This window comes from Fictibacillus nanhaiensis (genome assembly GCF_042686385.1).
GTDB classification, from domain to species: domain Bacteria; phylum Bacillota; class Bacilli; order Bacillales; family Fictibacillaceae; genus Fictibacillus; species Fictibacillus nanhaiensis.
In genome coordinates this window covers 115,343-173,013 of the sequence record NZ_JBHUPF010000002.1, presented here as the reverse complement: position 1 = coordinate 173,013, position 57,671 = coordinate 115,343, and the positions used below count along the sequence as shown (strand labels likewise).

Annotated in this window: 58 protein-coding genes (2 of these 58 running past the window's edge); 19 read left to right on the top strand and 39 right to left on the bottom strand. The window is 39.8% G+C overall.

From position 1 onward, the window contains the following. Positions 1–882, bottom strand: the 5' portion of a protein-coding gene (locus ACFS5O_RS01305) for an ABC transporter substrate-binding protein (protein ID WP_205724637.1). Its footprint begins 426 nt before the window's first position; 882 of the gene's 1,308 nt are visible here — the first part of the coding sequence; its start codon is at positions 880–882; the stop codon falls past the left edge of the window. Positions 883–936: 54 nt separating this feature from the next. Beyond that, on the bottom strand, positions 937–1,923 hold the full coding sequence (locus tag ACFS5O_RS01300; protein WP_205724636.1) for a LacI family DNA-binding transcriptional regulator: 987 nt from the start codon (positions 1,921–1,923) through the stop codon (positions 937–939). A 211-nt stretch (positions 1,924–2,134) separates the two neighbouring features. Between ACFS5O_RS01300 and ACFS5O_RS01295 the strand changes: the two genes are divergently transcribed. Further along, the gene (locus tag ACFS5O_RS01295) at positions 2,135–2,857 is read left to right on the top strand and encodes an amino acid ABC transporter ATP-binding protein (RefSeq protein ID WP_205724635.1); all 723 of its coding nucleotides are present in this window, start codon (positions 2,135–2,137) and stop codon (positions 2,855–2,857) included. 260 nt (positions 2,858–3,117) lie between these two features. Here ACFS5O_RS01295 and ACFS5O_RS01290 read toward each other — a convergent pair whose 3' ends face one another. From ACFS5O_RS01290 to ACFS5O_RS01245, 10 genes are all read right to left on the bottom strand, one after another. Next, positions 3,118–4,680: a glycine betaine ABC transporter substrate-binding protein gene (locus ACFS5O_RS01290; protein WP_379838519.1), complete on the bottom strand. Its 1,563-nt coding sequence runs from the start codon at positions 4,678–4,680 to the stop codon at positions 3,118–3,120. Next, entirely contained in the window at positions 4,664–5,818 is a 1,155-nt protein-coding gene (locus ACFS5O_RS01285) for an ABC transporter ATP-binding protein (protein WP_205724634.1), read from the bottom strand. The genes ACFS5O_RS01290 and ACFS5O_RS01285 overlap by 17 nt, the downstream gene beginning before the upstream one ends. A 187-nt stretch (positions 5,819–6,005) precedes the next feature. After that, the gene (locus ACFS5O_RS01280) at positions 6,006–8,144 is read right to left on the bottom strand and encodes a YhgE/Pip family protein (RefSeq protein WP_205724633.1); all 2,139 of its coding nucleotides are present in this window, start codon (positions 8,142–8,144) and stop codon (positions 6,006–6,008) included. Positions 8,145–8,298: 154 nt separating this feature from the next. Then, the gene (locus ACFS5O_RS01275) at positions 8,299–8,868 is read right to left on the bottom strand and encodes a TetR/AcrR family transcriptional regulator (RefSeq protein WP_205724632.1); all 570 of its coding nucleotides are present in this window, start codon (positions 8,866–8,868) and stop codon (positions 8,299–8,301) included. After that, positions 8,868–10,145 (bottom strand): ATP-binding protein, encoded by a 1,278-nt coding sequence (locus tag ACFS5O_RS01270; protein ID WP_205724631.1) that lies wholly within the window; start codon positions 10,143–10,145, stop codon positions 8,868–8,870. Before ACFS5O_RS01270 ends, ACFS5O_RS01275 begins: the two co-directional genes overlap by 1 nt. Before the next feature lie 149 nt (positions 10,146–10,294). Next, positions 10,295–11,704, bottom strand: a complete 1,410-nt coding sequence (gene hemY / locus ACFS5O_RS01265; protein ID WP_205724630.1) for a protoporphyrinogen oxidase — start codon at positions 11,702–11,704, stop codon at positions 10,295–10,297. A 5-nt stretch (positions 11,705–11,709) separates the two neighbouring features. Continuing rightward, complete coding sequence (gene hemH / locus ACFS5O_RS01260; RefSeq protein ID WP_205724629.1) at positions 11,710–12,651, bottom strand: ferrochelatase; 942 nt, start codon at positions 12,649–12,651, stop codon at positions 11,710–11,712. Positions 12,652–12,657: 6 nt separating this feature from the next. After that, positions 12,658–13,686 carry a uroporphyrinogen decarboxylase gene (gene hemE, locus ACFS5O_RS01255; RefSeq protein WP_205724761.1) on the bottom strand — a complete coding sequence of 343 codons (1,029 nt, stop codon included), beginning with the start codon at positions 13,684–13,686 and terminating at the stop codon, positions 12,658–12,660. A gap of 21 nt (positions 13,687–13,707) precedes the next feature. After that, complete coding sequence (locus ACFS5O_RS01250; RefSeq protein WP_205724628.1) at positions 13,708–14,124, bottom strand: hypothetical protein; 417 nt, start codon at positions 14,122–14,124, stop codon at positions 13,708–13,710. A gap of 3 nt (positions 14,125–14,127) precedes the next feature. Continuing rightward, a complete protein-coding gene (locus ACFS5O_RS01245; protein WP_205724627.1) occupies positions 14,128–16,356 on the bottom strand; it encodes a transglycosylase domain-containing protein in 2,229 nt (742 codons plus the stop codon). Between the two features lie 157 nt (positions 16,357–16,513). Here ACFS5O_RS01245 and ACFS5O_RS01240 point away from each other — a divergent pair, with 157 nt between their 5' ends. Continuing rightward, positions 16,514–17,005, top strand: a complete 492-nt coding sequence (locus ACFS5O_RS01240) for an antibiotic biosynthesis monooxygenase family protein (RefSeq protein WP_205724626.1) — start codon at positions 16,514–16,516, stop codon at positions 17,003–17,005. Further along, the gene (locus ACFS5O_RS01235; protein ID WP_205724625.1) at positions 17,002–17,916 is read left to right on the top strand and encodes a diacylglycerol/lipid kinase family protein; all 915 of its coding nucleotides are present in this window, start codon (positions 17,002–17,004) and stop codon (positions 17,914–17,916) included. The genes ACFS5O_RS01240 and ACFS5O_RS01235 overlap by 4 nt, the downstream gene beginning before the upstream one ends. On the opposite strand, the gene ACFS5O_RS01230 is transcribed toward ACFS5O_RS01235, so the two are convergent. Next, on the bottom strand, positions 17,894–18,601 hold the full coding sequence (locus ACFS5O_RS01230; RefSeq protein ID WP_205724624.1) for a phosphatase PAP2 family protein: 708 nt from the start codon (positions 18,599–18,601) through the stop codon (positions 17,894–17,896). The two genes, ACFS5O_RS01235 and ACFS5O_RS01230, sit on opposite strands and share 23 nt — an antisense overlap. Before the next feature lie 341 nt (positions 18,602–18,942). Continuing rightward, positions 18,943–19,260: a DUF3243 domain-containing protein gene (locus ACFS5O_RS01225; protein ID WP_066399706.1), complete on the bottom strand. Its 318-nt coding sequence runs from the start codon at positions 19,258–19,260 to the stop codon at positions 18,943–18,945. A gap of 217 nt (positions 19,261–19,477) precedes the next feature. On the opposite strand from ACFS5O_RS01225, the gene ACFS5O_RS01220 reads away from it, so the two are divergent. Further along, positions 19,478–19,909, top strand: coding sequence for a ferritin-like domain-containing protein (locus ACFS5O_RS01220; RefSeq protein ID WP_066391396.1), 432 nt, complete (start codon positions 19,478–19,480; stop codon positions 19,907–19,909). Between the two features lie 28 nt (positions 19,910–19,937). Here ACFS5O_RS01220 and ACFS5O_RS01215 read toward each other — a convergent pair whose 3' ends face one another. The 5 genes from ACFS5O_RS01215 to ACFS5O_RS01195 form a co-directional block, all read right to left on the bottom strand. After that, the gene (locus tag ACFS5O_RS01215; RefSeq protein ID WP_318300080.1) at positions 19,938–20,711 is read right to left on the bottom strand and encodes an EcsC family protein; all 774 of its coding nucleotides are present in this window, start codon (positions 20,709–20,711) and stop codon (positions 19,938–19,940) included. Between the two features lie 69 nt (positions 20,712–20,780). Beyond that, positions 20,781–22,151 (bottom strand): FAD-binding oxidoreductase, encoded by a 1,371-nt coding sequence (locus ACFS5O_RS01210; RefSeq protein WP_205724623.1) that lies wholly within the window; start codon positions 22,149–22,151, stop codon positions 20,781–20,783. A 234-nt stretch (positions 22,152–22,385) separates the two neighbouring features. After that, positions 22,386–23,603, bottom strand: coding sequence for an ABC transporter permease (locus tag ACFS5O_RS01205; protein WP_205724622.1), 1,218 nt, complete (start codon positions 23,601–23,603; stop codon positions 22,386–22,388). Continuing rightward, positions 23,600–24,343, bottom strand: coding sequence for an ABC transporter ATP-binding protein (locus ACFS5O_RS01200; protein ID WP_205724621.1), 744 nt, complete (start codon positions 24,341–24,343; stop codon positions 23,600–23,602). Before ACFS5O_RS01200 ends, ACFS5O_RS01205 begins: the two co-directional genes overlap by 4 nt. A gap of 63 nt (positions 24,344–24,406) precedes the next feature. Beyond that, positions 24,407–24,943, bottom strand: coding sequence for a PCYCGC motif-containing (lipo)protein (locus ACFS5O_RS01195; protein WP_318300079.1), 537 nt, complete (start codon positions 24,941–24,943; stop codon positions 24,407–24,409). 749 nt (positions 24,944–25,692) lie between these two features. Here ACFS5O_RS01195 and ACFS5O_RS01190 point away from each other — a divergent pair. The 3 genes from ACFS5O_RS01190 to ACFS5O_RS01180 all read left to right on the top strand — a co-directional run bounded on the left by ACFS5O_RS01190 (position 25,693) and on the right by ACFS5O_RS01180 (position 28,142). Further along, positions 25,693–26,121 (top strand): HIT family protein, encoded by a 429-nt coding sequence (locus tag ACFS5O_RS01190; protein WP_318300078.1) that lies wholly within the window; start codon positions 25,693–25,695, stop codon positions 26,119–26,121. A gap of 305 nt (positions 26,122–26,426) precedes the next feature. Then, positions 26,427–27,506 carry a phosphoserine transaminase gene (gene serC / locus ACFS5O_RS01185; protein ID WP_205724619.1) on the top strand — a complete coding sequence of 360 codons (1,080 nt, stop codon included), beginning with the start codon at positions 26,427–26,429 and terminating at the stop codon, positions 27,504–27,506. 117 nt (positions 27,507–27,623) lie between these two features. After that, positions 27,624–28,142 carry a tryptophan transporter gene (locus ACFS5O_RS01180; protein ID WP_205724618.1) on the top strand — a complete coding sequence of 173 codons (519 nt, stop codon included), beginning with the start codon at positions 27,624–27,626 and terminating at the stop codon, positions 28,140–28,142. A gap of 24 nt (positions 28,143–28,166) precedes the next feature. Here ACFS5O_RS01180 and ACFS5O_RS01175 read toward each other — a convergent pair whose 3' ends face one another. After that, positions 28,167–28,589, bottom strand: coding sequence for a YkvA family protein (locus tag ACFS5O_RS01175; RefSeq protein WP_205724617.1), 423 nt, complete (start codon positions 28,587–28,589; stop codon positions 28,167–28,169). A gap of 362 nt (positions 28,590–28,951) precedes the next feature. Here ACFS5O_RS01175 and ACFS5O_RS01170 point away from each other — a divergent pair, with 362 nt between their 5' ends. Together ACFS5O_RS01170 and ACFS5O_RS01165 are read left to right on the top strand one after the other, a co-directional pair. Further along, positions 28,952–29,233 carry a YtxH domain-containing protein gene (locus ACFS5O_RS01170; protein WP_205724616.1) on the top strand — a complete coding sequence of 94 codons (282 nt, stop codon included), beginning with the start codon at positions 28,952–28,954 and terminating at the stop codon, positions 29,231–29,233. 209 nt (positions 29,234–29,442) lie between these two features. Next, positions 29,443–30,024 carry an HTH-type transcriptional regulator Hpr gene (locus ACFS5O_RS01165; RefSeq protein ID WP_066391382.1) on the top strand — a complete coding sequence of 194 codons (582 nt, stop codon included), beginning with the start codon at positions 29,443–29,445 and terminating at the stop codon, positions 30,022–30,024. Here ACFS5O_RS01165 and ACFS5O_RS01160 read toward each other — a convergent pair. Together ACFS5O_RS01160 and ACFS5O_RS01155 are read right to left on the bottom strand one after the other, a co-directional pair. Next, positions 30,015–30,356 carry a DUF1878 family protein gene (locus ACFS5O_RS01160; protein WP_205724615.1) on the bottom strand — a complete coding sequence of 114 codons (342 nt, stop codon included), beginning with the start codon at positions 30,354–30,356 and terminating at the stop codon, positions 30,015–30,017. The genes ACFS5O_RS01165 and ACFS5O_RS01160 overlap by 10 nt on opposite strands. A gap of 133 nt (positions 30,357–30,489) precedes the next feature. Next, entirely contained in the window at positions 30,490–31,068 is a 579-nt protein-coding gene (locus tag ACFS5O_RS01155) for a YpmS family protein (protein WP_205724614.1), read from the bottom strand. A 100-nt stretch (positions 31,069–31,168) separates the two neighbouring features. On the opposite strand from ACFS5O_RS01155, the gene ACFS5O_RS01150 reads away from it, so the two are divergent. Beyond that, a complete protein-coding gene (locus tag ACFS5O_RS01150; protein WP_066391378.1) occupies positions 31,169–31,348 on the top strand; it encodes a hypothetical protein in 180 nt (59 codons plus the stop codon). A gap of 172 nt (positions 31,349–31,520) precedes the next feature. Here the strand turns inward: ACFS5O_RS01150 and ACFS5O_RS01145 are convergent, their stop codons facing one another. Both ACFS5O_RS01145 and ACFS5O_RS01140 read right to left on the bottom strand, forming a co-directional pair. Beyond that, positions 31,521–31,616: a YjcZ family sporulation protein gene (locus ACFS5O_RS01145; RefSeq protein WP_082861266.1), complete on the bottom strand. Its 96-nt coding sequence runs from the start codon at positions 31,614–31,616 to the stop codon at positions 31,521–31,523. Positions 31,617–31,717: 101 nt separating this feature from the next. After that, positions 31,718–31,810 carry a YjcZ family sporulation protein gene (locus tag ACFS5O_RS01140; RefSeq protein WP_269148791.1) on the bottom strand — a complete coding sequence of 31 codons (93 nt, stop codon included), beginning with the start codon at positions 31,808–31,810 and terminating at the stop codon, positions 31,718–31,720. Positions 31,811–32,043: 233 nt separating this feature from the next. Here ACFS5O_RS01140 and ACFS5O_RS01135 point away from each other — a divergent pair, with 233 nt between their 5' ends. After that, positions 32,044–32,937 (top strand): peptidylprolyl isomerase, encoded by an 894-nt coding sequence (locus ACFS5O_RS01135; RefSeq protein WP_205724613.1) that lies wholly within the window; start codon positions 32,044–32,046, stop codon positions 32,935–32,937. 378 nt (positions 32,938–33,315) lie between these two features. Here ACFS5O_RS01135 and ACFS5O_RS01130 read toward each other — a convergent pair whose 3' ends face one another. The 9 genes from ACFS5O_RS01130 to ACFS5O_RS01090 form a co-directional block, all read right to left on the bottom strand. Next, positions 33,316–33,651 carry a sporulation YhaL family protein gene (locus ACFS5O_RS01130; RefSeq protein ID WP_318300077.1) on the bottom strand — a complete coding sequence of 112 codons (336 nt, stop codon included), beginning with the start codon at positions 33,649–33,651 and terminating at the stop codon, positions 33,316–33,318. Between the two features lie 64 nt (positions 33,652–33,715). Then, positions 33,716–35,026: an MDR family MFS transporter gene (locus tag ACFS5O_RS01125; protein ID WP_205724612.1), complete on the bottom strand. Its 1,311-nt coding sequence runs from the start codon at positions 35,024–35,026 to the stop codon at positions 33,716–33,718. Between the two features lie 665 nt (positions 35,027–35,691). Next, positions 35,692–36,651, bottom strand: a complete 960-nt coding sequence (gene yhaM, locus ACFS5O_RS01120) for a 3'-5' exoribonuclease YhaM (protein WP_205724611.1) — start codon at positions 36,649–36,651, stop codon at positions 35,692–35,694. Positions 36,652–36,753: 102 nt separating this feature from the next. After that, positions 36,754–38,118, bottom strand: coding sequence for an ATP-binding protein (locus tag ACFS5O_RS01115; protein ID WP_205724610.1), 1,365 nt, complete (start codon positions 38,116–38,118; stop codon positions 36,754–36,756). After that, the gene (locus tag ACFS5O_RS01110) at positions 38,115–38,792 is read right to left on the bottom strand and encodes a response regulator transcription factor (RefSeq protein ID WP_137790546.1); all 678 of its coding nucleotides are present in this window, start codon (positions 38,790–38,792) and stop codon (positions 38,115–38,117) included. The genes ACFS5O_RS01115 and ACFS5O_RS01110 overlap by 4 nt, the downstream gene beginning before the upstream one ends. 20 nt (positions 38,793–38,812) lie before the next feature. Further along, positions 38,813–41,668: an ATP-binding protein gene (locus tag ACFS5O_RS01105; protein WP_205724609.1), complete on the bottom strand. Its 2,856-nt coding sequence runs from the start codon at positions 41,666–41,668 to the stop codon at positions 38,813–38,815. A gap of 8 nt (positions 41,669–41,676) precedes the next feature. Continuing rightward, positions 41,677–42,894 carry a metallophosphoesterase family protein gene (locus ACFS5O_RS01100; RefSeq protein ID WP_205724608.1) on the bottom strand — a complete coding sequence of 406 codons (1,218 nt, stop codon included), beginning with the start codon at positions 42,892–42,894 and terminating at the stop codon, positions 41,677–41,679. Between the two features lie 109 nt (positions 42,895–43,003). Continuing rightward, complete coding sequence (locus ACFS5O_RS01095; RefSeq protein ID WP_205724607.1) at positions 43,004–44,278, bottom strand: ABC transporter permease; 1,275 nt, start codon at positions 44,276–44,278, stop codon at positions 43,004–43,006. Further along, on the bottom strand, positions 44,271–45,167 hold the full coding sequence (locus ACFS5O_RS01090) for an ABC transporter ATP-binding protein (protein WP_205724606.1): 897 nt from the start codon (positions 45,165–45,167) through the stop codon (positions 44,271–44,273). The genes ACFS5O_RS01095 and ACFS5O_RS01090 overlap by 8 nt, the downstream gene beginning before the upstream one ends. Before the next feature lie 148 nt (positions 45,168–45,315). Here ACFS5O_RS01090 and ACFS5O_RS01085 point away from each other — a divergent pair, with 148 nt between their 5' ends. Together ACFS5O_RS01085 and ACFS5O_RS01080 are read left to right on the top strand one after the other, a co-directional pair. Then, positions 45,316–45,501 carry a YhzD family protein gene (locus ACFS5O_RS01085; protein ID WP_205724605.1) on the top strand — a complete coding sequence of 62 codons (186 nt, stop codon included), beginning with the start codon at positions 45,316–45,318 and terminating at the stop codon, positions 45,499–45,501. 29 nt (positions 45,502–45,530) lie between these two features. Next, positions 45,531–45,965 carry a GNAT family N-acetyltransferase gene (locus ACFS5O_RS01080; RefSeq protein WP_318300076.1) on the top strand — a complete coding sequence of 145 codons (435 nt, stop codon included), beginning with the start codon at positions 45,531–45,533 and terminating at the stop codon, positions 45,963–45,965. Between the two features lie 175 nt (positions 45,966–46,140). Here the strand turns inward: ACFS5O_RS01080 and ACFS5O_RS01075 are convergent, their stop codons facing one another. The 6 genes from ACFS5O_RS01075 to ACFS5O_RS01050 form a co-directional block, all read right to left on the bottom strand. Further along, complete coding sequence (locus tag ACFS5O_RS01075) at positions 46,141–47,625, bottom strand: aldehyde dehydrogenase family protein (protein WP_205724604.1); 1,485 nt, start codon at positions 47,623–47,625, stop codon at positions 46,141–46,143. Positions 47,626–48,230: 605 nt separating this feature from the next. Beyond that, complete coding sequence (locus tag ACFS5O_RS01070; RefSeq protein WP_205724603.1) at positions 48,231–49,082, bottom strand: Cof-type HAD-IIB family hydrolase; 852 nt, start codon at positions 49,080–49,082, stop codon at positions 48,231–48,233. A gap of 156 nt (positions 49,083–49,238) precedes the next feature. After that, entirely contained in the window at positions 49,239–49,607 is a 369-nt protein-coding gene (locus ACFS5O_RS01065) for a YlbF/YmcA family competence regulator (protein WP_205724602.1), read from the bottom strand. Between the two features lie 49 nt (positions 49,608–49,656). Then, entirely contained in the window at positions 49,657–50,793 is a 1,137-nt protein-coding gene (locus tag ACFS5O_RS01060) for a DUF445 domain-containing protein (protein ID WP_205724601.1), read from the bottom strand. Positions 50,794–50,851: 58 nt separating this feature from the next. Beyond that, positions 50,852–51,553, bottom strand: coding sequence for a Dph6-related ATP pyrophosphatase (locus ACFS5O_RS01055; RefSeq protein WP_205724600.1), 702 nt, complete (start codon positions 51,551–51,553; stop codon positions 50,852–50,854). Beyond that, complete coding sequence (locus tag ACFS5O_RS01050; protein WP_379838506.1) at positions 51,550–52,191, bottom strand: polysaccharide deacetylase family protein; 642 nt, start codon at positions 52,189–52,191, stop codon at positions 51,550–51,552. Before ACFS5O_RS01050 ends, ACFS5O_RS01055 begins: the two co-directional genes overlap by 4 nt. Before the next feature lie 131 nt (positions 52,192–52,322). Here ACFS5O_RS01050 and ACFS5O_RS01045 point away from each other — a divergent pair, with 131 nt between their 5' ends. From ACFS5O_RS01045 to ACFS5O_RS01020, 6 genes are all read left to right on the top strand, one after another. Then, entirely contained in the window at positions 52,323–53,219 is an 897-nt protein-coding gene (locus ACFS5O_RS01045; protein ID WP_205724599.1) for a PucR family transcriptional regulator, read from the top strand. Positions 53,220–53,374: 155 nt separating this feature from the next. Continuing rightward, complete coding sequence (locus ACFS5O_RS01040) at positions 53,375–54,394, top strand: hypothetical protein (RefSeq protein ID WP_205724598.1); 1,020 nt, start codon at positions 53,375–53,377, stop codon at positions 54,392–54,394. Beyond that, on the top strand, positions 54,391–55,323 hold the full coding sequence (locus ACFS5O_RS01035) for an ABC transporter permease subunit (protein WP_205724597.1): 933 nt from the start codon (positions 54,391–54,393) through the stop codon (positions 55,321–55,323). Before ACFS5O_RS01040 ends, ACFS5O_RS01035 begins: the two co-directional genes overlap by 4 nt. Before the next feature lie 138 nt (positions 55,324–55,461). Then, positions 55,462–56,559 (top strand): ABC transporter ATP-binding protein, encoded by a 1,098-nt coding sequence (locus tag ACFS5O_RS01030; RefSeq protein ID WP_205724596.1) that lies wholly within the window; start codon positions 55,462–55,464, stop codon positions 56,557–56,559. Between the two features lie 201 nt (positions 56,560–56,760). Then, positions 56,761–57,540 (top strand): transporter substrate-binding domain-containing protein, encoded by a 780-nt coding sequence (locus ACFS5O_RS01025; RefSeq protein ID WP_318300075.1) that lies wholly within the window; start codon positions 56,761–56,763, stop codon positions 57,538–57,540. Beyond that, a protein-coding gene (locus ACFS5O_RS01020) for an amino acid ABC transporter permease (protein WP_205724595.1) crosses the window boundary here: on the top strand, positions 57,533–57,671 show its 5' portion. It continues 515 nt past the right edge of the window; the window shows 139 of its 654 coding nt (coding positions 1–139); it begins with the start codon at positions 57,533–57,535; its stop codon lies beyond the right edge, outside the window. Before ACFS5O_RS01025 ends, ACFS5O_RS01020 begins: the two co-directional genes overlap by 8 nt.

Below are 57,671 nucleotides of genomic sequence, written 5' to 3'. Positions count from 1 at the left end.
TTGCTTCTCATCATTTGCTAAAGCGAATTGATATGGCCAGTTACGGATCAGACCTGCTTGACCATTGATGAATGCTGTATGTGACTCTGGCTCAGCAAACGTTGTAACGTTTTGCGGAACAACATCAGAGTTTGCAACTTCTACAAGTTTAGCGATCCCTTTGATCGCCTCAGGAGAGTCAACTTTCACATCACCATTTTCGTCGATGATCTGACCACCATATGATGCGATGAATTCAACCGCGTTACATACAAGACCTTCATATTGCTTCGCTTGCATCAAGTAACCAAACTGTGTTCCACCTTGGCCTTTCGTTTCTTTTGCCTTCGCTAATAGCTCGTCCCACGTCTTCGGAACAGAACCCGCGTCAACTAAGTCTGTACGGTAGAAAAGCATTCCCGCATCGATAAACTTAGGTAGTGCCCACTGCTTTCCTTTAAATTTAGATGCTGTGATCGCACCTTGGTTATAATCATCTGGGTTGATACCGTCTTTTTCCATAAAACGGTCTAGCGGAAGTAAGAATCCTGCTTGTGCAAATTCTGCTGGCCAGATTACATCTAGATCGATAACATCGATCTCATCTGAATTCGCGTTGAATGCAGTTACGTACGCGTCATGTTGCTTACCTGTATCCGCAGGCATCTCTTTAAACTTCACATCAATGTTAGGGTATTTCTTTTCAAAAGCTTCCACCATTGCTGTTGTACCTTGTGTATCATCCTTACCACGTGCATAGACGATCGTTACTTTTTCGTCTTTATCACCGCCGGAATTGTTACTGTTGCTGCTTCCTTCTTCTTTGTCCGAACAAGCTGCAAGTACAAGTGACAACGCTAGTGAAGTAGAAATCACTTTTGAGATTTTCTTAAGCTTTTTCATTGTATTTCCCCCTAATCTCCTGTTTTGTAAACGATTACATTTCACCACAAAATGTTACGTCGAGGATCGTTTGATCAGCTGAAACGGCAGGATCACTTCTTTTCGTCTCAATGGTTTCTTTGCTTGAATCGCTTCAACCATTAAATTCATGGCTTGCTTTGCGATTGTGTCGATCGGCTGTTCAACCGTCGTTAGATCCATTAATGCTGCCAAAGGCTGATTATCAAAGCCTATGATGGCAAGGTCTTCCGGTACTCTCCAGCCTGCGTCAAACGCAGCTTTTGCAATACCTGCTGCCACTTCGTCACTACCGGTAAAAACCGCTTGTGGCCGATCAGCCAACTCACTCAATTTTTTAAATGCAGCAAAGCCGTCTTGCACACTATAAGCGTTGTAAAAGAACCACTCTTCCTTCATCATGATTCCCGCATCATCTAGTGCTTTTAAGAAACCAATCTTTCTGTCTTTGGAAACTCTGGAGCTTTTGTGGTTGCCGGTACAATACCCAATCTTTGTATAGCCTTGATCGATCAAGTGCTTCGTTCCTAGATAGCTTCCTTCGATCTGGTTTAAGTAGACGGAAGGTACTTGAGCAGAGTCTGAGTATTCGTTACAAACGACGATGGGGCCGAACGATAAGTATGGTTCAAACTCACTCCAATCGTTTTCTATGGATGTTAAGATCAGACCATCTACTTGTTTTGTTTTTAAAAGCTCTAAAAAATTCCGCTCTTGCTCTTTTTTATAACGGGTCTGGCACAAAATAAGCTGGTAGCCTTTCTTTGCGGCTTCCTTCTCCATCACTTCAACTAGATGACTGAAAAATGGATTCGTGATCCGAGGCACATAAACAGCGATTGTTTCCGTCTGCTGCCGCCTCAAACGTCTTGCTGATGAATTGGGCACGTAATTCAGTTCTTGCATCGCCTGTGTTACGAGACGCTTCTTTTCTTCTGTCACATATGGATGTTCATTGATCACCCTCGAGACAGTTGTGCGGGATAATCCTGCTTTCTTCGCCACATCTTGAATGGTTGCCATCAGATTCTCCTCTTAAAACAATTGTGGAATCGAATTCATGAAATCGTTTTCATAATCAGAGTATAGTTCACGAAATATTCACAGGTCAATCCTTTTTTTCAGAAAGTTTTGTAATTAAAGATTACATCGGAAGCAGGAAATACAACGATTCAACCGAACTTATGATAAAATACATACACGATTTTGTTTTTAACGTGAAAGGAGCCAGACCATGATTAAAGTAAAAAATCTAAAAAAATCCTTTGGTGATCTTGAGGTATTGAAGGATATTAATGCAGAAATAAAAGCACAGGAAGTAGTTTGTGTGATTGGCCCTTCTGGCTCAGGAAAAAGTACATTCCTTCGCTGTATCAATAAACTTGAAGATATAACCGGTGGCCAAGTCATCGTAAACGGAACGGATATCACAGATCCAAAAACGAATATCAATAAAATCCGAGAAGATGTTGGAATGGTTTTTCAACAGTTTAACCTCTTCCCTCATAAAACGGTATTAGAAAACGTAACCCTTGCTCCTCTTAAAGTGAAAAGTGCCAATAAAGAGGAAGCTAGGGATAAGGCTTTAAAGTTACTCGCAAAAGTAGGGTTGCAAGACAAAGCTAACGCTTATCCCTCTCAGCTAAGCGGTGGTCAGAAACAGCGTGTCGCTATCGCACGTGCACTCGCGATGGATCCTAAGATCATGCTCTTTGATGAACCTACCTCAGCACTCGATCCAGAGATGGTTGGTGAAGTCCTAGAAGTAATGAAAGACCTTGCCCGTGAAGGGATGACAATGGTCGTTGTAACCCATGAGATGGGCTTTGCGCGAGAAGTGGGTGACCGTGTGATCTTCATGGATGGCGGCTACATCGTTGAAGAGAACGTACCATCAGAATTGTTTGGTAATACGCAGCACGAACGTACAAAGTCCTTTTTGAGTAAAGTTTTATAGTGATGGTAGTCGGTTCCTGAATTGAAGGGACCGGCTTTTTATTTTGCTTTCTATGGTGTGTGAGAATGTCGAATCGCCTTTATTTTTGATTTTAGACTTAATTGGTGTGGTTTTTGACTTAATTCACCTCTGTTTCAACTTAATGTGATCCACTTTCGGCTTAATTCATTAGCTTTACGACTTAATTGACCTGCTGTCCCTCTCTCAAACCACCCACAAACAAAAAAAACTGAACCCTATAAAGAGTCCAGTTTCTTACTTTATTTAATCAATCCTTTGCTCTTCAGAAAATCTTGCGCGACTTCACGAGGATCTTCTTTATCAAGGTCCACTTTCGCGTTCATTTCTGCCATATCTTTTTCAGAGATTTTCCCTTCAAGCTCATTTAGGACACCTTCGAGCTTCGGATATTTCTTCAATGTCTCTTCCCTAACAACAGGTACTGCGTAATAAGGAGGGAAGAATTTCTTATCATCTTCCAAAGTCTTTAAGTTAAAGCGAACGATTCTTCCATCTGTTGTGTATGCAGGAATTGCATCCACCTTTCCTTCTTTAACAGCAGAGTACATCAAGTTCGGATCCAGACTCTTCTTATCTTTAAAGTTTAGCTTATACGTATCCACAAATGGCGTATAGCCGTCCTCACGTTCAAAGAACTCCGTTGGACCACCGAATGTAAGCTGATTCGACTTCGGTGCTAGTTCAGAAATGGACTTCACATTCACTTCTTTCGCCGTATCTGGATTCAAAGCGAGCGCATACGTGTTTTCAAAACCGAGTGGCTTTGTCCACTTAAGGTTATACTCTTTCGCATAGCCTTCTTTTACTGCATCATAAATTTCTTCAGGCTTCATACTAGGATCATATTTTTCTTTTAAAATCGTTAAATAGCCTGTTCCGGTATATTCAACATATAGATCGATATCGCCTTTCTTGATTGCTTCTGTAAGAATAGGCGTCTCACCGATCGCTTCTTTAACGATTACCGGATAATCTGTTTTGTCTTTTACATATTCAGAAATTACATAAGGAAGAATGTATTGTTCAGTCCACTTCTTACCTGTGATCACAATTGCATCTTCTTCACCACCGCCACGGAGTGCAAAGAAAAGAACGAGCGCAGCAATTGGAACTCCGATAAAGACTGGTAGTTTCCACGAACCACGTTTCTTTGAAGCCTTAGGCTCAGTAGCTAACTCAATGCGTCGCAGAATAAAGTCAAATAGGATGGCAAGCAATGCAGCCGGAATCGCCCCTGCTAAGACAAGCTCATTACGTGTTGTGGACAATCCACGGTAGATCAGATCACCTAGTCCACCTGCCCCAATAAACGCAGCTAGTGTAGCTACACCAATCGTTAATACGGTTGCTGTACGCAGACCAGCCATGATGATCGGCAGGGCTAAGGGCAGTTCGATCATTCGTAAGATTTGAGAGTTTGTCATACCCATACCTTTACCAGCTTCAACAGCCGATTTATCTACACCTGTTATCCCTGTGTATGTGTTACGTAGGATAGGCAAAAGTGCATAAACAGTAAGTGCAATAATGGCTGTTGTACTTCCTATGCCGAATACAGGTAGTAAGAATCCGAATAAGGCCAAACTCGGTATTGTCTGAAAAATGGCTGTGACCCCAATAACAGGTTCAGCAACCGTTTTTCGTCTGGAAATAAAGATCCCTAGAGGTACAGCGATCACTGCAGCAATCAAGATCGATACAAGAGATAAAAATAAATGCTGCTGAAGTCCTGTAAGAATTTCTGGCCATCTGTTAACAAACGTATCTTTCATTGTGATTAAAAAATTATTCAAGGCCCGCACCCCCATCAACAGGTTTTTGTGCGGAAATATTTAACCCAGCTAAACCGCGCATCATAGATGCACGTGTGATTAATCCCACTAGTTTTCCATTGTCGAGTACAGGAATCATATGAACACCATGGGTTGCAAAGATTTCTGCAACTTCCGTGTATGTTGACGAAACATCGACTGTGATGATCTCTTTTTCCATGAGATCACCGATAGTCTTATCTTCTTCACGATAATGCTGTTCGATTTTATCAAGTGTAGTGATGCCAAGAAGCTTGTTTTGCTGATCTGTAATCATGAGGCTATCTACACCATATCGCTTCATCATTTTTAGTGATTCTGCAAGACCTCTTGTTACTTTAGCTGTAACTGGATTCGGTCTCATAAGATCTACCGCTTCAGGCATGGACGCTTCATCAGAAGACAATCTGTTCTCGCCAATAAATCCTTTAACAAAATCGTTCGCCGGGTGACGCAGGATTCGCTCTGGTGTATCGAACTGAACGATTTCTCCCTTATTCAATATCGCAATCTTATCAGCAATTTTAATGGCTTCATCCATATCATGGGTAACAAATACGATTGTTTTCTTAATGGTGTCTTGTAATTTTACGAGTTCATCTTGCAGCTGTTCACGACTGATCGGGTCAAGTGCGGAGAATGGTTCGTCCATTAAGATGATAGGTGGTTCTGCAGCAAGTGCTCGAATAACACCAATACGTTGCTGTTGACCACCGCTTAGCTCAGAAGGATATCTCGTTCTGAATGTTTTAGGATCTAATCCAACTAAATCTAGCAATTCATCAACTTTGCCATCATACTTTTCTTTTTCCCACCCTTTTAAACGTGGTACGAGTGAAATGTTGTCTTCTATCGTCATGTGAGGCAATAGACCGATCTGTTGAATAACATATCCAATATTCCTTCTCAGCTCAACGGGGTTTCGGTTTGCAATGTCTTCTCCATCAATAAGGATCGTTCCTTTTGATGGCTCGATCAAACGGTTTATCATTCTCATGGTCGTTGTCTTCCCACAACCACTAGGCCCGATTAGTGCTACTAACTCCCCTTCTTTAATTTGAAAGTCAATATTTTTCAAGGCCTCAAAACCGTCAGGGTACGTTTTCCCTACGTTTTTAAAAGTTATCACGTTCGGTTCTCTCCTTTACGATTACATAAAATAAGCTGCATCCATTAGAATGTCCATACCTTATGTTTCCCTTGCTTGCTTGCTTGAAAACTTCTTTTCTAAAAGTTTTTTGTCTAACCTTTTAGTTACGTTTTGCCATACAAAAAACACCTGAAGGGATGTTGTCCCCTCAGGTGTTTAACAGAAATTATGCTACTGAACCTTCATCTTCCGTATTCTTTTTTCTAAACTGACTTGCGAAGTAAGCCCATGTACCAACCATACAGATCGCCATGAAACCTACCATAATCCATAGATTATAGCTGAAGCTTTCCATGTCTCCGCTTGAGATTACCGCTTTAAAGCCTGAAACAGAATATGTCATAGGAAGCCATGCATTGAATCCTTGAAGTCCGTTCGGAATAAGCTCTAACGGGAATGTTCCTGCACTTGTTGTAAGTTGTAGGATTAAGATGATAATCGCTACAAAACGTCCTGGATCTCCAAGCACTGTAACAAATAATTGTACAAGTGCTAAGAAAGTTAGACTCGTAATGATACTAAGTCCAAGGAACGCTCCTAAGTTACTAACTTCGATGCCTAGACCATATATCAATACCGCGTCCGCAATCAGTGCTTGAATTACACCAACCACCGCTAAGAACGTGAATTTACCAGCAAACCAGCTGAATCCTGAACGTGGGTGTCCAGCTTTATCACGTAATGGGAATACGATCGACATCAATAATGCTCCTACGAAAAGACCTAATGATAAGAAGTAAGGAGCAAAGCCTGTTCCGTAGTTCGGAACATCGGAAAAGCTGTTTGTTTTAACAGAAACAGGGTTAGCTATTCGCTCGAACATGTCACTGTCTGGATCAAGCTCACCTGTTTTGTCAGCTGCATCACTTAATGAAGAAGTAAGTTTTCCGCTACCATCAAGCAACTTTTGTTCTCCATTATGAATTTCCTTCACATGGCCCGTAACTTCTTGCCAGCCCGTTGCAACTGTGGAAGTTCCGTCAGCTAACTTGCCACTAGCACCTAACAGTTGCTGACTACCCGCAGCTGCTTCTCCCAATTTAGATTGGAACGTCTGCGTACCTTGATTTACTTTTGCCTGACCACTCGCAAGCTGATCGACTCCGCCCACTAGTTTAAGCTGACCGTTGTGAAGCTCTTCTGCTCCATTTGCTAAAGCCGTTTGTGAATCACTTAGCTTTTTAGCTCCGGCAGAAAGTTCGTTCGCTCCGCCAGCGATCTTTCCTGTTGCTGCAGTTAAGCTATCCAAACCATTATTTATGCCATTACTAGCTGCCGCAAGCTGTTTTAAAGATGCTGCCATCTGCTCGTCAGTCATGTTTCCTTGATTTTGAATCAGTGCATTTAATTGTTGTTCAAGTTGTTTTGAACCTGCTGTTGCTTTTTGTGCACCAGCGTTCCATTCATTGACCGAACCTGCAAGGGTGCTTGCGCCAGTCGATAATTTAGATGCCCCGCCTTGAAGAGCTAAGCTTCCGTTCTTGATCTTTTCAGAACCTGCTGTCGCTTGACTCAATCCACCTTTTAGAGCTTGTGCTCCATTACTCAGTTGACCTTGTCCATCCGCTAGTTGTTTATGAGCAGCAAGTAATTTATCGATTCCATTATCGAACTCAGTCATTTTTGAATTAAAAAGGACTGCTCCGTCTTTTAGTTCGTTGATCTGTGGTGTTTTTTCTTCCATCCCAGAAGCTAGCTCACCACTACCAGAGGCTACTTTTTTCAGCCCATCTGTTACTTGATTGGAGCCATCTGCTGCTTTCTCCAACCCGCCAGCCAATTGTTCGACTTGATCGAACATCACTTCAGCGTATGTTTTTGTTAATTCGTTAGACAGACTTTCTTTCATTTTATCGACGGCTGTTCCGCCAATCTGTGCTGCAAGAAAGTTAAAGCCAGCATTCGGTGTATAGATGATCTCAGGCTTTTTATTCGAGTTTCCTGATAGAGCAGTTGCCTCTTCAGAAAAGTTCTCAGGAATCTCGATCATCATATAATAATCGTTATGTTCCAAACCTTGCTTCGCTTTTTCTTCACTAACGAACTTCCACTTGAACTGTGGATTCTCTTTGAGTTTTTTTACAAACTCATCTCCAACGGTTAAGTTCTCACCGTTATATTCATAACCTTCATCTTGATTGACTACGGCCACTGGCAGATCTTCCATCTTGTCATACGGATCCCAGAACGCCCATAGAAACATTCCGCTGTATAACACAGGTATAAATAGAACTGCTAAGACCGGTACAGCAATTTTTTTATTTGAAAAAACTGCTTTAAATTGAGCTCCGATACTTTTTAACACAGTTGTTCACTCCTCCTAATACTGAATGACTGATTTAGTCATTTGGTCATTTATCGGTAAAAAAAGAGACTCTTACAGTCCGCTTTTTCGAAAATGACCGAAATAGAAATTTGGTCACAACTTAATGTAACACGTTTTTCTTGGTTCTGCAATACTATGGTTTCCTTAAACCATCCATTACAAACATCTCCAGAACCTCTAGCATCTTTTCTTTCTGAAGAGCTTCATGATCACGTTCCCAATCGAAAATAAGAGCGATATATACTTTCACCATCATAAACGCCACAATATCTGTATGGCATTTTTTTATCTCACCTTTTTCTACCGCTTTGTCCAGTTCTTTTTGAACAAAATTTAAAACTGCCTTTTCGATTCTCTGCAAAGCCTCCGTTACAGGTGAAGTGTATAATTCTTTCACTTCCTGCGAGAGTTTTACGGCTAACTTGTGCGTTTTACGAAGTTCAACAACTTCATACAGTGCATTATGCAAGTTCTCGTAAAAAGGGCGATCCTCTTTTATAGCAGAAGATGCCGCTAGTTTCGTCTCTGTTACTAAGTTTGTGATAATTTCCGAAAATAATTCTTCTTTGTTTGCGAAAAAAGTATAGATCGTTCCTTTTCCAACGTTTGCAATCTTAGCGATCTGATCCACAGTACTCGCTTTGTAACCAAACATAGAAAAAGAGCGCTCCGCTGCGTCTAAAATACTTTTTCTGCGATCCATCATCCCACCTCCTCACCATTAACCATATTTCGTTTCGTACATAACTGCAAGGTTAAAAGAACTCGGGTACCTTCATTAAGTACGCTCTCATACCGAAGTTTTCCGTCCATATCCTGTATCAATTTATAGGTTACCATCATTCCAAGACCCGTACCTTTTGCTTTTGTTGTATAAAATGGTAACCCGATTTGTTCGAGTTCCTCTTCTGTCATACCTTTACCATTGTCTTCAATCGCGATCGTAATACTTCTTTTTGTAACTTTATAACGATACAGGTGGATCGTTCCTCCTTTTTCGATCGCTTCTATCCCATTTTTGATAATATTTATTAAACCTTGCTTAAGTTTTGGTTCATCAATGCACACATTGTAAGGACCTAATGGACTAGCAGTGACCTCCACGTTATTGATCGCTCCGTATGGTGCAGTAAGCGCGATAACGTCTCTTAGTACTTTTTCTAGTGGAACGGTCTCGAGTTTAGGAACATCTGGCTTGACCATAGACAAATAATCTGTGATGATTTTGTTCGTTCGATCTAGTTCCTCGATTAAGAGCGGAGAATGCTCTCTCAACTTAACATCTGTAGTCGTGCTGCCTAGAAACTGAATCATTCCGCGAATTGTCGTCATCGGATTTCTCACTTCATGCGCGATTGCTGCTGCCATTTGGCCAGCAACCGCTAACTTATCTAAGTAAACGGTTTCCTTCAATTGCATGTTAATCTTAACAAGTCTCTCGATTAAGAAGATACATGAAAAGAATGCAATCAAGAAGCTCGAGAAATAGACAAGATAGAAATCGATTGTCAGAAAATCAAGATATGTATGAATGATTAATATATAAAATAGTGTATAAACCAAAGCAATATAGATCGCAGAAACCCATCTGCGTTTATCTTCATCAAAGAACCCATGATAGATCAGACATACTACGTAAGCGAGCAGGATTAAAACAATGCCTATCCACGCTAACTCTCCACCCACAGCTAACCTTGCAATGGCGACTGTTAACGAACAGATTGCACCGGGGAGCCACCCTACATAGAGTGTAACAATCATGATTGGGACATTCCGTAGATCAAAAAAAGAGTCCTTCAGTGTTTCGATTGGAAACAACATACAAACTAGTGCACCAGCTCCACTGATCAAACCAAAGACGATTTGATTCTTATAACTTGGGATGACACCAGGATGAAGGGGAAAGAACATGTTTAAAAGATGTGTAAAAGAAAATATGATAGCAATATTTACAAATAACGGTTCTACAAAGGCTTGCACGACGCTTCCCCCTTCCTTTTTTCTCCCTACAGTATAGCAGAAACATTCTACAAGAAAATATAAAAAACGACAAACATATCCATTTGCCGTTTAATTTTTATTATATTTATTTTTTTGTTTATTGAAATGGAGTGGTTGAGCCCCGTCATTTATCTGTTGAACAAGGAATCAACAGCCTCTTTAGCTGAATTCACACAATCTGGTAATCCTACGCCATCATATGGAGCCCCGGCTAATCTTACGCCTGGCAACTCATTTTGAAACGCTGTTCTAAGCTTTTTCACATGTTCTTTGTGCCCGACTTCGTACTGTGGCATCGAATCAATCATACGAGAAACATGGTAGAATTCTGGATGAGAATCAACACCCATGATCTTCTTTAAATCATCTAATACTTTTTCTAAAATAACTTCATCAGATTGATGAACGATGTCCTGATCTTCTGCACGACCTACATAACATCGAAGAACCACTTTTCCTTTAGGCGTCGTGTGCGGCCATTTACGGCTCGTCCACGTACACGCCGTGATGGATGTTTTCTCACTCTTAGCAATCACAAAACCTGTTCCATCAAGACTAAAGTTCACGTCTTCTTCATTAAAACTCATCGCAACAGTTGCAACTGAGGTTGGCTTCGTGTCGTGAAAACCTGCAGGAAACACTGTTTTACTAAAGAGCTTCTTCGTAATAGGATAAGGTGTCGTGACGATAACGTTATCTCCGGTCATAACCGAACCATCTTCCATCATTACTGAATATGCACCGTCTTCTAGAAGCTCGACTGCTTTTACGGAAACCCCTGTCTTTATATTCTCTTCTGGCACTGCTTTTGAAAGAGCTTCAATGAAAGAGGACAATCCTCCTTTAAGTGTTAGAAAGGCACCTTTTTTCTTCTTCTTCGCAATCGGAGTCTTCTCTTGTTTAGGCTGCGTCTTTTTCATGCCTAAGATTAAACTTCGATATTTCTTTTCTGTTTCTACAAACTGTGGAAACGTAGATTGCAGACTAAGCCGATCGATTCTACCAGCATATATACCAGATAACAACGGTTCGATCAGCCGATCAACCACTTCATCACCAAGACGTCTTCTAAAAAAATGACCGACAGAAATATCTTGTTGCGAATCTTTTCGTTTAGGAAGAACAAGGTCTAGCCCCGCTCTTGCTTTTCCAGCCACAGAGAAAAGAGGGGTTGTCGCGAACGGCATCACTTTCGTCGGGATGCCCATCACTGCTCCTTCTGGAATAGGATGAAGCTTCATATTATGCAAAATATAAGCTTGACCCGTTTCATTAGAAACTAAATCATCACCTAGACCCACATCTTTAACCAGTTCGGTCATTACTGTTTTTCTCGCAAGATAAGAATCTGGCCCACGCTCTAGTACAAAACCATCTTCTTTAATCGTATCAATTTTACCGCCAAGACGGTTGCTTGCTTCAATCACTGAAAAGGTGATCGACTTGCCCGTTTCCTTCGCATATTTCTGAACATAAAAGGCAGCGGCTAAACCTGTTATGCCGCCGCCCAATATTATAACGTGCTTTCGCTCGCTCATTTCTTTCACATTCTTTCTTTTGCTAGTGCGTTTTCAATGACCGTTGCTAAACAATCGATAAATTCCGGCTTTGCGTTCGGCATGTGAGGACGATAATAGTTCACGCCCAGCTCATCTGTGACTACTTTACACTCATAGTCATTGTCATATAAAACTTCTAGATGATCGGCAACAAAACCAACCGGACAATAGATAAAATGCTTGTAGCCATGGTCGTTATAGAGATCACGCGTTAAATCTTGCACATCTGGTCCGATCCACGGTTCTGGTGTGTTTCCAGCACTCTGCCACCCGATCGTATAATGAGGAACACTCGCTTCTTTCGCGATCAGATCAGCTGTTTCCTGAAGTTGCGTTGGATATGGGTCTCCCATTTGAAGGATCTTTTCTGGCAGACTGTGTGCGGAGAAGATTACAACCGTTTTGTCGTGTTCGTTCTCTGGAATAGAGTTAAACGCTTGTTTAATTCCATCAGCCCAGAATTGTACATATTTTGGTTCATCATACCAGCTGTCGATCGTCGTAAAAGATGGTCCACCTATTTTTGCAGACTCTTCCACAGCACGCCCGTTGTATGATTTAACGCTGAACGTTGAATAATGAGGAGCCAGAACAAGCGTTACAGCTTCTTCGATTCCATCTTCCTTCATCTGCTGGACAGCATCCTCAATAAAAGGATCAATATGCTTCAGACCAAGGTAGCTTTTAAACTCACGATCAGGGTAGCGTAGGTTCATCTCTGCTTCAACTTTTTGCGCTTGCTCTTCTGTGATCTTAGCAAGCGGTGAGATTCCACCGATCTGTTCATACCGTTCTGTAAGTTCTTGTAGCTGTTCAGGAGAAGGCTTACGTCCTCGTCTTATGTGTGTGTAATAGCTTTCTACTTCATCCAGACTTCTTGGCGTACCATACGCCATAATTAATAGACCTGTTTTCTTATTACTCACTCTTTATCACCCTAGTTTTTTAGACGTATATTCATGAACAAAGGTGGTCAACTGCTTTAATGTTGCAATGTTTACTTCAGGGAAAATACCTTTTCCGACATTGAAGATAAAGCCTGGTTCTTCCATACCTTCATCCAAAATTTCTTTCGTACGTGCTTCGATTACTTCCCATGGCGCCAATAGAAGAGATGGATCCAAGTTTCCTTGAAGTGCTTTTGTAACACCCATCTGACGCGCTTCTCTTGGAGATAATCTCCAATCCAGTCCGATCACATCGATCGGAAGCTCGTTCCACTCCATTACTAAGTGTCTTGCACCTGTTCCATAGAGGATCAACGGAATATTTTCTTCTCTTAATGACGAGAAGATCTTGTACATAACAGGCTGAATGTATTTTCTGTAATCAGCTGCATTTAACGCGCCGACCCATGAATCAAAAATCTGAAACGCTTGAGCACCAGCTGCGATCTGCGCTTTTGCATATGCAATCGTCATATCGCCTAGTTTGTCCATCAACATGAACCAGCTTTCAGGATCAGAGTACATTAGCTGTTTCGTTTTATGATAATCGCGTGAAGGTCCACCTTCAACCATATAGCTCGCAAGTGTAAATGGAGCACCCGCAAACGTGATAAGCGGCACTTCTAACTGCTGTCTTAAAATTTTAATGGTGTCCAATACATATGGTACGTCTTTCTCAGGATTGATCGTCCCTAAACGCTCTACATCCTCGCGTGTTCGTACGGGCTTATCAATCACGGGTCCGATTCCTGATTTAATTTCTACGTCTACTCCAATCGCCGGGATTGGAGACATAATGTCTTTGTAAAGAATGGCAGCATCCACTCCATGTTGATCTACAGGGAGCTTCGTAACGCCAGCGCAGATCTCTGGTCTATGTGTGATTTCAAATAGTGAATACTTCTCTTTCAGTTTACGGTACTCTGGCTGGGAACGGCCCGCCTGTCTCATGTACCATACAGGAATATGTGAATTTTTCTCCTTACGACACGCTTTCAAAAACTCTTCATTCATAGTCAAAACGTACACACCTTTCTATACAAGACCAAAAGCTGCAGCACTATTGTTATCTCCTAGCTGCTGAAACTTAAAACCTTTAACGTCAATATCCATACACATTGTAAGGGAATTCATAATAAAAGTATAGAAGATAAGCTTAATTGTCATGATTTTGGCAAAATGGATGTTCTTCAGAGGATGAAAGCCTTTACAGACGCATGTCGCTGAACTGAATGTAATGAGTAAATGATGGATTGGGTCTAGCGGCTCATCGATTAAGTCAAAAGTGGTATCAATTAAGTCGAAATGAACAACCATTAAGCGCAAACCCGCCACAATTAAGTCTAAAATGAAAAATATAGGCTTTCCGACACAGTTCGACTCCCTTTCTCTACTTCCAACTTCCAAACTCTCCTCAAAAAAAGAAGATGACCCCCAAAGGCCATCTTCCACCTGTTAATCCTCTTTTTTCTTCTTTTTCTTTTTTTTCTCTTTTTCACGATCCTTATGAATCTTATCTCTTAACTCTTTGTCATCATCTTCACTAAAACTGGGGAAAAGAGAAATCGACACCACATTTGACGGCTCTCCTTCTTGTTTTGTCAGAGGATTATATGGAACCACATAAAAGTCTGGCAATGTGAAGAGATTCTTGCTGGACGCACCATACTCTCCTTTGCCTTCTATCGTATCTAGTAGAGTCGTTTCTCCTTCATTTACTGCGTAAACCTTGTATTGCAGACGCTCGTCTTTTGAAGGAGTCCAGCTCAGCTTAACGGAAGGAATGCCATAGTCCCCCATACCAAATGAAGCACGCAGATCTTTTAATTCAATAATCTCGATCGGCGGTGGCAAGTCTTTTACCCCTTCAGGTTTTTTGAACGCCAGCCCTTGTTGAGAAGGCATCTCATTAATCACTTGTTTAAATAAGAGAGTAGGTAGAGAACTGCCGCTATTAAGGTACGATTCCTTAGTCGTTCGATCATAACCGATCCATACTGCACCGACTACTTCTGGCGTATACCCAACAAACCATGTATCTTTGTTACCTTTTTCAACGTCTGGATAGTTTGTGGTACCCGTCTTTCCTGCGATCTCCATATTCTCTCTTCCATCAGATCCTGTTCCATTTTTCACAACTTGTTGAAGCATACGCGTCATGTACCATGCGTTTTGTCTTTTCCAAACTTTCTTTTCTTCTTGTTTTGCTTTTCCGATCAGCTCTCCTTCGTTGTTATAGATCTTACTGATCACAAAAGGCTCGATCGTCTTACCTTCATGAAGAAAACTGCGATATCCTTTTACCATCTGTAAGGGCGTTACACCTTGATCGATCCCACCTAGCGCAATTCCGAGTCCTTTATCCTCGATCGGCATGCCGAGCTGTTCGAGGTAACTTTTCGAATCAGATATTCCGTTCTTGTTCAACAGCCATACTGCTGATGAATTTACAGAGTGAGAAATGGCATCTACCATGGAAACTTCCCCATCGTATCTTCCGTTATAATTCTTTGGTTTATAGCCGTCATAGCTTAGTTCTTCATCACGCAACATAGAATAAGGTTTGTATTTTTCAGATTCAAGAGCGGGACCGTACACGGATAAAGGCTTAAACGTAGACCCGGGCTGACGATTCACTTGTACCCGATTTAGTCCCTCTGTGACATAATTCCGTCCACCTTGAACTGCGAGCAGACCACCTGTTTTTCCATCCATCAGCACCATTGCGCCTTCAGGTTTTTCCTGACCCGTTCCTACAAAATAGCGACCGTCTTGAAAGCTTCTATACACAGAATCTTGTGCAGCGAGATCCATCGGTACGACTATTTTATAACCGCCTTGTCGGAGCTCTTCTCTTGAAAGTTGATACTTTTCTTTCGCTTCTTTTATCACCATATCAATATACGTTGTATAAGCCGGATTTCGTTTTTCTTGCTGAAAATCTAAAGCAATCGTTTTACCTTGCGCTCTGACCGTTTCAGTAGGTGTAAGATAATCTTGCTTCTCCATGAGCGTAAGGACAAGATCCCACCGCTCTTTTGCTTCCTTAGGATTTTTTAGTGGCGAATAATAGTTAGGTGCTTTAGGAAGACCGGCAAGCATCGCACCCTCTGCTACTGTTAAATCGCTAGCATCCTTATTAAAATACGTTTTAGCAGCGAGCTGGATGCCGTATGCGCCATGACCGAAATAGATTTGATTCAAATACATCTCCAAAATTTTATCTTTTGGGTATCTTCTTTCCAGATTGATCGCAATAACCGCTTCTTTTGTTTTTCTTAGCCATGACTTCTCATGAGATAAAAAAACATTCTTTGCTAACTGCTGAGTAATCGTACTGCCGCCCTCGACTTTACCACCAGCTAAAATATCTTTATAGATGGCACGCGAGATTGCTTTTACATCAATTCCGTTGTGTTTATAGAAACGATTGTCTTCAACAGCAACAAACGCCTCCTGCACATGTTTTGGAATGTCCTCAATGTCAACGATCTCTCTATTCTCATCATAGATTTTTGTAATTTTATCACCGTTCTCAGTAACAAGGACAGTAGCTGAATCCATCACAAGATCTTTTTCATCGATCACATAATCTCCAGCTAAGATAATGAAAAGATAGGCAAAAAAACCTATTATAAGTGAACCCACTATTATACCGAGTGCAACGAGACTTCTCTTTACCATAACCAACCCTCATTTCATTCTAGGTCGAAAAGTACATTTTATATAATTTTCCCTTAGTTGGAAAGTATATTACAAGTAACCAACTTCTTACACTGTTTAATGTGCTGAACGGTTGGGTAAAACAAAGGTAAATCAATAAAAAGGGGCAGGGATTCCTATGAACATATATATTACTTATGGGACTTTAGACTTTTTAGCAACATATCAAGAAAAATACGATGGAGCTCTCCTGCTAGAGGGTGACGCTAATTCTGCTCTCGTAATTGAAACAGAGGGAAAGAATCCATTTACAGAAAAACATGAGTATGAAGTAATAAATCAAAGAGGTTCATTAAGTGGTGCAGGTTTTGTCGTTATGAATCACATCCCGGTATCAGAAGAAGGCCGATCTCTTTTCGAAGAACGCTTTCAAAATCGTGCCGGGCTTGTTGAAAGCGAACCTGGATTTAATGGCATACGCATTTTGCGGCCACTTCATCAAGATCCATACATCGTCATGACGCTATGGCATTCACATGCTGATTTTACAAATTGGCAACAATCGAAAGCTTATGAAGAAGCTCATAAAAATAGAGGCACTTCTAAAGGACTTCCAGAGACACTTTTTACAGGAAAATCATTCGTAAAAGAATACATGGTAGCCAAATGACTATAAATCCATCAACCATAAAAAAAGCATCTGTCATTCTAAATCCTTCAGCTGGCCAAGGTAGGTTGCTGAATCAGTGGGATGCAGTGCTAGAGCAACTAAAAGTTGGCTTTGAAGACGTTCGAGTCTATGAGACGACCGCTCCCGGAGAAGGTGCCTCCTTCGTTAAAGAACTTGAAGGTAAGACAGATTTAATCATAGCCGCTGGTGGTGATGGTACGGTACATGAAATTGCAGAAGCTGTATTGTCTATAAAAGAGAATCAACCAGCTTTCGGAATCTTGCCAGGTGGAACGTGCAATGATTTTTCGAGAGCTTTAGGCATGAACCAAAATCCTATTAAAGCGGCACAACAGCTTAGTGAAAAAAAGTTTAGCCATATTGATGTTGGAGAGTTTAACGGACATTTCTTTACAAACTTCTGGGGTGTTGGATTGATCACACATGTTTCAGAATCTATTGATCCAGATACAAAAGAAAAGTTTGGCCGACTTTCTTATTATTTATCTGCGGCAAAATCCTTTCAAACGTGGGAGCCATTTGACATCTCAGTATCATCTAAAGAGTTTCAATTTGATGGACAAGCTGCCATGTTTCTTGCTGTAAACGGACCATTTACCGGGGGGATCCGTCCCTTCTTTCCCGATACAGATATACAAGACGGCAAGCTCGATTGCTTGCTGATCGAAGAACCTTCCACTTCGTTTATTTGGGACGTCCTTCTGAATCGACTATCCGATACTTCAAAAGAGGGGCAAGGCTATCATTATTTTCAAAGTTCAGAGATTAGCATAAAAACAGCTCCCCAACAGCTTATTGACTGTGATGGAGAGCGTCAGCATCATACACCTGCAGTTATTAAGTGTTTACAAAATCAATTACACACACTTACTGGGGATGTTTCCTTTTAAAAAAAGGAAGCGTCCTTTTTTGATAGGCTCTTATCGATTCTAGCCCACCGATACAAAGCAAAAGCCAAACGGTTCCAGCACTAAATCCAGCTGCTATATCAGATGGATAATGAACGCCTAAATAGACACGGCTAAACCCAATAAGAAGAATCGAAGAGATAAACAGGATGGTAAGCCCGATTTTAAGTGGCATTCCTCTTCTGCTTTTCACGACCAAATAGCCTAGAAAACCGTAATAGATAAGACTGCCCATAGCATGTCCACTGGGATAACTAAAACCTTGCTCAACAATAAGACTATCTTCTGGTCGTATTCTTCCAAACCAATGTTTTAATCCTAAGTTCACAAGACCTCCGCCGGCAACAGCAATCAAATAAAAAATAGCACCCCAATAGTTCTTCCGTTTTGCGATTAGCCAGATCAGACTGCCTACTAATAAGAGCGTTAAAATATTTTTCGAACCAAAAAAGGTTATCACTTTCATGACTTCAGTTAGGGTGGCACTTCTAATATCTGTTACATATTGAATGATTACTTGATCAAACTCAAATACTTCATTTTCCATCAAGTCTTCTGAGAGTTCAAAAAAGATATTTAACGATAAGAAAGAAAGACCTAATCCACTAACTACATAGATGAGTGGAAGGATTGGAAAGGGTAGTTTTTGGGCGAGTTCTCGTAACATAAAATTCTCCTCAACATCATTTTCTTTATTCCAAAGAAAAGTTGTAATATCTCTTCTTCAAACGTTTTTTCACAGTGCGATCAACCTTATTAAATCTAAGTTTTCACTCTTTTTTCTTTGGATAAACCACTTTAAAACATTGTCTTGTTTTTAAAGTGGTTTGTAAACGATAATTGAAGTGAACTTATTGACGTTTTAGGAAACTTTCATGCTTTTACTAGCTTTTTATATGAATACCACACTAAGATTGGCTAGAAGTGCTCACTGAGACAGAGACATGATATATGAAAGTAAATGTAACAAAAAAAGCCGCTCAACGTTGAGCAGCTTTTAACGATCTTCTATTTAACAAGCTTAACTAACATGTGAGCGAGCTTATGACGTTCTTCTTGCTCTCCAACTTTCCATAGTTCTTTTAAGAGGTTCTCTTCTGAGTTACGAGGCTCCTCATGGTTAGCTAAGTAATCTGCTACTTTCTCTGCAGTTTTCGCAAGGGTTTCTTCACTCATGCCCATTTTTTCACCAATTTGCACTTTGCCGTGCAAGTAGCTCTTAAACTCTTCAAAGTTTGATAAAATCTCGTCTTTTTTGCTTTCACTCATACGACTTGCTGTTTCTTCTACCTTACTAGTGTCAACATTACGCTCTTCATCAACCATGTGTCTGCTATCCATTTTTGTTACCTCCTCAGATTTTTGTATCACTTTTGTTCAATATTTGTTTCATGCATAATAGTCTTTTACCGATTTTTCCAATCCCTAAACCTTATTCTGCAGTTCAATTGTTTTTTAGTTCGTCTATCCTATAAATTTTGTTTATGGTAGCGAGAAAAGGGGAAGGATATCTCTGTAGAACAAGATTCAGGAGGTTATACAAATGGAAAAAGACTTACAAGCACTAATCGATGGACTAAATGAGGATCTTGCAAACGAGTATTCTGCAATCATTATGTACAATCATAATGCAGCTACGGTTTCTGGTTTGTACCGTCAAATTCTAAAACCTTTCTTCCAAAGTGAAATCGCTGATGAGCAAGGACATGCTCTATATTTAGCAGAAAAGATTAAAACACTTGGTGGTACACCAACTACTCAACCAAAACCGGTTAAACAAGTAGAGAGTGTTCGTGAAATGTTGGAGGAAGCTCGAAACGCTGAGGAAGATACGATCAGACGTTATGAAGAGCGTAAAGAGCAAGCATCTAACTTAAAGTTGACTGAGCTAGTCGTTCAGTTAGAAGATATGATTGCAGATGAGACGAAGCACAAAGAAGAAATGGACCGCTTACTAAGCGACAGCCGTTTCTAAAACACTCAATAATACAAGCACCCGCAATTTATTGCGGGTGCTTTTTAGTTATGATCCTTTTCTTTTTTTCATCTGTTAACAAACGCCACCTAAAACAATTCTTTGCCACTTGACCTAAATCATCGAGAAAATGATAATTGGCGTATGCTCCAACAATTGCACCTAGTCCCGGGACCATCTGAAGCATTTTAATTAGATCGATATGGTCTCTATAATCTTGCTGCAACTCTTGCCAATTCATTTGATTGATTGATTCTGGAGACTCTGGAAATTCTTGCACCGTTTCTTTCCAATATAAAACTCTTTGAAAAGCCTCTTCTCTCTTATGCGGGTCAGAAAAAGCAAGTCGAAATACATGAAGAATAAAGATACGTTCTTTGTAATCTTTAACATCCAATCCATAAATACTAGCTGCTTCGAACAAAAACTTCATCTTGATTCCTAACAATAATGGAAAATCTGCAATGCCGAGCAAAATGCCTCCAGCACCAGTTCCCGCCCCTTCAATTGCTGCTGTTTTCTTATAGAAGGAAAGTCGATCTTCAAATTTATAATCTCGCTCTCGCAGATCTGCTGTAAACTTAATCGTTTTTTTTGTCGTATATTCCGAACCGATAAGCGTTGCTTTAATCATATGTTTCATACTTGAAGTCATTACATCATGCACTTTTTGAGGTATTTTTTCGTTGATCTTCGTTTGAAGTGATTTTGTTGTTTTATTCCAGAGTGAAGGCCGTTTACACATTTCTGTTTCCCATTTTTTAAGTTCTTCCACTACTTCTTCTTCATAAGTGTTCATCATTTACCTCCCTCCTTCTATACGATTAGTGTTCGTCCTTGGTTTCGATATTAGGCCTCACTATTTGATGAACTAAACAATAGTAGTTGCAGTTGGAATTCCTAGTGGGAATGTAAACACGTTTTTGGGGTCGTATTTTGTTTTCACCTCAATTAAACGTGGAAGGTTTACAAAGTAACATTGTTCCAGCCAGTTCTTAATACAATTATCATGGAAATTTACATAAGCTCCATCTGCATAAGGAAGTAGAGAATTCCTTAGCCTTTCTACCCATCGTGTATTGATGTCTGCCTCACTCTCATTCTCCCATTTCGTAATATAAAGCAAACTGAACAATGCTTCTCTATGAACATAAGCCGTTTCAGTAGGCCCAATACAAGCGGCATTTCCGGCTAGGGCTTGCAGCTGCACTTTATTCTCAATACTAGGTGAGTTAGATAGAAATTCTTTCAACTTTTTTATCGCTCTAACCGGTAACTGCTTTTTCGCAAACGCACCTGTATTCTTAAAAGGATGCGCATCAGGATCACCATGGTTAACAGCGTACTCCATCATACCTGGCATCATTCCTCCAAATATCTTAACGGCATCGATATATGGTACTTTCTTAACTTCAACTTCTTTAGGCGGATATGCGATCAAAAGGGGCTTAAGTAACTTTTTCAGTTCATCCGTACTGCCAAGAAATTCGCCTAATGCACGCAACTCACCAATGTCTTTAGTTAAGAGATCGATAATGGCTGTCAACCTGACGTCTGTATGAGGAGCCCATTTCTGCCATGCTTCCACGACTTTTTCAAATCCTTTAAAGTCCCATGTGATTTTAAAGATGGCAACATTATTAACAGGAACGACTTTAAACCGAAAAGATGTAACCACACCAAAGTTCCCACCACCACCGCCCCTAGACGCCCAAAACAAGTCTTCGTTTTTATGTTTGTTGGCTATGATGATATTTCCATGTGCATCAACCATCTCTAGCTCCAGAAGCTGGTCGATCAGCATCCCGTATTGTCTGGTTAGCATTCCCCATCCACCACCAAGTGTAAGACCGGAAAGACCAACAGAAGGACACGTACCTCCTGGAATCGTAAAACCTTCTTCATACAATTTTTCGTAAAGTGGAAAGAGTAATGCTCCTGCACCGAGTATGGCCGTTTTTGATTTTCGGTCCACTTTCACTTCATTCAACTCGCTTATGTCTATTACTAAACCACCATCTAATGATGAATAAGCTTCATAACTATGCCTTCCTGTGCGAATCCGAAACTTTACCCTCTTCTTTCTTGCCCAACGGATCGCGTTTGAAACATCCTTTGTGGTTTCACAAAAATTGATAATTAAAGGAAATAAGTTAAAACGAGTATTAAACTCTTCTCGTGCCAGATCATAATCAGGACTTCCTGGTGTTACAATCCTTCCTGTTAATCCATACGTATTCATAAGTTCCGCTCCCTTCCATAAAACTTATATACATAAGCTATGAAAGATGCCCAAAATCTGTTTACAAACATGGAAGTAGTTGATTTCCATTCCAAGCTGCTCGCTTTCCGCGGGGCAAGCGGTGAGCCAAATTCGTTCGTTTCACTTTTAAGTGTCTCATCTGCACGCTGTGATAGCCTAGAGTCTCGCACCTTAGAAAAATGGGTATAAAAAAACTTCCCAGCCCAAAAAGAGCTAGGAAGTCAACATAATGTGTTTTTTCGTCATACTAGGAAGTCGTACTATGCTGTATAGAATCGCCGCCACAGGCATTAGGATCGCGATCAGCCAGTCTCCCGAAAGGAATCCATAGAAAAGACCATAGAGTACTCCTTGTATGATCAGTAAATATTTAAGCCAATTTTGAAAGGCTTTTACTCTTACTTCTTGTTTAATCGGATAGATTATGAATACAACATTCCATCTATACTGGGTGTAAAGGGTGAATAATTGCAGAGCAAACATTTGAAAGAACAAGAACACGACGATCAACTGCCACCATCCTGCAGGAATTAAATAAATGAACAGAAAACCTATGAAGATTAAACGAACATATAAACCCAAGTAATCTCCAGAACGCACAAAGGTCTTCATGTATAAAGCAGAAAGTGTATTCTTCTTTTTAAATGAGAAACTGGCTAAGCTGTTTAACCAAGGTCGCTTATGTACGGTCTGCTTTAAAGCTGGAACATCTGTAAAGTAATTTACGAATCTGTATCCCTTCATTTTTAAAGACTGTTCTTCCGCTAATAACATTTCCCACTGATAGCCATGCTGTTTCTTAAAAACACCGAAAACAAAGTTCTTTAACACGTACATGACCGCAAAAATAGCGATCAAGAAGAGATAAGCTTCATTAAAGAGAAGATAGGCATACACAAAGTTTACAATGAACCTCAAGATTTTATAGTTCGTTTGATGACTTCTGTAAGGTAACCTTCTTTCTTCCCATGACACATAGATGTTAAATACTTTTGCTGCGATCAAAAAGAATCCAAACGTGACATACATCTTCCAGCCATCATGGATAAAGAATTGGACGATCGGCCAAAACAATGTAAATAGGAATAGAGTCGAAAAAGCGCCAGTTGCCGTTGCAGACGAGATCGCTTTTGAGAAATATTGTTTCATTCCTGATTCTACAGGGAGTAGAAATACGAGATCCCCTTCTTTTAGCAATGTTCGAATCGGACTTTTAGTCAACCAAACAGAAAAGACGATCGTTAATATAAAAACAGCAGGAAAATTTTCTGGAAGTGCTTGAAGAAGCTTAGCATAATAAACACTTCCGATGACAATGAGCAAAATTAAGGAAACAATGAGTCCGCTGTTTCCCATCAAACTAAAGTATTTCAGCGTCTGGGTAACGTGAGCATTACGTCGTTTTGTCCATAATTTTTTTACATCGATCATGTGACTTTACCTCTTGCTACATAGAGATAGATCTCATCCAACGTCGCATTCTCTAGCCCACTTCTTACGCGTAGTTCTGCTAACGTTCCGCTTAAAACCAGTCTTCCTTCATGCATGATTAAAAAGCGATCGCAATATCTTTCTGCCGTAGACAAAATGTGAGTCGACATTAGAACGCCAGCACCATTATTTTTGAATTTAACCATATACTCTAGAAAGGATTGAATACCTAATGGATCAAGACCAACGAACGGTTCGTCCACGATATATAGCTTAGGTTCGACCAGTAATGCACAAAGGATCATTACTTTTTGCTTCATCCCTTTGGAGAACTGACTCGGAAACCACTTGATCTTATTGTCCATGCGAAATTCTTCAAGTAAGGGACGGACACGTGTTAAGAAGGTTTGTTCTTCTAAACCATATGCCATTGCTGTTAGCTCTAGATGTTCCCATAATGTTAGTTCTTCATAAAGTATCGGCATCTCTGGTATGTAAGTGAATTGACTTCGGTAGTTTTCAGGTTCTTCCCGAAACGTCTGTCCTTCGATTTTAGAAGTACCTGACATAGGTTCCATAAGACCTAACACATGCTTGATGGTTGTACTTTTACCTGCTCCATTCAAGCCGATCAATCCTACTATCTCATTTTCTTTCACCGTGAAATCTAAGTGATGAATAACAGGCTGATTAGGAAGATACCCTCCTGTTAGATCTGTAACTTCAAGGATCGGTTTCATACAATACCTCCTTCTGCAATCCAGCATTTTCATTATTGTTTGCTATTTTCCTTCTTTTACAACTTATGAGGCAGGCATGGGTGTTGGTGTAGGTTCTGCATATCCTTCTTTGTATTTCTCATCGATCATGTTTCTAATTTCCACCGGTGTTTTCCCATCAGCAGAAGCACTCATGCTGATCGCAGCGATTTCTAAACACGTACCACATTTTGTGCCATGATCATCCCATACGATTTTTCCATCTTCTTTGTTCTCAGAGACGAAGCAATCATAGTTGTCTTTATGACCCGCAGATTCACCACATCCACAAAAACAAGGCATTGTTTCTAACAGTTCTTTATATTTAGGAACTTCCGCATAAATAGCAGCGATCTCTTCGGGTTGCTTATCTAGAAATCCTGGCAATACATCCATTGAAGCAGTAAGTTCTTGAATATCACCGTTTGGCAGATGATTCTCATGCCCTTCATGAGAAGCTTCCTGTTTAGCGCTTGAGCCCTCTTGGTGGTTCTTATGCTCATCTTCTGATTTACTCCCGCATCCCGAGATGAGGAAGCTAACACCAAGTGTCATTGTAAGAATAAGTTGTCTTTTTTTCACGGAGAATCCTCCTTTTTGTCATTCTTTCCTTATAATAGCGTAATTCACGTTTCCTTTACCAATTTTATATGTATAACAAACAAGACTTCCTGGACAAGATATAAGAGAAGAAGGTATCCCCCCTTCTTCAGGGAGAAAGATGCAAGGTATTAGATTTTTTCAGATATGCTTTTCTTTAAGGAGATGGTTCTCTTGGACTATTTAGTGCTTGAGCAATTTCAGATTCTTATAATCGAGGTGCATGGCTAAAAAATCGTATTGTTTTGTTTTCGTGTTCTCCTTTCTTCTCTAACCTCTATAAGAAGAAGGGTTCTATTTTTTGAATAGGACCCTTCTTTTTTATTAACTGTTTTCGTAAATTTTATTGCTTTTGGAAGTGTTGATTTCCGTTCCAGGCTACTCGCTTTCCACGGGGCAGGCGCTGAGCCACATTCGTACGTTTCACTCTTAAGTGTCTCAGCTGCCTAGTTGTCGGGGCTGAACGAGCCACTTCCACTTTTCAATCTGCCCGCCTGTATGCTCCTTGCTCCTGCGTCTACCAGTTAATGCTAGCGGAGTAAGCTTCCTCGTCGCATGCCTTGCGAGATGCATTTCAGGTGGTAGGCACGCACCTTCCTCTCCAATCAATTGTCAAAGGTGACAAGCAACAATTTTTTTAGAAAAGAGCCTTTTGATAAAATAAAAAGAATACCTTATTTTTTAGGTTGATCATATGTGATATGATAAGTAAAAAAAATGAGGTGAGCCACTTGTCCCACGATTCAAACTGCATTTTTTGTAAAATTGTTGCGGGAGAAATTCCTTCCTACAAAGTGTATGAAGATGAAAACGTTCTAGCTTTCTTAGACATCAGTCAGGTAACAAAAGGACATACGCTGATCATTCCTAAAGAGCATTCCAAGGACATTTTTGAACTGCCTGCAGAAACAGCAGCGAAGCTTTATTCTGTCGTGCCTAAAATTGCCTCTGGAATTAAACAAACGTTTAACCCGATCGGTTTGAATATCTTGAACAATAACGGCGAAGCAGCTGGACAATCTGTTTTTCATTATCACATGCACTTCATTCCACGTTACGGACAAGGTGACGGTTTTGGAGCAGTCTGGAAAACACAGGATACCCCTGCAGACAAAATGACTGAGATCGCTCAATATATCAAAGAGAACGTTAAAAACTAACGCTACATATTAAAACTGCCTTTTTTAAAACTGGGCAGTTTTTTCATATTCTTTTTCGCACGATCTCTGTTGTCTTGAAAGCAGTTTGATCTCCGTTACAGGATGCTCGCTTTCCGGGGGGCGTGCGGTGAGCCACCTTGTCGCTTCGCTCTTAGGTGTCTCACCTGTCCCGCTTATCCCCCAGGAGTCTCGCACCTTGCACTCCAATCAACTTTTCAAAGAAGAAGTTCTAGAAATTTTTGAAAGCAGCCATTTTAAACCTGAATGCTATTTAAAAAATATGAAACGTTTACAGGAGGAGAACGATGACACGCATCTATTTTCAAGCCGGACCCACAACATTGCCTAAAGAGGTCATGCAGCATGCAAAAGAAGAATGGGATGACTTCTTAGGTACTGGGTTAAATATTATGGAACATAGCCACAGGGGTTCAGAATATGAAGGCATCCATAATCAAGCGAAAACACGCATGAAACGTTTGCTTGATATCCCAGATACACACGAAGTATTGTTCTTACAAGGTGGAGCAAGTCTACAGTTCGCTATGATTCCCATGAATCTCATTCAAGGTGGAAAGACAGCAAAATACATACTCACTGGGTCTTGGTCTGAAAAGGCATATAAAGAAGCTCAGAAAATCGGATCGTGCGAAGTCGTCATTACAGGAAAAAACTCTGAGTATCGTACCCTCCCAGAGATGAATTATGTTTCTAGCGAAAATGACGCTTATCTTCATATCACCTCAAACAACACGATCTATGGCACACAGTGGCCTGACTTACATGCCTTCAGACATCCAAATCTTGTAGCGGACATGTCTAGCGATATTATGAGCAGACCGATATCCATCAAAGATTATGGATTAATCTATGCAGGTGCACAAAAGAACCTTGGACCTTCAGGAGTAACAGCAGTCATCATTCGAAAAGATCTGCTACAGGAAAACAAATCGGTTCCTTCTATCTTGTCGTATTCTGTTCATGCCAAAAATAATTCTCTATATAACACCCCTCCTGTATACTCCATCTATTTACTAAACCTTGTACTAGGTTGGGTAGAAAAGTCTGGTGGTGTCATTGAAATGGAAAAGAGAAATCACAATAAAGCTGGAGTCATCTACGACACGATTGATCAAAGCAACGGATTCTACAATGGATATGCCACACCTGAATCACGTTCGAACATGAATATTACATTTACTCTTGAAAGTGATGAACTCGAAAAACAGTTTATTAAAGAAAGCGAAGAGAACGGGATTTATGGCTTAAAAGGTCATCGGTCAGTAGGAGGATTTAGAGCCTCGATCTATAATGCTGTTCCTCAAGAATCGTGTGACAGCCTGGCGAAATTCATGAAGCATTTTCAGGAAAAATACGGAAAGTAGTTCGCAAACCTTTTCAGTTGTACGCATATCTGTTAACATAAGGGTACTTTCGCATTAGGCCAAGAGGGCACTAATGGAAAGAAATTAGGCTAAGTGTAGCTGAGGAGAGATGAGAAAATGAATACGAATACTAAATCATTAGCTTTAACATCAGTACTTATTGCGTTAGGATATGTGTTTCACACTGTTGTACCACCATTATTCTTTGGAATGAAGCCTGACTTATTACTCGTAATGATGTTTTTAGCTATTATGCTATCACCTACAAAACAAAACGTGATAATCGCAAGTATGGCAGCTGGAGTCATTTCTGCACTAACAACAGGTATGGCTGGTGGACAAATCGCAAATATCGTTGAAAAACCAATAACTGCTTTTATCTTTTTAGCAATGTTCTTATTAGCTAAAAAAGTAAAAGTAAATGCGATAAGCGCTGTTTTACTCACAGTGGTCGGAACGATTATCAGCGGTACACTGTTTTTAATGGTCGCCATGCTCGTAGCAGGATTACCTGGTACCTTATTGAGCTTTATCGGAATGATCGTTGTTCCAACAAGCATTGTTAGTGGATTAATCATGTTCTTTATCTACCCGATCGCAGAACGATTGTCTAAACGATCGAACTTAACTGCATAATTATTAAAAATAAAAAGCCAGCTCCTATGGAGTTGGCTTTATGTATTTATCCTCTTCTTTTTCTTCTTCCCACGTCTGAAAAGCTGCGATTTCAGTTGATAGTGTTGAAAAAATAAACGCCAGGACAGTGGCATCATCCAATAGTCCTGCTCCGATTAGAAAATCAGGCACTGCATCAATAGGACTAACAAAATACAGAAGTCCTGCGATCACTAATAGTAAAGATTTTTTGGAGACATCACGATAGTCGCCTCTTTTATATGACTTCACCATTCGTACTAACGCTTTGACTTGAGAGCCTAAGTTGCTTAAGCCTTGTTTATCTGGCTGCGAACTTTTTTTCTCAGCCTCTGTAACAAGCTCACCAGTCTGAGTGGAGCTTTCGAGTACAGCATTCGCCTTTTCCTTCATTTTATTAAAGTAGTTGCCGATTGTGTTTTGTTTCACCCCATAACCCTCCATTCTGTTTTTATTATGTATACCCTCTTTTAAACCTCTTCGTCAATTATGAATCTTTTTTTCCTTTTTATTTATTTTATATTATCTTTCTCCAAAGTCAGTCAAATATCTTCTGCTTTAGACAAGTATGACAATTTTTTTAAAAATACACCGTGTTTCTCTGTTTCTTATTATTTCCTGCTACAACAACGTTTTTAAATTTCGACCATTCTTTAAGTGCGTGATGGTACATGTCCAAACATGGCGAAATCTATCGGGAAATATTTTTATATTCGTCATTATTTTTCATAGGAATATACGAGAAATTCACGAATTTATTAGATAATAAAAGAATGAGGAGGAATTATAAGATGTCTAAACAAAAATCCATGGTAGTAGGTTTCGCATTAGGAACGGTGGTAACTGCAGCAGCTACTTTACTTTCAACACCTAAAGCAGGTAAGGAAGTAAGAAAAGATTTAAAAGTAAATATGGATAAAATGAAATCGACGTTCTCCAGCATCAAACGTGATGGCATTCAGCTACGAGCAAAGATCAGGTTTGCTAATAAAGAAAAAGAAGAAGCTCTTCAAGAAACGGCTGCTTCTACCATTAAAGAAACACCTGAAGAAATGGAGCAAGAAATTAAATAATCTCAAAAAAATTCTCCCTTTTGGGAGAATTTTTTTCTATACTCACGAGCGTGTCAGAACACTTCCTTTTACACCATATCAGCAAAAAGTTATATAACTATTTTACTAAAAAATATGGAAAAATTGAAAAATTTTACTTTCTTATTATAGGAAATACTGGCATAATGAGGAATAGGATGTGTTTTATAAGATGGAGGGGCATTTTAAAAATGAACAAAGATCAATTATATAGTTTTCAAGAAGCCATGATCTATAGTCACAAACTTTCACAGATCAGTAAAGCTTTATGGAAAAGTGTAGAAAAAGACTGGCAAAATTGGATTAAGGATTATGGTTTAAACATTAATGAACACCATATTCTATGGATTGCTCATCATCTTGAGGGTGCATCAATCTCTGATATTGCAAAGTTCGGCGTTATGCATGTTTCCACTGCTTTTAACTTTTCAAAAAAGCTTGAAGAACAAGGTTATCTAACATTTTCTAAAAAAGAAGATGATAAGCGAAATACATATATTTGTCTAACACCTAAAGGTGAAGAGCTTTTACTTCAAACATTGAATACGTATGATCCTTCAAAGTTTGGTGTTTTCAGTGCTTCTATGCCGATTAAAGAGTTATTTGGAAGATTTCCAGAGTTTCCTGAATTGATGTCAATCATCCGAAATCTATATGGTGATGATTTTATGTCGATCTTCAATAAACTCGAAGAAAAAATCGAAGCATCATTAGATGACCAGCCTGCTTCACCCGTGATTGCAGCTGAGGAAATTGCCTCTTCTCATTCGTAACGTACAGATAACTCATATAGCTTCTCCATCAGAGAAATATACTTTTCTTGTTGAAGCAAAGCAGTAATCGTTTCTCTCGGTGAAAGCTTTGGTGTTAACATGCCAGCAAAGTGCAACAATAGCGGTGTGTAATGCACAAAGCCTTCTTCACTCTGCATTTCATATTTTCGTTGAAGCTCATCGCAAAGCAGGAAGACGTTATTCACTTCTTGCTCGGTGAGCTTTTTTTCCATGACCAGTCTAAAAAACGGATACGCTGTAAGATCGACACTCTCAATCGTTAGCTGATTATAAAATTCTAGTCGTTCTAGTCGTTCTTCCACCGTTTCCATACCAAACCCTGCTTTCTAGTCAATGTCTGTCTACAATAATTATAATCCAACTTTCTCCATTTGGGTATGAATAATTGAGGAAGAAAAATAAAAGCGCTTCTTCCCCGGACATGGCCGTGTAGAAGCGCTTTTTTTAGTTTTTCGTATAGACTCCCAATTTAATAGAATTCTTCTTTAAATCAAATTCTTCCGCTTTTACCGCATAGCCTTTCTTCGTTGGCATTTCTGTTACTCTCATCAGAATGCTCTCATCTTTAGGATATACATCAACCCATTCAGGAAACTGAACGGTCTTTTTGATCAGCGTAAATACCTCGTCACCTGGCAACGGGAAGCGTCCCACCTGCATATCTTTTTCCTTCAATAGCAAATCTCCGTTATCAAGAACTTCCGGCTCAAAAGTAACTTGATAGGGAAGCTCTTGATCAAACGCGATAAATGATCCGTTAAGCACGGCTTCATCATTGCGCAAATTAACATATACGTTCACATCTGGCGCTTTTTTGCGAAGTTCTTTATTTAACAGATCTTCCACCTGTTCTTTTTCTGTATGTATGCTCAAGAGCTTTTGATTGTCTCGAATATCTGTATCTAGTGAACTACGATCTAAACGGCCACCAGACGGATCACTAAAAAGCATAACGGCTATACCAATCGGTATGATTAAAAATAGAAGCAATAGTGTAAGAAATGCCGTTCTCCATTTATTCATAAGTTTCTCTCCCTCTCTCATCTCTTAGAAGTTATTTTCCTATTCATATTCCACATATTTTGGTAAAGTTAAACAAGTAGTTCATGTTGGAGGTTTTCATATGGCAGGCTATATCTTCGTTTTTTTGGCACCAATCTTTTTATTCGTATTTAATTCACTCACTCACAAGTTATGTGACAAAAAGAACTTGTCCTCAAAACAGCAAGACTCTGTTTATCGTACGATTAACGTTTCTATTACCATTCTGCTCATTTCTTCCTATGTTTCAAACGTTCTATAAAAAATATAAAAAGGGGGAAGCTAGATCACATTCCCCCTTGAGTAACCGTACCATACACATGCTGCACCTTTTGATCAAGAGTAGTAAAACACACATTAACGAAACTGCTTATAAACGTCAAGCCTGTCAGTCCCCCTTCATAAGAAAAGGGCCTTTTTAGCCGTCATTTATTTTAGCAGAAACATGCAGCACCTACGATAATCAAAAGAATAAACAACACAACAATCAATGCGAAGCCTTTTCCATGCCCGTATCCACCGTAACCCATGAAAGCCACCTCCTTTGATATTCTGTACACTATCCTATGCATGACCCGTTATACACGCATAGGCATTCGCCCTTTTCATTCATTTAAATTTTTATTCACCATCAATAGCAGTAACAAGCTCCTATAATGATGAGAAGGATAAAAAGAACTAAGATTAGTGCTAATCCTCCCCCATGACCGTAACCATAACCCATCATCATACCTCCCTTTTCTTTCTCCATATCATATAGTGATACGCCCTATTGTGATTAGACGAATGACCCGGTTTTTAAAATTTTTTTATTAAAATCGTGTGGAATTCCCGAAAATACTGGATTTATAATGTGTAAATTTTCTCATATTTCATTTATTGAATAGGAATAACCATAACGTTTATGCTATAGTAAGAGTTGTTAAATTATTACTTCACAGTAGGAGTGTTTAAAAAATGAAAAAATGGATGTTATCAATTGGACTCACAGCGGGACTAATTTCATTATCCGCTTGTAATAATGCTGGTGGTGCTGATTCAGAAGCCATCGTAGAATCTAAAGCAGGAGATATCACGAAAGAGCAATTCTACAATAAGATGAAGGAACAATACGGTGATCAAGTACTAAACCAAATGATCGATGAGATGGTACTTGAAGATAAATATAAAGTAACAGACAAAGAGATCGAGAAAGAAACAGATAAGATTAAAGAAGAACTTGGTGGCGAGGATGCTTTTAAACAAGCACTTGAGCAAAACGGCTTATCTGACGAAAAACAGCTAAAAGAACGCATCAAATCTATGCTTTTAAATGAAAAGGCAGCAACAGAAGGCGTGAAAATATCTGAAGCTGAAATGAAGAAAACATTTGAAGAAAAGTACAAAACAGAAGTTAAAGCAAGCCACATTCTTGTAGAAGATGAGAAGACGGCTAAAGAGGTTCAAAAGAAATTGAACGAAGGTGGAGACTTTGCTAAATTAGCAGAAGAGTACTCTAAAGACCCTGGTTCGAAATCAAAAGGTGGAGACCTTGGCTTCTTCGGTAAAGGCGCAATGGTTCCTGAGTTCGATAAAGTTGCTTTTACCCTTGAAAAAGGAAAAACAAGTGACCTGGTTAAATCTGATTATGGTTACCACATCATTAAAGTAACGGACAAGCGTGAAAACAAGTTCGAAGACAAGAAAGAACAGATCGAACAAGAGCTTAAACAGCAAAAAGCGAAGCCTATCACTGAAATCTTAGAGAGCCTACGCAAAAAAGCTGATGTTCAAGTAAAAGATAAAAAATTAAAAGAACAGATGGAAAAGAAAGCTGAACAACCTCAAATGCCACAAATGCCTCAACAATAATGGTATGAGTGTTGAAAACCAGGCCCTTGAATGGGTCTGGTTTTTGTTTTTGGTATGCAAAGTTGCTTTTTGTAAGCAGTTGACCTCCGTTCCAGGTGCTCGCTTTCCGGGGGGCGTGCGGTGAGCCCCCTCGGCGCCTTTGCACCCTTAGGTGTCTAACCTGTCCCGCTGATCCCCCAGGAGTTTCGCACCTTTCACTCCAGTCAACTTGTCAATGATGCCTTGTAAAAAGCAAATGAAATGTGCCTTGTTTTACTGTTTTTATTTGTATTAAAGCACTTGTGAGTATCTCTCCTAGCTACTAGCTTTCTACGGGCGTAAAAGTAAGCCATACAAAAAGACCTGCCGAAATAAGCAGGTCTTTTCTTTTCTTTTCTTTTATTCTCTTGAATCTAGATCATCTTCTCCGCTCGCAGCAACTAGATCATCTGTATCTTCATGATCTAGAGAAGCTTTAACTGATTCCTGAGCCTTCGCTCTCTCGATACGCTCCATATATACTCTTCCTTCTTCTTCTATCACTCTCTGCTCGATTTCTCGATCTTCCTGAAACAATGTAACAATCCGATACCCGCTATAGATAATGCCGCAAAGCACGAAATACACCCACCATGGAGTCATAGTAAAGAAGTTGCCCACTCCAGCTGAATATTCTTTTAACACAAATGCAGCTATGAGTATGGCACCGAAAAATAAAGCAGCGTATCCTTTCATCGATTAACTCCCCCTTATTAGACAAGCTTTTAATTCAGTCTATGAGGGAGGATTAAAAGATATGTCATGAAAGTACAGGTTCAGCTTTAGAATCTTTCTCCGATTTGTTGGACTCAACCTTTTTATCAAACGCTCGAAACATCAAGTAATAAAGTCCAGCACTTATCACCGCTAAAACAAAAAGAAGGTAAAACGTATTTTCAAAACCAATCCACATCGTTAATGGAATAGAGATCGGTGCGATCGTACGTCCGATTGTAAAGCGCAGACCTGCTGCTGCAAAGTATTGCCCTCTCATGTTTTCAGGAGCAAGTTTAGAAATAAAACTTTCTTGAATTCCAACTACCATCAGCTCAGCGGTCGTAAAGATCACCATGGCAGCAAAAAGGATCCACATCATCGTTGTACTACCGAACACAAGCATCGACACACCATATAGAAGTGCTGAAAGGATAAAGACCCTTCCTTCTTTAAAACGATTCATCCATTTAGCCATCCAAACCGTACATAAAGCTACCATCAGCCCGTTAAGCGAGATCAAATAACCAAACACCTTTTCACCAGTTAACGAAATGTCCCAATTGCCAATGGCAAAAAGCGATTGCTCTGGTACTTTTTCCGTTGTATACACAGCTAGGAGTAGATCCATCTGCATAAAGGTCTGAGCTACAAGAATACCAGCTAAGATAAAGAGCAAAAATAACTTATCACTCGCGATCACTCGATAGTCTTTCAACTGTTCTCCGATCGCCTGGAACCAATTTTTATCCGTCCCAACTTGTTCTAATACTTCCTTTTTTACCGGAACTGTTTCACGAATGTATTTGGCTAAAACGACCGCTAACACAACGCTTACGAGTAAACATGCAAGCAAGAGCTCGAAACGGTAAGAGAAAAAGAAGATACTTCCTAATACCGGACCGAAAACCACCGATATATTGATCGATGTGTAAAACACTGCAAACACTTCACTTCTATGCTTTTCTTCTACAACGTCTGCAATCATCGCGTGACTTGCTGGCCAATACAGAGAACCAAAAAGCCCTAACGCTGAAAAGGCAATAAACGTTAGGATCGGCGAATCTAACCACGGTGAGTTAGCAAGACAGAAAAAGATAAACGTCACTGCCTGACCCCACGCTGAAATCACCATCATCTTCTTTCTTCCATATTTGTCGGCACAATAGCCACCTACAAGGTTAGTAATGACACCTACAACTTGTGACAAGACTAATAATATACCAGCCGTTGTTTTTCCCATCTCATCCGAAAAATAAATCGCCATAAACGGGAAGAACATCCAAAATAATAGATTTACAAAAAATTCTCCAATTAAACGAACCTTAAGATTAGCATCCCAATCTTTCCATCTCATGCTGTTCACTTCTTCCTTTTTGTAATTTCCGACACTGTTGATTTTTCTGATCCGACTTTTGAGCAGTCACTTTCATAAGCAAGCCGTGAATACAGCAATTTTTCAAATGAGAGCATAGAAAAAAGCCTATGAGTATACACAGTTACATGTGCATACCATAAGCTTTTCGTTAAAAAGGCTCGGGATGACACATGGAAAGATTGCTCAAAAGTAGGTAGATCGCATAGCAAAATAAGCCTCCCTAAATGGGACTAGACGTTATTTAGCTTGCTTTCTTACCTTACTTTGAACAATGCTAACCATGAGTCATTGCCTCCTAAAATTTCGTTTCTTAACTTCCAATTCCAAATTTACCATATCTCCCATTTTTACACAATGGGTTAATTTTATAAAATTTGGTGCTTCGTTGTCCTTGTGGGTTGTTGATTTCCGTTTCAGGTTGCTCGCTTTCCGGGGGGCGTGCGGTGAGCCACTTCGTGCTTTGCACCTACAGTGTCTCACCTGTCACGCCTTTAGAAGTTCCTTGCTCCTGCGTCTAAAAGTTAATTCTCCGTAGTAAGCTTTCTCGTCGCATGCCTTGCAAGATGTATCTCTTGTGGTTGGCACGCACCTTACACTTCAATCAACTGTCAATGAAGACATCTAAAACTCTTTAGAAACGGGCCTTAATTTTTAGCAAATTCCCCTTGGAATAGAGGCTTGTATAACGATCGGTTCTCTAGTGCGAACTGCTTATCTGTAAATTCTCCGGGCTGTACCTTTTCGAGAGCGCGGTCCATCATGTTCATTCTAGCGTCAAAATTATCGATCATATGAAGGATCTCAGCTTCACGAATCAGCGGAGCTTTAGGGCTTCCCCACTCAGGTTTACTATGGTGACTTAAAACAAGATGCTGAAGGACTGTTACTTCTTCTCCTTCAATCTCTAACTCATCTGCCGCCTTACCGATCTCGTTCACCATAATTGTAATGTGACCGAGAAGCTTTCCTTCAAGTGTATAAGACGCAGCAACTGGTCCTGACAACTCGATGACTTTTCCAAGGTCATGCAGAATGATACCTGAATATAGCAGATCCGTATCTAGAGATGGGTAAAGTTTGCTGAACGCTTTTGCCATATCCAACATGGATACAACATGAAAAGCAAGGCCTGATACAAACTCATGATGGTTCTTAACCGCTGCAGGGTATTCTAAAAACTCAGCTTGATGTTTCTTTAACAAGTGTCTTGTGATTCTTTGAATATTTGGATTCTTCATCTCAAATATGTATTTGGTGATCGTTTCTACCATCGCGTCTTGGGATAATGGGGCTGTTTCTAGGAAATCACTAATCTTAACACCATCTAGTTCCGTTGCAGGGCGAATGGCTTTAAGTTTCAACTGCATTTTCCCTCTGTAGTTCCCCATCTCACCAGCTAATTTTACGATAGCTTGAGCTGCGTAGAGCTCTTCATCTTCTGGTGAACTATCCCATAGTTTTGCCTCCACATCACCTGTTGTATCTTGAAGGATTAGCGTCAAGAATGGTTTGCCATTGCTTGCCGTTCCTTTTACAGATGATTTGATAAGAAAGAAACCGTCTACGATCTCTCCTACCTTATAAAATGCAAGTCCTTTTTTCATCTTTCACCCCGCCTTTCTTGCTTTAGTATAGCATATCCGTCTATTTATCTACTTGTCACAACACTCTATTTGTAAAGTTTACAACTAGTGAATCATTCTCTTCTAACCTTTTCTTTTAAGGTTAGTGGTAGGAATCTTAATCTGAAAAGCAACTCCTTCTGCTCTATTCTCAGCTACTACTTTTCCTCCATGCAATTCCGCAATTCGTTTTACAATAGCAAGACCCAGTCCAAATTGACCTTTATTGCCCTTACGGAACGGTTGGAAGATCTCTTCTCCCGTTACACCAGTAAGACGTTCTCCATCATTAAACACTTCAATAACACAATCAGATCCGTTATTAAAAGCGGAGAGTCGAATCGTCTGATGAGCATAACGCAATGCGTTCTGAACTAAATTATCAAGCAGGATGCCCCATTGCTCTTTATCGCCGTTCAGATTGTAATGATTACCTGTAATCTCAAAATCGATGTCTTCACGCTGATATCTGAACCGCTCTACAATATCCTCTGCCAGATCACCAAAGTTAAAGTTCTCTTTTGTTAATACATCAAGTTTCATAGCATCAAGCTTTGTATAATACAGCATGTTTTGAACACGCTTTTCCATTCTTTCGGTTTCTTTTAAGATCACGTCCATCATATCTTCCGTTGTATCCTTCGGCATGATGCCATCTTTCACAGATTGAGCGTAACTCTTAATCGTCATGATAGGTGTTTTTAATTCATGAGAAGCATGTTGAATAAACGTTTTTTGTGCATGGTCATGTCTTAACAAGTTTTGACGCATCTCTTCAAACTGTTTGGAAAGGATATAAAATTCATCATCACCCTTCCAATGAAACGGCTCTTGCCAGTTACGTTTAGCGATCTGTTCGAACCGTTTTCCTAAGATGGTGAGTGGTGATCGTAAATAACGTGCTAACCAAATCGCTGGAATGATGGAGAATATGCCTGTGAACAATAAAATCAGTACAAGCCTTAGCCATAATCTGTTGACCATTTGATCGCGATACGTATCCCACATATAGGAGATTAAATACACCTTTTCCCCTTTTACGTTTGTCTTTGTTGTGATCGCATAAAATAGGGTCGCATCTTCATACGTGAGCTCGTAACGACCTTTATTTTTCTTTTGTTTGTATGCTTTTTCAGCCATCTCATAAAGAACTTCTTCAGGTACAGGATCACCCTGTGAGTTGGCGTACTTGTCAACAATCACAACATGTCCGACATCACGAGCTGCATTCCTTCTTTCAATAAAATCAGTTGGAGACTCGCCCTCTCTAGGAAGCTGATTGTTGGGATCCCATACATTCTGCTGTTCGTTCTCAATGATTCGATACGTTTCTTCAGTCAGCGTATCTTTAATGGATAAGGGATAGATGATCGCCGTTAATAGGCCAATCGTAAATATCAGCAGCCCGAATGAAAGCCATATCCGCTGAGTTAGGTTTAAGCGAATCATGACGGTATGATCCTATAACCTGCTCCGTAGACGGTCTCTAAGTTCAATCGAGGCATCTTCTTACGCACGCGTCTGATCACATCATCCACCGCACGTTCAGAGCCAAAATAATCGTCTCCCCACACGTATTCTAAAATCTCTTCTCGCTTACGGGATTTTCCTTTGTTCTCAATCAAATAAAGAAGAACATCGATTTCTTTTCCTGTAAGATTGATCATCTCTCCATCACGTGTGATCTTTCTTGAGATCGGATCGATCATATACCCTGTAATTTCAATGGTTTGAGGCAAGCGGTTACCGGTTTCATAGATTCTCGTTAACAATTTTCTTACGCGAATAACGAGTTCTCTTGGCATGAAAGGCTTCGCTAAGTAATCATCGCTACCTAACTCAAGGCCTACGATACGATCTAAATCTTGGTCTCGAGCAGAAACAAAAATAACAGGAATATCTGAAGTTTTTTTGATTTCTTTAATAATTTCATAGCCATCCATACCTGGCAGCATAATATCTAAAATCCATAGATGAGGTTTCTTCTCTTCAGCACTCTTCAAAGCATCTTCCCCATTGTGAAAAACCGAAACGCTCCAACCCTCTTTTTCCATGTAAGCTTTCAGCACTTGAGCAAGATCTTGTTCATCTTCGACTAAGTAAATGGAATACTCATTTGACATGAGCCATTCCCCTCCTTTGGTTACATTTCAGCGATAACAGTTTGATGTGGCCAATGTATGACAGGAACTTCCGGAACCGTAGATACAATATGTTTATGACAGGTAAAGAACAAGACCTGCCGATCAAACGCCGTTTCTTGTATCAGTTGCAGTGTTCGCTTTGTCCTTAATCCATCAAAGTTAACCGCAATATCATCCATTAAAATCGGGAAGTCTCTTGGTCCAGCATGGTAAGCTACTGCCAATCGGATAGCCAAATACACCTGTTCAGCAGTACCCCGACTTAACTCATGCGGATAAAAGCCTATACCATCCTCATTTAAAACCATTAGTTCATTTTTGTCTGTGAATGTAATAGATTGATATTCACTTTCTGTTATTTTACTAAAATAAACACTGGAAGTCTCTAAAACCGCTGGCAGCTTTGTTTTTTGATAATCTTCCTTCACTTTTGAAAGTGCATGCTGTGCTAGGCGTAAGCTTGCCCACTTTTTCACTAACGTGTTCCACTCTTCTTTAAGCATCTCATATCGATGCAGGTTCTCAGAGTAACTGCCATCTTCAAGCAATTTTCGTAATTCCCAATCCAGTTTCCCTTTTGCTTCAACCTTCTCATCATACTCTTTTTGCTTTTCTTTCACCTGTTCTTCCAAAGTCGAAATATGATGAAGCGTGTTTTCAAGATGTACCGTTACCTTCTCTACCATGGCTACGATTTCATCTTTTAAGAACCCTAACGATATGAATTGATTGTAAAGTGTTTCACGTTCTTCTTTTAACTTGTGGTATCGTTCTTTGTTCTTTCCTTTTACATAAAAGTCAGCTTCATTGCTAACTTTAGCCCTATTCCACAGACTTTGAATCTGATCATCTAAAAAAGAGATCTTTTTCTGGAGCTCATCTTTCCGCTCGAGAAGTTCTTTTTTGTTTTGCTGAATGTGTTCTACTCGTGATTGATTTTTAAGTTGCTTCTCCAATTCGGCATAACAAAAGTTGATCCAGCTTTTTGTATCTTCTTGATGTTCTTCTCCTAATTCCAGAGATAACGAAGAAGCTTTCTCCTCATAATTCCTTTGTTTAAGCGCTATATCCTGGGCTTTATTCTCTGCTTCATTTCTCTGTCTTAACAACTCTTTTAGCTGAAGAACTCGTTTCATATAACCAGATACAAACAGACGCTCTAACTTCCCTCTGAATTCGTGATCGGACGCCCAGCGTTTCGCATGTTCCCAAACAGATGCTTCTTCTACCTCTAAATAATCCAGCCTTTTAGCAAGCTGTACATAAATGTTGTTTTCGTTAGTAAGCTGTAAAGAGAGTTCCAGCCATTGTTTCCTATTTACTTCATCTTCTAACAAGCGTTGATGTACGTGTTTTGGCACTTCTTCACCAGACTGATTCCTCTTTACATACAGAACACTAAGCACTAGCGATAGAATCAGTAGCAGCACACCTGCAAACAAGACTGATGGATGGTTTGAAACCCAGCCCGACCATAAGAGTAAGATGGAAGAAAGAACGGGTAATAGCGTTGTGTAGAAAGCGGTCTTCCGCGTTTCTTTATGATTGGAGTTTTGATACTTTGCATATTCTTCTTCAGAAAGAAGGTTCTTTTTTTGTTTGGCTTCTTCCGTTTCTAACCGCTCCAATTTCATTCTAGAATCTTCTAGCTCGTCTTCTAACCTGCCTTTTTTATCTTGAATCTGTTCATTCTGTCTGATCAAATCTTCTAGATGATGAAGAGATGATAAAGAAAGTGAAAGTTTCTTAAGTTGTTCCTCAGACCACGTTTCACCGATTTCATCAAAAAGTTCTATCTCTTCTTTCCTTAACGCCTGTATGTGACGTTGTAGCTCTTGAAGCTGATAGAAAAGATGTTCATATTCAGGAAGGTAATTAAACAAACGTTTAATCTCTGTCTCATACCTTACAATATTTTCATTACTTATAACGGATCGGAGCTCGGCTGCAGCATCTTGAATACGGCTATCTCCATAGGTTAAGTCACTTTTTAAACGTGAAATTTTTTTTCGTAACTCCTCGTATTGTTGTAGACCGTTTTCTGGAAAAGAAGTTGGTTCATCATCAAACGAGTGTATTTCAACATCAAGCTGTTTGTACTTTTGCAATACTGGCTTTAATTCGAGCAATCTCTTGTAGGAGAGAAGTTCGGTTTGAACCTCTGTTAGTTTTTGTTTAATTCCCTCTAGATCCTTTTCTTGGCCGACTTTCTCGTTTGTTAACGCTTGATAACTCTCATTTTTTTCTTTTAACAGTTGAAGTGATTTTGCTGATGAAGACAGCTGTTCTAACTTTTCATTAATGATTGGTTTTTTGCCTGCTTTTTTAAATAATAGGGCTTGTCTCTTTTCAAAGGACTGTTCGATATCAAGCAGATCACGGTCACCTGAAATCGCGGTACTTAATAAAAAATTGCCGAGTTCTTCTGATGATAACTTATCTAATTTCTGTAACCCATCCAGTCCAAAGCAAAAAGCACCTGTATATAAAGATTGTTCCATTCCGTCCAACAACTGTAGCAGAAATGCCTCTTCTTGCTGTTGCCCATTTTCATCATAAAGCGTGAGATCTCCGGTTACAGTTGAGCGTGCAATTCTCTCAATGGTCCACTTTCCGTGTAATTGATGATGAATGGTAATCTTACCACCCATTCTGTTTCCGTCTTTCGGTTCATAGCGGCGTTGGTTTTGACTTTTTGTCGGAAAACCGTAGAGCATACATTTGATAAAGTCCATCAGTGTTGTTTTTCCAGCTTCGTTTTCTCCGTAAAGAATCTGCAGTCCTTTATCTTCAAAGGAAATTTTGCATTCCTTTAACCCACCGAAGTGATAGATATGAAGAGAAACCAGTTTCATTTTTTCACCTACCTGCTTTTATGAAGTTCAGATAATAACAATTGTTCTGCTTGTTGTTTGATATCTTCCCAATCTTGTTCGTTCAAGTCTATGTATTTTCTAGCAGTTCTGTGTGTCGACAACTCAGAGATCGCTAGTTGCAATTCAGTGTCATCCTCTAGGACACTCAATAAATCTTGAAAAAAGGCAGACCGTTTCATGGATTGTTCTTCTTGAATAGAAGGAGTTGTTACATTCTTAATCGTTACAACATGAACAAAGGAAGTATCATAAACTTCTTCACGTAAAATTTCTTCAAGATCTTCTATAAAAACTCCATCCAAAAGCTCATGATAAAGTGGTGTTTGACCCATCAACTTTATGATGAGGAGGATACCTTTATTTCGCTGTTGATACGTGCTGATCTTTGTTTCACATAGATTGATCACTTCTTGCAGACTATCAACCTCACTTACATCAATTCGACATTCTTGCCATTCCAATTCAGAAGTAGATTGAAACTGACTTTCCACTTCATCATGGTTTAAGGTAACGATGTAACCACCTTTTTCACCTAGTTCGCCACTATGTCTGCCTTGTATATTTCCTGAATAGCGAACAATCGGCTCTAGGTTTAGATCGATTCGTTTATGAATATGGCCGAGCGCCCAATAATCATAGCCTTTCTTTAAAAGCTCTGTTAATAAAAATGGTGCGTATCTGCCATGGCCGCTATATCCATCAGCCTGTCCATGCAAAATTCCAATATGATACAAATCATCTCTTTTTTCGGGGTAGTATAATGTCCGATCATCTGTAACCGCCGCTGTTTCATAGCTAAATCCATGCAGAGCCGCTACTACTCTTCCCTGTTTTTCAAAGTGGAGAGTTTGTATGTGGTTGCCATCAAAAAAGTGCACATTGCTTGGCCACTCTAGATCAACCCATTGACCATCTAATGGATCATGATTGCCATGAACAACATATACGTTTATGTTGTGACTGTTCAATTTCATAAAACAGTTTTTCAAGAACGACTGAGCTTTTAAGCTTCGGTTTCCGCTGTCATAAAGATCTCCTGCGATGACCACAAAATCCACTTCTTCTGAAATCGCGAGCTCGATAAGCCGTTTAAAGGATACGAACGTACTATTAGATAGTCGCTGAAAAAGCCCTTCAGGCAATGAGGAAAGCCCTTTGAAAGGACTATCTAAATGGAGATCTGCACAATGTAAAAACTTTATCATTTCACTCATCCTCTTTTTCTATCATTCTTCCCTTCATTTTAACATATATACGAAAACACGTTCGCTTTCGAATGTGTAAAAAAGAGAGCACGAGGCTCTCTTCTTTTGATTAAATGTCGGTTGTATTTTTCTTTTCTTGCTTGGATAAGAGAAGGGCTTGCTTGAACAACTTCAAGGAAGGTGCGTTTCCGTACATCAAAACACCACCGCGATATACTCGAGCACCAATGATTGCGAACAAGAAAATGGCTCCAATTAAAACGCTGATTCCGAGTGCTACTTCCCAAACCGGTAATGAAAGCATCCCTACGCGAAGCAGCATGAGCATCGGTGTGAAAAGCGGGAAGTAAGATGCAGCAGCAACAAAACCAGACTCTGGATTTTCTCTGCCGAACATGGCGATCATAAATGCTGCCACGATTACGATCACTACAGGTGTCATCAAATTATTTACTTCTTCAACTCTGCTGATCAATGAACCAAGCATCGCAAAGAGAGTAGCGTATAGGAAGAATCCTAAAATGAAAAACACTAGAGCATAGATGATTAATGACGTTGGAATCTCATTCAGCTTTAGTTCATTTATGATACTCTCGCTTCCGCTAAGCTGACCGTTTAATTTTACTGCCAGAAACCCTCCCGCAACAAACAACGCAAGCTGAGTTAATGCGACGAGTACGATACCAAAGATCTTCCCAAACATTTGCGTAACTGGCGATACAGAAGAAATCAGTATTTCCATAACACGTGAAGATTTTTCTGTTGCCACCTCTACGGCTATCATACTTCCATACATCATAACGGCCATGTACATGAAAAATAAAACCACGTAGACTAAGATGTATACTTGGGCTGCCTCTTCCTCACTTTTCGCTGAATCAGACAATGACTCTTTAGCAAAAGAAACCGGCGAATAAATAGCAGCAAGTTGTTCTTGGTTCAATCCAATGGACTCAGCGGCTGATTTGTTCTTAATCTGCTGCAACGCTAACTCTACATCTGCGATCAAACTCTGTTGTGTTACATCTTCTGCTTTATATGTTCCTGTGATGATACCTGAAGCATCACGATCGAGGATTAAAAAGCCTTCTATCTTCCCATCAAGTACTGCTTTTTCTGCTTCACTCTCTGATTTTGTGAACGCTTCTGCTTTCAGATCATCACTCGTTTGCTTAAGCTGTGTTTGAAGAGCTGGGAGCGTATCTCCTGTTTGGTCGATTACGCCAATTTTAGAAACCTCATCTTCACCGAACATTTTTGTGATCTCGTTCATATTCGTTATTACAAATAGCAGACCGATTGTAATCAGTGTTGTGATCAGGAATGGTTTTGACTTTATTTTAGAACGATATGTATGCATCATTACGGTCATAAACTTACTCATGAACAACACCTACTTTCTCGATGAAGATATCATTTAACGAAGGTTCCTCAAGTTCAAACTTCCTTACGAACCCTTTTGATTGAATAGCCTGGAATAAATCTTTTGCCACTTCTTCTCGATCCACTTGAAGAATGATTCCGTCCCCTGTTGAACGATGCTTGATAACTCCAGCCGTATCTTTCAGATAAGTTAGATCAAAGTCTGCTTTAACAGAAACGTTCTTTTTCCCAAAAGATCGCTTGATTTCTTTTAGATTTCCTTGAACCACTGACTTTCCTCTATGCATGATGCACAGATGCTGACATAGCTCTTCTACATGCTCCATTCGGTGAGAGGAGAAAACAATCGTCGTTCCTTCTTTTTTCAGCTCATGAACAGCACTCTTTAGAAGCTCAACGTTCACAGGGTCTAGTCCGCTAAACGGTTCATCTAAGATCAAAAGTTCCGGTCGATGAAGAACAGCCGCAATGAACTGAATTTTTTGCTGATTTCCTTTAGACAACGCTTCTACTTTCTTATTTAAATACTCTTCTGCTCCGAAGCGCTTTAACCACTTATCCGTCTGTTCTTGAATTTGTGATCGCGTCATACCACGCAACTGCCCGAGATAGATCAACTGCTCTCTAACTGTCAGCTTTGGATATAATCCTCTTTCTTCGGGTAGATACCCTATAAGATCGCTTGTCTCATACGAGATTTCTTTATCGTTCCATGTAATTCTTCCTTGTGATGGTGTTAATAATCCTAAGATCATACGGAATGTCGTCGTTTTCCCCGCACCATTCGCACCTAACAACCCGAAGATTTCGCCTTTAGGAATCTGTAAGTTAATTCCGTCAACAGCTGTAAAACTACCAAACTGTTTTCTTACTTCGTTAATGGTCAACATGACTAAATCCCTCCCGCTGTAAAATATACCATATATTCCTAGTACGTTGTGGCAGCACCTTAAGTTTCATACAAATTCTTAAGTTTATAGCAGGAAAAATTCGTCGAATGTTGAAATCAAATTTAGATACGAAAGGAGTTCGATCATCATGAATACATACGCACTAACGGTATACGAAAGTAACGGAGAGAAAATATTGGATGAAACAATTTCTGCACCGAATGATTCTAAAGCAAAAGAGCAAGGAGAAGCCCGTTTGGCTGAACTGAACATGCAAGAAAAAACGCATCGTCTGACTTCACCAAAGGGACAGTTGCTTCTTTTCCATCGCTAATGAAACTCATGGAAACGAGGGAGAATACAGTGAGTGAAGTGATTCTACGTGAAGCTCGATACGATGACAGTTACGAACTTTCTTATTTAATGGGAGAGCTTGGTTATCCTACAAAGCCCGAAGAGATGACAGAGCGATTAGAAACGCTACTTCCTAATTCGGCTTATGCTTGTTTTGTGGCTAGTGTAAACGACCAAGTGATTGGGATGATAGGCCTTACAAAAGGGATATACTTTGAAAAAAACGGATGCTACGCTCGCATTTCTGCTCTTGTGGTAAGTGAAGAGTTCAGAGGAAACGGCATCGGTAAGGAGCTCGTTCGTCATGGAGAAGAATGGGCAAAAGAGCAAGGCTGTACGGCGATCTTGCTTAATAGCGGAAAACAAAGAACAGACACCCATGAATTTTATCGCAGTTTGGATTATGATGATACAGGGTTGCGATTCATTAAGGTAATGCTTTAATAATCAGTTGCTTAGAAACGTATAAATTGTTCATTCTACATGATCACCGAGAAAACCAAACGGATGAAGAGATTCACCGCTTATTAATGAACAATGAAAAAACCGGATGCTGGATCTAGCACCCGGTTTTTCCTATTATCCGCTCAATTTTTTGACCCCGTAATTCTTATGTTGTCTATTTAAGGTTAACCCAAACGCTCTTTACTTCTGTGTAGTTGTTTAATGCATAAGATCCCATTTCACGTCCGATACCAGATTGCTTGTATCCACCGAATGGTGATGCAGCATCAAACGCATTATAGCAGTTCACCCATACTGTACCAGCTCGAAGCTTGTTCGATACATAATGGGCTGTTTTTAGATTCTCTGTCCATAGTCCTGCAGCAAGACCATACTCAGAGTCGTTTGCACGTGAGATCACATCATCTAAGTCTTCAAACGGCATTGCAGCCACAACTGGTCCGAAGATCTCTTCTTTTGCGATCGTCATCTTATCATCAACATCGGCGAAGATTGTCGGCTCAACAAAGTATCCTTTGTCAAAAGGTGTTGTTCCTCCTGTTAACAATTCTGCACCTTCATCTTGTCCTTTTTGGATATAGCCAAGAACGCGGTTATGCTGCTCTTGAGATACGAGCGGCCCCATCGTAGTATCTGGATCTAACCCAGGACCTTGCTTGATTTTTTTCGCATGAGACACAAGGTCTGCTACGACATTATCAAACGATTTCTTTTGGATATATAGACGTGAACCCGCACAGCAAACTTGTCCTTGGTTGAACATGATTCCGCTTAGTGCCCCAGGAATCGCACGGCTCATGTCAGCATCCGGCAAAATAATATTTGGCGATTTTCCGCCAAGCTCAAGCGTTACACGCTTTAATGAGTTCGACGCGTTACGCATGATCAGCTTTCCTACTTCCGTGGAACCTGTAAATGCGATCTTGTCCACGTTTGGATGATCAACTAATGCCGCACCTGTTTCACCAGCACCCGTTACAACGTTTAACACACCTTCAGGAAACCCTGCTTCTTGTGCTAATTGTGCCAAGTAGAGTGCAGAAAGAGGTGTTTGCTCAGCCGGCTTCAGTACGACCGTACATCCCGTCGCAAGTGCTGCACCAAGCTTCCAAGCTGCCATCAATAATGGGAAGTTCCAAGGAATGATCTGACCAACTACACCAAGGGCTTCATGGCGTGTATAATTGAAGAAACTTCCTGCTACAGGAATCGTCTGTCCCACAATTTTTGTTGCCCACCCTGCATAATAGCGGAAATGCTCAATTGCAAGCGGAACATCTGCGTTCATCGTTTCGCGAATTGGTTTCCCATTATCCAATGTATCAAGCTGCGCTAATTCTTCTTTATTCTCTTCCATTAATTCTGCTAATTTGTAGATTAAGTAACTGCGCTTTGAAGCAGGCATCTTGGACCAATACCCTGTTTCAAAAGCTGCTCTTGCCGCTTTTACTGCTTTGTCGATATCTTCAGTTCCACCTTCAGATACAACTGCTAATACTTCTCCAGTTGAAGGGTTTAACGTTTCAAATGTTTTTCCGCTAGCAGAGCTGACCCATTCCCCATTGATAAAATGTTTTTTCGTTCCGTTAAGAAACTCGGCCACCTTTGGTTTTAATTGAAGGTCTACTGTTTTTTCCATTTGAATCCTCCCTTTACATTGTGGTTCTTACATAAATATTATTCGTCACGATCCATGAAAACCCTTTCATTTTCTACATTTGTAATAAAACTGAAACGTTTTTTACGAAATTCGACGGGAGGTGTCGAAAGAACTCTATTTGTATGTAATTAATGGACTGGCCATCAGAATCTCAAGAATCGCTCACAAATTTCAAGAACCGCTCATAAATCTCAGGAATCGCTCACAAATTTCAAGAACCGCTCACAAATCTCTAGAATCGCTCACAAATCCCAAGAATCGCTCACAAATCTCAGGAATCGTTCACAAATTTCAAGAATCGCTCATAAATCTCAAGAATCGCTCATAAATCTCAAGAATCGCTCACAAATTTCAAGAATCGCTCACAAATCCCAAGAACCGCTCACAAATCTCTAGAATCGCTCACAAATCTCAGGAATCGCTCACAAATCTCAGGAATCGCTCACAAATCTCTAGAACCGCTCACAAATTTCAAGAATCGCTCACAAATTCGCAGAAATGTCCCTCTCCACTTTTACCTACACACAAAAAAAGACTCCTCTCAGACAAAATGTCTAAAAAGAGCCCTCTTTATTATTAATAAATTATCGTTTCATCGTCTGGAAGCGCATCTGCTTGCGGAACACTTCTTTTACCATGTACGGTACGCCTAACTGGTCGTTTGTACGCGTGATCCACTTCGCTTTTCTTTTCACTTCATCCGGTGCGTTTGCCATCGCTACACCTAGACCTGCAAACTCAATCATATCTAGATCATTATACGAATCCCCGATCGCTACCATCTCATTTGGAGCGATCCCAAGTTTCTCGCCAAGGAATCTTAAGGCATTTCCTTTTGTTACTTTTTTAGCTGTGATCTCTAACTGACATTTTGCCGATGAAGAATACTCAAAGTCTGGCATATGCTCTTTTAGATACTTCATAGCAGACTCGCATTCTTTCTCATCAAAGAACTGTACATCCATCTTTGGCGGTGCCACTTCTTGTGAGAGAACATAGTCTCCCAGATTCTCTGTAAAAGATACAGGATAGAACAGCGGATCCCCTGTGCTTAATGTTAATTTCGCAACGAGCTGACTTTTTTGCTTGAGTTGATTTCCTACAGAGAAGCGCTCATGGACGACACGCATGTGGCATTCATAATTTCCAAGCACTTCTACCAATCTATAAGTATCCTCGACCGATAACCTTTTCTCTTGAAGAGGTTCATCAAGAGATGAAGCAATGAATCCACCATTATGACTGATCAAATAACTGTCGATCTTTAACGCTTTTGCGATCTTTTGTGTAGATGGAAAACTCCTGCCCGAAGCGAGTGTGACATAGACCCCTTTTTGCTGCACATAATCAATGGCTTCTTTCGTTTCTTTATCGATACGGAAATTGCTTCGCAGTAGGGTTCCGTCGATGTCAATCGCTAGTAAACGGTATACCATGATGCGCTCCCCCCATTTCGCGAAAATATAGTATAAGAACTCGTGTTAAGTTTATGACCTTGAAACATGCTTTAGAACGCGGACAAACCTAAGAAATATTAGGCAAAAGAAAAACCCCCTGCTACAAAAGTAACAGGGGGTTAAATCAGCACATCATTATTGCTGTTGTCCGTCTTGTTCAACCATTGGTCCGTAAAGCTCTTCCAGTGGCTTTGTGATTACCTTATTTAGATCATTGATGATCATACTCATGCGTTGCTCAGCTGCCATAAGCTTTGAGATCGTTTCGTTCTGCTGTACATCAGCAAAAAGCTTTTGAGCTTCTTCAATCTCTTCAGGAGTTACTTCCTGACCGTTCATTTGTTTTTGTTGAAGATTAACTTGAATATCACGGAATTTACCGAAAAGCTCTTTCGTTTCCGGATTGTTATTTACTTCATCATAGCTTTGTTTTAAAGCTGTAAAGTCCTCACTATTGCGCAATGCTTTTTCTAAGTCGTAAGCAACATCATATACGTTTGCCATTGGTAAAATACCTCCTATTGATTAACTACGGTACCCACTATAACAGACTCTACAAAAATAGTACAAGGATACCTTGAAATACACCGATAATTCCACCTAACAAAGCGCCAAGCCATGTTATCATCTTAAGTTCACTTTTCGCGATCGAGATGATGATTTCCTCTAAACGCTCCAGCGAAAAAGCCTCAACTTGTTCTTCCACAATCTTCGCAAGATGCATCTTTTCAAGCAGCATCTCTAATCGATCGACAAATAGGTCTAAGCCTGCAGATACTGCTTTTGGTGTTAGGTCATTCACAATCCAGCTCTCAACCGAACTCGCTAATGAAGAGACAGGTGTGTTTAGATATTCTTCAATGGGCAGTCTAGCTGTAATTTCTTTTGCTAAACCCGTCGTCATCTCAGTCATGTTAAAAAGCCCGAATGCCTCGTCCATTCTTTTTTCCATAAAGTCGCGATACTCTCGTTTGATGAGATTCAGCAAGGTCTCACGTGTATTTTCATGCTTCATGAACTTGATCAGTTCGGGTTGTACTTTGTCTGCAATGCTTACATTTCCAAAGAACATAGACACCACGTTAACGAGCATCCCTTTATCCATTAGAAAGGCATCAATGCCACTCGCAAGTGATTTCCGGCCTTCTTCACTTTCTAAATAAAGAACACCTTTATTCAATAGCCAATCTACGACCTCTGGTAGCTTTTCTTCCCCTCTGGCAACAAATTTTTCTGGCAGAACATCTTTCATTTCCTTACCATTTGATTCCTGAAGCATTCTATTCATTCGAGAACTCAGCCATGCTTCGGTTGTTGCTTGGATTCGGTTCTGAACATCATCCACACCAAAATCTTGTTTAAGCAGATCACTGATCGTCATATCACTCTTTAAGAAGCGTTTCAGTTCGACCTGAACGAGTTCAGTCATCTCTTTGCGAAATTCACCATCGTTAATTTTCGCCTGCACACCATCGGCGGTTAATAGATGCTTGGTTACGGTCTCACCCAACTGCACGGCAAGTTGTTTTCTTCGCTTCGGTATGAGTCCAGGTGTAAATGGGACTCTAAATTTACCAATATATAAGGTATTGAATGGGCGAAATAACATGCGGATCGCAATAGAGTTTGTTAGTCCACCAATAAAAGCACCGACAATCGCCATGATTCCAATCGAAATCCATACGTCCATACTTTTGTCTCCAATACTTTAGATTCTATTTTCCAAGTATATGTGAACGGTAATCGTGCTAGCTATTATCGACCCTTTCTAGAAGGATATCCACATAATAAAAACGATCTTCCTTACTGAAAATATCCTTGACCATTCGCGTCTCCCCTAACGTATACGTAACAGGAAAGGAAAAGTTCGGTCCATCAAAAACAAACGTGTGAAATTCTCCGTTCTCACCACATATATCATGTTTCTTCGGATAGTCTTCTATAAACTGCTCGTCTATGACACGGCCAGTAAAAGAGGCATCTATTTTTAATGTATCTGAGCAACACACAACAGTCTTAAACCCTTCACTCAAAAACTCCTCAATAATTTGCTCAGAACTCTCACCCCATAACGGGAAAATTGGAGTGATACCTGTACCGTCTAACATGGTTTCACGGTACTTTTTTACATCCTCTAAAAAAATATCTCCGAACATGATGTGCTGTATACCATCAGCCTTAATGTCGTCAACAGCTTGTGCCATTCTTTGTTGGTACAGTTCATTCGGACAATCTTTTGGGATCCAAACTGCCCGGAGCGGAAGACCCAGTGATTTTGCCTGCATCTCTAGAAGTTCATTACGAACGCCATGCATGGTTGTGCGCTCGTAGTCCTCTGTTAACGTTGTGAGTAAGGAATCAATCTCCCATTCTTTAGACTTCTGCAGTCGATACAGAGCTAATATAGAGTCTTTTCCACCACTGAATGAAACGACAATTTTTTTCTTCATCTAGGACCCTCCCTATTTAACGATTTAGGAGGCAATACGAACTGATAGCCTTCTCGTTTTAATTCAGAAATCAATTCATCTAAAATTTCTACGGTTTGCTTTAATTCATGAAGCAGAATAACAGAGCCATCCTCAGCATGATTCAAGATGTTATGAACAATGTGTAAAGGATCTTTTTTGTGTTCCCAATCCAGACCCGCCACTTCCCATAAAAAAGGAATCACATTGAGCTCCTTCAGAACATCCAATGTGTCTTCATTAAACTGTCCATAAGGCGGACGAAAATATTTTACTTCTTGCCCCGTAAGAGTCTTTAACTGATTCAAATTCGTAGAAATATCATGAAGCTGGTCCCTATAAGAACGTCTCGTTAAAACCCGATGGCGCAATGAATGCCCACCGATCATATGCCCTTCATCAATCACACGTTTCCAAGGACGCTTTTTATGCAATAACTTTGATTGCCAAAAGAACAATGCTTTTACTTGGTGTTTCTTTAGGATATCTAGCAGTTCAACCAAAACAGAGGATGGTCCATCATCAAATGTAAGAATCAATGATTTTGTTCCTTTAGGTGAATCCTGCTGGTCCCAATTTTTTTTATTTGTCCAGATTTCTTTATTTTCCCAGTCGTACACGACCGTTGCAGAAGTTACTCAAGGACACGTTTTCATGGTGTCTCCCCCTTCTTGGGAATCTGTTAGTTTAGTTAACCACTTAACATTGCTATAATAATAGCAAGCTTTTTCTTGAAAGGATATGAAAAAGGATGCTCGATAAGCTCAAGAAACACTATAAGAATTCTATGACAACAGACGTCTCCCAGCAGTCTGGCTTTTACTGGTTCCTTTCAGATGACAGCGAACCGTTCGGTATTTCTAAATCTGCTGTTTCGGAATCAGAACTAACATTACTTCGCTCCATGTTTAATACCTATGAAAATGATAATCTTGCAAATACTTTTTCAGCGCAACAGTTAAAATGGAGATCGCTCCTTTTTGATGAAAAAGCTACAACAGAAGAGGGCTTCTATCGATTTGTTCACTTTTTTAGTAAGCAGCCGATCACAGATTATGCTTCTTTTTCAGAAGCGGTCAATGGACTTTTTCCTGAGGATGCCGTTCTCCTTCTTAACAGAGATCTTAAGAGTGGCGTTATTATTGAAACATCAAAACAGGAATTTAGCGAGACACCTTATGAAGCGTTAAAAGACATGCTCTCTACAGACTTTTATTTAGATATTTCTATCTATATTGGGTGCTATAACAATCAACTTCGTCGCGCAAAAGAAACGTATACAAGAGAACAGCAACAATTTTTAGACGTGCGGAATCGTTTGATGCCGAAATCCATATATACAGTAGCAGATATCGTTCCTTATATTCTTCTTCAGTCCGCAAGCCCTATGGCCGATCAAACATTAACATCACTTGTAGAAGAATGGAGAGAAGAAGACGAGGAAACGTTAAAAAGCATCAAAGTATTTGTTGAGTGCAATCTTAATGTCTCGTTAGCAGCGAAGCAATTATATATTCACCGAAACAGCCTTCAATATCGTGTGGAAAAGTTTTATGACAAAACAGGAATTGATGTGAAACAACTGAAGAACGCACTCACCGTGTACTTAGCGATTCTACTTATTGAACAAAAAGAGAGAAATGTGTAAAAGTTGCTTCCATTTTCCGAAGCAGCTTTTTTACAAACGTAAATTTCTTTTAAAGACGACAAAACCCCTTTTTACAAATAAAGGAATAAGACCCCCTATGTCGAATTATTTCTAAAAAATAGAGATAACGTGATTTAACAGGGGGATTTAGAGGTATGAAGTATTTTAAACAACCTTCTTTTTCAATCGGACTAATAATCTTAGTCGTACTTCTTAGTGGGAGTATAACCTATTCACTTTTGAAGGAAGAAAGTACACCTTCAAACATTCTTTATGATGACAAAGGAAAGATGATTGACCGAGCACCTTTTGAAAGAAGTGCAGAATACCCACTTGGTTCAGATCAATTTGGAAACAATTACGTGTTCGTCCTGCTTGAAGGAGCAAAATATACGCTCGGTTTTGTCGTATTAATTACGATCAGCAGAATGGTTCTTTCCATATTGATTTCATTTATTCTTCTTATGGTTCCAAGCTTTATAAAAAAACTGATCAATCGAATTTCAGATATTTTTTACTTCGCACCACTGTCTATTTTCGCTTACCTGCTCATCGCACCCGCTATTATTGCTTTCAGTTGGAGCTATTCTGACTTCACACAATTTATGATCACTACCTGTGTGCTCGTCGTGTTGACTGTGCCCGTCTTATCCGTCCAAATTGCAAATGAAATCTCTATCTTGTCAAAGGAAGAATTTATTCACCATGCACCGCTTCTAGGAGGAGGAAGAATTCACATCTTTATGAAGCATATCCTCCCCTGTCTATCACCTAAGCTTCTGCTCTTAACCGTTCAGCAAGCCGGGCAAACCTTAGCTATACTCGCCCATCTTGCTTTTTTAAAGATTTTCGTTGGGGGATTTACAAAGATCACATATACGCTTCCAGGTGTTTCGGGTACACCTGTTACGTATGAAAGAACCTTCTCAGATTCTCATGAATGGGGTAGTTTGATCGTTCAGAACTGGGACTTTTATTATGGCGCTCCAATACTCGTAATCGCTCCTGTATGTTGTTTTGTTCTATGTACTATCGCCATAAATTTAATGGTCTCCGGTATGGCTAAGAGTGAAAATCAACTATCCAAAAAGCAGAAGAAAAAGATAACGTCCTCTGAAGAAACCCTTCCAACAGCTTCATTTATGCCAGTAAAGAAAGAGAGGCTGAACGCATGATCAAAACGGCTGAAAAATTACTTTCATTCTTTTTATTATCACTTTTAGGGATTCTTCTTTTCACTTCACTGCCTGTCCTTATTTATGACTATTCGGTGCTGATGAATAACACTAGATTAATTGATACCGGGCAACTTGATAACAATTCTTTTTTAACGAATAGCATTCAGTTTGAACTAGTGGCTTATTTCGAACAAATTAAATTTACAGTGCAGCAACTCATGAACCTTACACAAACTACCTATTACTCTAATGGAAATGACTACCCGCTTTTACCTGCCCTTTTAGAAGTGTATCCGCAATCTTTAACGTTTTTTATGGGAGGGCTTTTAGCAAGTCTCCTAGTAGGAATCAGTCTCACTGTTATATATATGGTCTTTCCATACCGCATCAGGTCCATCATCAAGAAAGCCATACTTGCGATTGAAATATTGCCAGATGTTTTCATCATCATATTAGTACAGCTTACAGTGATTTGGTTTTATAAAACGACCGGATTCCTCATGTTCAACATCGTAAACGTATACAAAACAGAAGCATATTTTTTGCCCATATTCACGATTTCAATCCTTCCTACTCTATATGTAATGAAATACTTAATCTTAATATTGGAAGAAGAAGCTAATAAAAGTTATATTGAATTTGCAAAAGGAAAGGGTTTAAAGACCATATATCTCATCATTGTTTATATGCTGAAAAATACAGCTCCTTCTCTTTTTGGGCAATCCAAGACCATCTTTTGGATTCTTTTATCTAACCTTTTAATTCTTGAGATTATTTTTAATATTTATGGCATCATGCGCTTTATCGCAGATTATGGTGTAGAGAACCCACACCTTGCAGCCATATGCTTGATCGCTATCTTTCTCCCTTTCTTTTTCCTTTTTGCCTCGGGCAGTCTGCTTATTCGAAAATTAGACCCTCGATAACTACAAACACCCTCTTTGTGCACATTGCATAAAGAGGATTTTTTATTTTAGGCATGTCGTCCATTTACGATTACCGATATGAAAGCGTAAACTTAAAACATTAAGAAAACGTTTACATCGGAAGGGGAATTATAAAACATGGCAGGTATTAAGTTAAATAACATCGTAAAAAGATATGATAATAAAGTAACAGCTGTACATGATTTCAACCTTGATATTTCGGATAAAGAATTCATCGTATTCGTAGGACCATCTGGTTGCGGTAAATCAACAACGCTTCGTATGATCGCTGGTCTAGAAGAAATTTCTGAAGGTGACCTTATCATCGACGATCGCGTTGTAAATGATGTAGCGCCAAAAGATCGTGACATCGCGATGGTTTTCCAAAACTATGCCCTATATCCTCACATGAACGTTTATGACAACATGGCATTCGGTCTTAAACTAAGAAAGTTCAGCAAAGAAGAAATTGAAAAGCGCGTTAAAGAAGCAGCACGTATTCTTGGGCTTGAGCAATACTTAGATCGTAAACCAAAAGCGCTTTCAGGTGGTCAGCGTCAGCGTGTTGCACTAGGACGGGCGATCGTTCGTGATGCAAAAGTATTCTTGATGGATGAGCCGTTATCCAACCTTGATGCAAAACTTCGTGTTCAGATGCGTGCAGAGATCACAAAACTTCACCAACGTTTGCAAACGACTACCATCTATGTAACGCATGACCAAACAGAAGCGATGACGATGGCAACACGTATCGTTGTTATGAAAGACGGACGCATCCAACAAGTTGGATCTCCGAAAGAAGTATATGATACTCCTGAGAACGTCTTTGTTGGTGGATTCATTGGAAGCCCTGCAATGAACTTCTTAAACGGTACGCTTGAAGATGGATTCTTCAAAGTAGGTGACACGAAGATTGCAGTTCCTGGTGGAAAAATGAAGATTCTACAAGAAAAAGGCTACAATAACAAAGCTGTAATTCTAGGTATTCGTCCTGAAGATATTCATGATGAGCCTGTATTCTTAGAGTCATCTTCAAACACAAAGATCGAAGCGAAGATCGATGTTGCTGAACTGATGGGTGCTGAAACATTCTTATACTCTACAGTTAGCGGACAAGATTTTATCGCACGAGTAGATTCTCGTACAGACATTCGCAACGGTCAGGACATCTCCCTTGCGTTTGACATGAACAAAGCACATTTCTTTGATAAAGAAACAGAGCTACGTATCCGATAATCTAAAATTAAGTAAAGGGTTGAGCCCGAAGATTGAATTCTTCGCCTCAACCTTTTTTTGTGTTAAAAAGGTTTTCTTATATTTCCGCTGTTATTTTTTTCTTTATCGGGGAAAATGTTTAATGATTGACGAAATCGTCATTCGTTTATACAATAAATTCTATAAAATTTGTCGGGATTATCCTGACTAGGAGGACTTCACTTGAAAAACACATTTAAATTCCTGTCAGCTCTCGCTCTTTCTGTCATTCTGTTGTCAGCATGCGGAAATTCAGACGAGTCAAAATCAGGTTCGAACACGGATAAAAAAGTACTTACAATAGGTACAGAAGCTACATACCCACCTTTCTCATACCGCGATAAAAAGACAAACGAAATCACTGGGTATGATGTTGAAGTAGCTAAAGAAGTTGCCAAGCGTCTTGATATGGAGCCGAAGTTTGTTGCAACTGAATGGAAGAACATGTTTACGTCTCTAGACTCCAAACGATTTGACCTTGTAGCGAATCAAGTAACCATCACGGACGAAAGAAAAGCTAAATATGATTTCTCGACTCCTTATACCGTGTCTGGTGGACAAGTTATCGTCAACAAAGACAACAAAGATATTAAAGGAATTGAAGATTTAAAAGGCAAAGTAGTCGGTACAACACAAGGAAGTAACTATGCTGCTGAAGCTGAAAAAGCTGGAGCAAAAACAAAGTTCTATAAAGGGGCTGCACAAGTTTTAACAGACCTAGATGTTAATCGTGTAGATGCTGCAATGAACGATCAGCTTTTCATCCTGACAGAATTAAAGAAAACGGATTATAACGTTAAAGCGGTTGGTGAACCTTTTAACGAGAATGAAATGGCATTTGCATTCCGAAAAGATGATAAGAATCTCATTAAAGATGTAAACAAAGCGCTTGAAGAAATGAAGAAAGACGGCACACTGAAAAAGCTTTCTGAAAAATATTTCGGAGAAAATGTAAGTGAATAACTTATCAGAAATTCTGATCAACTCCCTCCCCTATTTGTTGGAGGGAGCTGTTTTTACTATCGTCATAAGTCTTGTGTCGATTTTCGGAGCGCTTGTTTTCGGATTGGTTGTTGCGTTATGCAGGATGTCAT

Excerpts from the sequence above, each read along its gene's own strand:
- ACFS5O_RS01300 (WP_205724636.1), bottom strand. The coding sequence starts at position 1,923 with ATGGCAACCATTCAAGATGTGGCGAAGAAAGCAGGATTATCCCGCACA.
- ACFS5O_RS01295 (WP_205724635.1), top strand. The coding sequence starts at position 2,135 with ATGATTAAAGTAAAAAATCTAAAAAAATCCTTTGGTGATCTTGAGGTA.
- ACFS5O_RS01275 (WP_205724632.1), bottom strand. The coding sequence starts at position 8,868 with ATGGATCGCAGAAAAAGTATTTTAGACGCAGCGGAGCGCTCTTTTTCT.
- hemY (WP_205724630.1), bottom strand. The coding sequence starts at position 11,704 with ATGAGCGAGCGAAAGCACGTTATAATATTGGGCGGCGGCATAACAGGT.
- hemE (WP_205724761.1), bottom strand. The coding sequence starts at position 13,686 with ATGAATGAAGAGTTTTTGAAAGCGTGTCGTAAGGAGAAAAATTCACAT.
- ACFS5O_RS01245 (WP_205724627.1), bottom strand. The coding sequence starts at position 16,356 with ATGGTAAAGAGAAGTCTCGTTGCACTCGGTATAATAGTGGGTTCACTT.
- ACFS5O_RS01240 (WP_205724626.1), top strand. The coding sequence starts at position 16,514 with ATGAACATATATATTACTTATGGGACTTTAGACTTTTTAGCAACATAT.
- ACFS5O_RS01235 (WP_205724625.1), top strand. The coding sequence starts at position 17,002 with ATGACTATAAATCCATCAACCATAAAAAAAGCATCTGTCATTCTAAAT.
- ACFS5O_RS01230 (WP_205724624.1), bottom strand. The coding sequence starts at position 18,601 with ATGTTACGAGAACTCGCCCAAAAACTACCCTTTCCAATCCTTCCACTC.
- ACFS5O_RS01225 (WP_066399706.1), bottom strand. The coding sequence starts at position 19,260 with ATGGTTGATGAAGAGCGTAATGTTGACACTAGTAAGGTAGAAGAAACA.
- ACFS5O_RS01220 (WP_066391396.1), top strand. The coding sequence starts at position 19,478 with ATGGAAAAAGACTTACAAGCACTAATCGATGGACTAAATGAGGATCTT.
- ACFS5O_RS01215 (WP_318300080.1), bottom strand. The coding sequence starts at position 20,711 with ATGATGAACACTTATGAAGAAGAAGTAGTGGAAGAACTTAAAAAATGG.
- ACFS5O_RS01210 (WP_205724623.1), bottom strand. The coding sequence starts at position 22,151 with ATGAATACGTATGGATTAACAGGAAGGATTGTAACACCAGGAAGTCCT.
- ACFS5O_RS01205 (WP_205724622.1), bottom strand. The coding sequence starts at position 23,603 with ATGATCGATGTAAAAAAATTATGGACAAAACGACGTAATGCTCACGTT.
- ACFS5O_RS01200 (WP_205724621.1), bottom strand. The coding sequence starts at position 24,343 with ATGAAACCGATCCTTGAAGTTACAGATCTAACAGGAGGGTATCTTCCT.
- serC (WP_205724619.1), top strand. The coding sequence starts at position 26,427 with ATGACACGCATCTATTTTCAAGCCGGACCCACAACATTGCCTAAAGAG.
- ACFS5O_RS01180 (WP_205724618.1), top strand. The coding sequence starts at position 27,624 with ATGAATACGAATACTAAATCATTAGCTTTAACATCAGTACTTATTGCG.
- ACFS5O_RS01170 (WP_205724616.1), top strand. The coding sequence starts at position 28,952 with ATGTCTAAACAAAAATCCATGGTAGTAGGTTTCGCATTAGGAACGGTG.
- ACFS5O_RS01165 (WP_066391382.1), top strand. The coding sequence starts at position 29,443 with ATGAACAAAGATCAATTATATAGTTTTCAAGAAGCCATGATCTATAGT.
- ACFS5O_RS01160 (WP_205724615.1), bottom strand. The coding sequence starts at position 30,356 with ATGGAAACGGTGGAAGAACGACTAGAACGACTAGAATTTTATAATCAG.
- ACFS5O_RS01155 (WP_205724614.1), bottom strand. The coding sequence starts at position 31,068 with ATGAATAAATGGAGAACGGCATTTCTTACACTATTGCTTCTATTTTTA.
- ACFS5O_RS01150 (WP_066391378.1), top strand. The coding sequence starts at position 31,169 with ATGGCAGGCTATATCTTCGTTTTTTTGGCACCAATCTTTTTATTCGTA.
- ACFS5O_RS01145 (WP_082861266.1), bottom strand. The coding sequence starts at position 31,616 with ATGGGTTACGGTGGATACGGGCATGGAAAAGGCTTCGCATTGATTGTT.
- ACFS5O_RS01140 (WP_269148791.1), bottom strand. The coding sequence starts at position 31,810 with ATGGGTTATGGTTACGGTCATGGGGGAGGATTAGCACTAATCTTAGTT.
- ACFS5O_RS01135 (WP_205724613.1), top strand. The coding sequence starts at position 32,044 with ATGAAAAAATGGATGTTATCAATTGGACTCACAGCGGGACTAATTTCA.
- ACFS5O_RS01130 (WP_318300077.1), bottom strand. The coding sequence starts at position 33,651 with ATGAAAGGATACGCTGCTTTATTTTTCGGTGCCATACTCATAGCTGCA.
- ACFS5O_RS01125 (WP_205724612.1), bottom strand. The coding sequence starts at position 35,026 with ATGAGATGGAAAGATTGGGATGCTAATCTTAAGGTTCGTTTAATTGGA.
- yhaM (WP_205724611.1), bottom strand. The coding sequence starts at position 36,651 with ATGAAAAAAGGACTTGCATTTTATAAGGTAGGAGAGATCGTAGACGGT.
- ACFS5O_RS01115 (WP_205724610.1), bottom strand. The coding sequence starts at position 38,118 with ATGATTCGCTTAAACCTAACTCAGCGGATATGGCTTTCATTCGGGCTG.
- ACFS5O_RS01110 (WP_137790546.1), bottom strand. The coding sequence starts at position 38,792 with ATGTCAAATGAGTATTCCATTTACTTAGTCGAAGATGAACAAGATCTT.
- ACFS5O_RS01105 (WP_205724609.1), bottom strand. The coding sequence starts at position 41,668 with ATGAAACTGGTTTCTCTTCATATCTATCACTTCGGTGGGTTAAAGGAA.
- ACFS5O_RS01100 (WP_205724608.1), bottom strand. The coding sequence starts at position 42,894 with ATGATAAAGTTTTTACATTGTGCAGATCTCCATTTAGATAGTCCTTTC.
- ACFS5O_RS01095 (WP_205724607.1), bottom strand. The coding sequence starts at position 44,278 with ATGAGTAAGTTTATGACCGTAATGATGCATACATATCGTTCTAAAATA.
- ACFS5O_RS01090 (WP_205724606.1), bottom strand. The coding sequence starts at position 45,167 with ATGTTGACCATTAACGAAGTAAGAAAACAGTTTGGTAGTTTTACAGCT.
- ACFS5O_RS01085 (WP_205724605.1), top strand. The coding sequence starts at position 45,316 with ATGAATACATACGCACTAACGGTATACGAAAGTAACGGAGAGAAAATA.
- ACFS5O_RS01075 (WP_205724604.1), bottom strand. The coding sequence starts at position 47,625 with ATGGAAAAAACAGTAGACCTTCAATTAAAACCAAAGGTGGCCGAGTTT.
- ACFS5O_RS01070 (WP_205724603.1), bottom strand. The coding sequence starts at position 49,082 with ATGGTATACCGTTTACTAGCGATTGACATCGACGGAACCCTACTGCGA.
- ACFS5O_RS01065 (WP_205724602.1), bottom strand. The coding sequence starts at position 49,607 with ATGGCAAACGTATATGATGTTGCTTACGACTTAGAAAAAGCATTGCGC.
- ACFS5O_RS01060 (WP_205724601.1), bottom strand. The coding sequence starts at position 50,793 with ATGGACGTATGGATTTCGATTGGAATCATGGCGATTGTCGGTGCTTTT.
- ACFS5O_RS01055 (WP_205724600.1), bottom strand. The coding sequence starts at position 51,553 with ATGAAGAAAAAAATTGTCGTTTCATTCAGTGGTGGAAAAGACTCTATA.
- ACFS5O_RS01045 (WP_205724599.1), top strand. The coding sequence starts at position 52,323 with ATGCTCGATAAGCTCAAGAAACACTATAAGAATTCTATGACAACAGAC.
- ACFS5O_RS01040 (WP_205724598.1), top strand. The coding sequence starts at position 53,375 with ATGAAGTATTTTAAACAACCTTCTTTTTCAATCGGACTAATAATCTTA.
- ACFS5O_RS01035 (WP_205724597.1), top strand. The coding sequence starts at position 54,391 with ATGATCAAAACGGCTGAAAAATTACTTTCATTCTTTTTATTATCACTT.
- ACFS5O_RS01030 (WP_205724596.1), top strand. The coding sequence starts at position 55,462 with ATGGCAGGTATTAAGTTAAATAACATCGTAAAAAGATATGATAATAAA.